Annotated in this window: 46 protein-coding genes (1 of these 46 only partly in view); 25 read left to right on the top strand and 21 right to left on the bottom strand. The window is 35.8% G+C overall.

Annotation, left to right across the window (positions count from 1 at the left end):
• Positions 1-336 precede the first annotated feature (336 nt).
• From F6K23_RS01075 to F6K23_RS01110, 8 genes are all read left to right on the top strand, one after another.
• Positions 337-504 (top strand): hypothetical protein, encoded by a 168-nt coding sequence (locus tag F6K23_RS01075; protein WP_293149678.1) that lies wholly within the window; start codon positions 337-339, stop codon positions 502-504.
• Between the two features lie 357 nt (positions 505-861).
• Entirely contained in the window at positions 862-1275 is a 414-nt protein-coding gene (locus tag F6K23_RS01080) for a hypothetical protein (RefSeq protein ID WP_293149680.1), read from the top strand.
• On the top strand, positions 1268-1561 hold the full coding sequence (locus tag F6K23_RS01085) for a hypothetical protein (RefSeq protein WP_293149682.1): 294 nt from the start codon (positions 1268-1270) through the stop codon (positions 1559-1561). The genes F6K23_RS01080 and F6K23_RS01085 overlap by 8 nt, the downstream gene beginning before the upstream one ends.
• Before the next feature lie 2 nt (positions 1562-1563).
• Complete coding sequence (locus F6K23_RS01090; protein ID WP_293149684.1) at positions 1564-2169, top strand: hypothetical protein; 606 nt, start codon at positions 1564-1566, stop codon at positions 2167-2169.
• Between the two features lie 313 nt (positions 2170-2482).
• Positions 2483-2896 (top strand): hypothetical protein, encoded by a 414-nt coding sequence (locus F6K23_RS01095; protein ID WP_293149686.1) that lies wholly within the window; start codon positions 2483-2485, stop codon positions 2894-2896.
• A gap of 174 nt (positions 2897-3070) precedes the next feature.
• On the top strand, positions 3071-3277 hold the full coding sequence (locus F6K23_RS01100; protein WP_293149688.1) for a hypothetical protein: 207 nt from the start codon (positions 3071-3073) through the stop codon (positions 3275-3277).
• Between the two features lie 264 nt (positions 3278-3541).
• Positions 3542-4003 (top strand): hypothetical protein, encoded by a 462-nt coding sequence (locus F6K23_RS01105; protein WP_293149690.1) that lies wholly within the window; start codon positions 3542-3544, stop codon positions 4001-4003.
• 36 nt (positions 4004-4039) lie between these two features.
• Positions 4040-4765 (top strand): MFS transporter permease, encoded by a 726-nt coding sequence (locus F6K23_RS01110; protein WP_293149692.1) that lies wholly within the window; start codon positions 4040-4042, stop codon positions 4763-4765.
• 126 nt (positions 4766-4891) lie between these two features.
• Here the strand turns inward: F6K23_RS01110 and F6K23_RS01115 are convergent, their stop codons facing one another.
• The 3 genes from F6K23_RS01115 to F6K23_RS01125 form a co-directional block, all read right to left on the bottom strand.
• Positions 4892-5350 (bottom strand): hypothetical protein, encoded by a 459-nt coding sequence (locus F6K23_RS01115; RefSeq protein WP_293149694.1) that lies wholly within the window; start codon positions 5348-5350, stop codon positions 4892-4894.
• A 362-nt stretch (positions 5351-5712) separates the two neighbouring features.
• Positions 5713-7464, bottom strand: a complete 1752-nt coding sequence (locus F6K23_RS01120; protein WP_293149696.1) for an asparagine synthetase B — start codon at positions 7462-7464, stop codon at positions 5713-5715.
• A 102-nt stretch (positions 7465-7566) separates the two neighbouring features.
• Positions 7567-7704, bottom strand: a complete 138-nt coding sequence (locus F6K23_RS01125; protein ID WP_293149698.1) for a hypothetical protein — start codon at positions 7702-7704, stop codon at positions 7567-7569.
• Positions 7705-9162: 1458 nt separating this feature from the next.
• On the opposite strand from F6K23_RS01125, the gene F6K23_RS01130 reads away from it, so the two are divergent.
• Positions 9163-12579: a response regulator gene (locus F6K23_RS01130; RefSeq protein WP_293149700.1), complete on the top strand. Its 3417-nt coding sequence runs from the start codon at positions 9163-9165 to the stop codon at positions 12577-12579.
• A 469-nt stretch (positions 12580-13048) separates the two neighbouring features.
• Here the strand turns inward: F6K23_RS01130 and F6K23_RS01135 are convergent, their stop codons facing one another.
• Complete coding sequence (locus F6K23_RS01135; protein ID WP_293149702.1) at positions 13049-16564, bottom strand: HEAT repeat domain-containing protein; 3516 nt, start codon at positions 16562-16564, stop codon at positions 13049-13051.
• A 53-nt stretch (positions 16565-16617) separates the two neighbouring features.
• Between F6K23_RS01135 and F6K23_RS01140 the strand changes: the two genes are divergently transcribed.
• Positions 16618-16776 (top strand): hypothetical protein, encoded by a 159-nt coding sequence (locus F6K23_RS01140; protein ID WP_293149703.1) that lies wholly within the window; start codon positions 16618-16620, stop codon positions 16774-16776.
• A gap of 436 nt (positions 16777-17212) precedes the next feature.
• Complete coding sequence (locus F6K23_RS01145) at positions 17213-18019, top strand: aspartate/glutamate racemase family protein (protein WP_293149704.1); 807 nt, start codon at positions 17213-17215, stop codon at positions 18017-18019.
• A 253-nt stretch (positions 18020-18272) separates the two neighbouring features.
• Here F6K23_RS01145 and F6K23_RS01150 read toward each other — a convergent pair whose 3' ends face one another.
• From F6K23_RS01150 to F6K23_RS01160, 3 genes are all read right to left on the bottom strand, one after another.
• Positions 18273-19601: a dicarboxylate/amino acid:cation symporter gene (locus tag F6K23_RS01150; RefSeq protein ID WP_293149706.1), complete on the bottom strand. Its 1329-nt coding sequence runs from the start codon at positions 19599-19601 to the stop codon at positions 18273-18275.
• Positions 19602-20037: 436 nt separating this feature from the next.
• Positions 20038-21231 (bottom strand): transporter substrate-binding domain-containing protein, encoded by a 1194-nt coding sequence (locus F6K23_RS01155; RefSeq protein ID WP_293149708.1) that lies wholly within the window; start codon positions 21229-21231, stop codon positions 20038-20040.
• A 641-nt stretch (positions 21232-21872) separates the two neighbouring features.
• Complete coding sequence (locus F6K23_RS01160; RefSeq protein ID WP_293149710.1) at positions 21873-22010, bottom strand: hypothetical protein; 138 nt, start codon at positions 22008-22010, stop codon at positions 21873-21875.
• Between the two features lie 378 nt (positions 22011-22388).
• Between F6K23_RS01160 and F6K23_RS01165 the strand changes: the two genes are divergently transcribed.
• From F6K23_RS01165 to F6K23_RS01185, 5 genes are all read left to right on the top strand, one after another.
• Positions 22389-23186 (top strand): carboxypeptidase-like regulatory domain-containing protein, encoded by a 798-nt coding sequence (locus F6K23_RS01165; RefSeq protein ID WP_293149712.1) that lies wholly within the window; start codon positions 22389-22391, stop codon positions 23184-23186.
• 22 nt (positions 23187-23208) lie between these two features.
• Positions 23209-24816 carry a CapA family protein gene (locus tag F6K23_RS01170; protein WP_293149714.1) on the top strand — a complete coding sequence of 536 codons (1608 nt, stop codon included), beginning with the start codon at positions 23209-23211 and terminating at the stop codon, positions 24814-24816.
• 225 nt (positions 24817-25041) lie between these two features.
• Entirely contained in the window at positions 25042-26364 is a 1323-nt protein-coding gene (pgsB, locus tag F6K23_RS01175) for a poly-gamma-glutamate synthase PgsB (RefSeq protein WP_293149716.1), read from the top strand.
• Entirely contained in the window at positions 26325-27326 is a 1002-nt protein-coding gene (locus F6K23_RS01180; protein ID WP_293149718.1) for a poly-gamma-glutamate biosynthesis protein PgsC/CapC, read from the top strand. The genes pgsB and F6K23_RS01180 overlap by 40 nt, the downstream gene beginning before the upstream one ends.
• A 34-nt stretch (positions 27327-27360) precedes the next feature.
• Positions 27361-28290 carry a pentapeptide repeat-containing protein gene (locus F6K23_RS01185; RefSeq protein WP_293149720.1) on the top strand — a complete coding sequence of 310 codons (930 nt, stop codon included), beginning with the start codon at positions 27361-27363 and terminating at the stop codon, positions 28288-28290.
• A 337-nt stretch (positions 28291-28627) separates the two neighbouring features.
• Here F6K23_RS01185 and F6K23_RS01195 read toward each other — a convergent pair whose 3' ends face one another.
• From F6K23_RS01195 to F6K23_RS01215, 5 genes are all read right to left on the bottom strand, one after another.
• Positions 28628-29023 carry a transposase gene (locus F6K23_RS01195; RefSeq protein WP_367267576.1) on the bottom strand — a complete coding sequence of 132 codons (396 nt, stop codon included), beginning with the start codon at positions 29021-29023 and terminating at the stop codon, positions 28628-28630.
• A 176-nt stretch (positions 29024-29199) separates the two neighbouring features.
• Complete coding sequence (locus F6K23_RS01200) at positions 29200-29427, bottom strand: transposase (protein WP_293149722.1); 228 nt, start codon at positions 29425-29427, stop codon at positions 29200-29202.
• A gap of 179 nt (positions 29428-29606) precedes the next feature.
• Positions 29607-29831: a hypothetical protein gene (locus F6K23_RS01205; protein ID WP_293149724.1), complete on the bottom strand. Its 225-nt coding sequence runs from the start codon at positions 29829-29831 to the stop codon at positions 29607-29609.
• Positions 29832-29995: 164 nt separating this feature from the next.
• Positions 29996-30148: a helix-turn-helix domain-containing protein gene (locus tag F6K23_RS01210; RefSeq protein WP_367267574.1), complete on the bottom strand. Its 153-nt coding sequence runs from the start codon at positions 30146-30148 to the stop codon at positions 29996-29998.
• 217 nt (positions 30149-30365) lie between these two features.
• Positions 30366-33050: a HEAT repeat domain-containing protein gene (locus tag F6K23_RS01215; RefSeq protein WP_293149728.1), complete on the bottom strand. Its 2685-nt coding sequence runs from the start codon at positions 33048-33050 to the stop codon at positions 30366-30368.
• A gap of 272 nt (positions 33051-33322) precedes the next feature.
• Between F6K23_RS01215 and F6K23_RS01220 the strand changes: the two genes are divergently transcribed.
• The 3 genes from F6K23_RS01220 (at position 33323) to pip (ending at position 35917) form a co-directional block, all read left to right on the top strand.
• A complete protein-coding gene (locus F6K23_RS01220; protein ID WP_293149730.1) occupies positions 33323-34081 on the top strand; it encodes a transposase in 759 nt (252 codons plus the stop codon).
• 217 nt (positions 34082-34298) lie between these two features.
• The gene (locus F6K23_RS01225; protein WP_293149795.1) at positions 34299-34544 is read left to right on the top strand and encodes a zinc ribbon domain-containing protein; all 246 of its coding nucleotides are present in this window, start codon (positions 34299-34301) and stop codon (positions 34542-34544) included.
• A gap of 425 nt (positions 34545-34969) precedes the next feature.
• Positions 34970-35917: a prolyl aminopeptidase gene (pip, locus tag F6K23_RS01230; protein WP_293149732.1), complete on the top strand. Its 948-nt coding sequence runs from the start codon at positions 34970-34972 to the stop codon at positions 35915-35917.
• Positions 35918-35982: 65 nt separating this feature from the next.
• Here the strand turns inward: pip and F6K23_RS01235 are convergent, their stop codons facing one another.
• The gene (locus F6K23_RS01235) at positions 35983-36765 is read right to left on the bottom strand and encodes a class I SAM-dependent methyltransferase (RefSeq protein WP_293149734.1); all 783 of its coding nucleotides are present in this window, start codon (positions 36763-36765) and stop codon (positions 35983-35985) included.
• Positions 36766-37308: 543 nt separating this feature from the next.
• Between F6K23_RS01235 and F6K23_RS01240 the strand changes: the two genes are divergently transcribed.
• A complete protein-coding gene (locus tag F6K23_RS01240) occupies positions 37309-38661 on the top strand; it encodes an adenylate/guanylate cyclase domain-containing protein (protein ID WP_367267577.1) in 1353 nt (450 codons plus the stop codon).
• Positions 38662-39261: 600 nt separating this feature from the next.
• Here F6K23_RS01240 and F6K23_RS01245 read toward each other — a convergent pair.
• From F6K23_RS01245 to F6K23_RS01270, 6 genes are all read right to left on the bottom strand, one after another.
• Positions 39262-39768, bottom strand: a complete 507-nt coding sequence (locus F6K23_RS01245) for a pentapeptide repeat-containing protein (RefSeq protein ID WP_367267575.1) — start codon at positions 39766-39768, stop codon at positions 39262-39264.
• Positions 39769-40351: 583 nt separating this feature from the next.
• The gene (lspA, locus tag F6K23_RS01250; RefSeq protein WP_293149738.1) at positions 40352-40837 is read right to left on the bottom strand and encodes a signal peptidase II; all 486 of its coding nucleotides are present in this window, start codon (positions 40835-40837) and stop codon (positions 40352-40354) included.
• A gap of 262 nt (positions 40838-41099) precedes the next feature.
• Positions 41100-41570 carry a hypothetical protein gene (locus tag F6K23_RS01255; protein WP_293149740.1) on the bottom strand — a complete coding sequence of 157 codons (471 nt, stop codon included), beginning with the start codon at positions 41568-41570 and terminating at the stop codon, positions 41100-41102.
• A gap of 114 nt (positions 41571-41684) precedes the next feature.
• Entirely contained in the window at positions 41685-42269 is a 585-nt protein-coding gene (locus F6K23_RS01260; protein ID WP_293149742.1) for a biotin transporter BioY, read from the bottom strand.
• 53 nt (positions 42270-42322) lie between these two features.
• Entirely contained in the window at positions 42323-43417 is a 1095-nt protein-coding gene (gene bioB, locus F6K23_RS01265; protein ID WP_293149744.1) for a biotin synthase BioB, read from the bottom strand.
• A gap of 864 nt (positions 43418-44281) precedes the next feature.
• Positions 44282-44464 (bottom strand): hypothetical protein, encoded by a 183-nt coding sequence (locus F6K23_RS01270; protein WP_293149746.1) that lies wholly within the window; start codon positions 44462-44464, stop codon positions 44282-44284.
• A 775-nt stretch (positions 44465-45239) separates the two neighbouring features.
• Between F6K23_RS01270 and pstS (F6K23_RS01275) the strand changes: the two genes are divergently transcribed.
• From pstS (F6K23_RS01275) to pstB, 5 genes are all read left to right on the top strand, one after another.
• Positions 45240-46325 (top strand): phosphate ABC transporter substrate-binding protein PstS, encoded by a 1086-nt coding sequence (pstS, locus tag F6K23_RS01275; RefSeq protein ID WP_293149748.1) that lies wholly within the window; start codon positions 45240-45242, stop codon positions 46323-46325.
• Positions 46326-47317: 992 nt separating this feature from the next.
• Positions 47318-48415: a phosphate ABC transporter substrate-binding protein PstS gene (pstS, locus tag F6K23_RS01280; protein WP_293149750.1), complete on the top strand. Its 1098-nt coding sequence runs from the start codon at positions 47318-47320 to the stop codon at positions 48413-48415.
• Positions 48416-48815: 400 nt separating this feature from the next.
• Complete coding sequence (gene pstC / locus F6K23_RS01285) at positions 48816-49790, top strand: phosphate ABC transporter permease subunit PstC (protein WP_293149752.1); 975 nt, start codon at positions 48816-48818, stop codon at positions 49788-49790.
• 479 nt (positions 49791-50269) lie between these two features.
• Positions 50270-51151 carry a phosphate ABC transporter permease PstA gene (pstA, locus tag F6K23_RS01290; RefSeq protein WP_293149754.1) on the top strand — a complete coding sequence of 294 codons (882 nt, stop codon included), beginning with the start codon at positions 50270-50272 and terminating at the stop codon, positions 51149-51151.
• Positions 51152-51968: 817 nt separating this feature from the next.
• Positions 51969-52790, top strand: coding sequence for a phosphate ABC transporter ATP-binding protein PstB (pstB, locus tag F6K23_RS01295; protein ID WP_293061691.1), 822 nt, complete (start codon positions 51969-51971; stop codon positions 52788-52790).
• A gap of 441 nt (positions 52791-53231) precedes the next feature.
• Here pstB and F6K23_RS01300 read toward each other — a convergent pair whose 3' ends face one another.
• Together F6K23_RS01300 and F6K23_RS01305 are read right to left on the bottom strand one after the other, a co-directional pair.
• Positions 53232-54746: a response regulator gene (locus tag F6K23_RS01300; protein WP_293149756.1), complete on the bottom strand. Its 1515-nt coding sequence runs from the start codon at positions 54744-54746 to the stop codon at positions 53232-53234.
• Positions 54747-56532: 1786 nt separating this feature from the next.
• A protein-coding gene (locus tag F6K23_RS01305) for a response regulator (protein WP_293149758.1) crosses the window boundary here: on the bottom strand, positions 56533-57671 show its 3' portion. The gene runs 1066 nt beyond the window's last position; 1139 of the gene's 2205 nt are visible here — the last part of the coding sequence; its start codon lies off the right edge, out of view; the stop codon is at positions 56533-56535.

Consider the following 57671-nt stretch of genomic DNA (forward strand, 5'->3'; position numbering starts at 1 on the left):
ACAAGTAGTTTCTCAAGGTATTGCTAAAACTCAAGCAGTAGCTAATGGTGATACTTCAGCTTCAGATAATAGTTTAGATTCTGGTGATAGTGGTGATGATGGGATAATTTTGATTGATGTTGATGATAATAATCCAAATTTAGGTTTTTTGGCATCTGATAGTTTTGGTTGATACAAGTTTCATCTAGTTAAACTACAACTAATATAGAAATATCTTTATCTGTAATATTTTTAGCATTGATATTACTTTTTATTTGGGGTAGTCAATCAAAGCAGTGTTAACCTAATCAAATACCCCAATCATTTTTGTTCAGGCAAGGTGAAATTACCCAATGGTTGAGTCGTTGGGAAGAAATTAATGGTGAGGTGACAAATATTTTACCTTCCTCCAGAGAAACCAGTAGACCTATAGAAATTAATTCTGAAGTTACAGCTTATAGTTTTGACAGAGTTATTGTGTGTAATACAGCCAAAATTGCTCAGTTTTTAGTAGTCAGAGATTAACAGTTTGAAGACAAAGAAGTATGAATATCAATATATAAAATATATAAGATTATTTTGGAAGTGTTTAAAAATATTTTCCTTGATTAAATCAACTTTTAACTGAGGAGTAAATATATGAAATTTCTAATATGGGAGACATAGAATAATTTAAAAACAAGAACAGAAAATGGAGGTAGCTGTAAAAATTGTAATCATCTTTTTGTTTTCAACCCTCAAGTAGGAAGTAAATTTACAGATATATTTTTCAACAATTATATTCAAACTATTTCCTCTGAAAATACTTGATTTTTTACTCCTAAGCAATTCTGGTATTTGCTAGAGAGGCGTTTAGTACCTCAAACAATACCCATAGGATGTTTGGCACCTTTATCTATGATTATTCTTCTTCAATTTAATATATTTTTAGGACTTTCTTTTCAAATTTTAGGCTGGATTAAAGGAAGTATATTATACAATTATGAATCTGAAAATATAACAGTCTTCCATAGGTGTCTACAAATTAGTCGTGGATTGATTGTACTGAGTATTTTGAGTTTTATTTTTTATATAATACCAGTTAAAGTATTGATATTTTTTTGGCTTTTTATTGGATTTGAAATATTGATAATGTATTTGGGGATGGAACAATTCAATAAATTAGATAATTTAAGGATTAAATCACCCCTCTCATTATATTATCAGCAAAGCGACATTAACGAGTGGTTGAAACTTTGGCAAGAAATTAATGGTGAGGTGACAAATGTTCTACCTCCTTCCAAAGATAATGAGTGAACCTATACAAATTAATTCTGAAGTAGAAGTTATAGCTTATAGTTTTGACAGAGTTATTGTGTGTGACACTGCCGAAATTGCTCAATTTTTAATAGCTAATAATTTCCACTTTGAAAATAACTGCGCGGTACTAAGTATTGATGGATATCCCGAGAATATTTTTAGTACAGTAATGCAAATGTTAAAACAAAATCCAGATTTAAAAGTCTATGCTTTTCATAGTGCTACCCCCCGTGGAGTTACGATGATCGATGAGAAGTTACAGCTTATAGTTTTGACAGAGTAATTGTGTGTGACACTGCCGAAATTGCTCAATTTTTAATAGCTAATAATTTCCACTTTGAAAATAACTGCGCGGTACTAAGTATTGATGGATATCCCGAGAATATTTTTAGTACAGTAATGCAAATGTTAAAACAAAATCCAGATTTAAAAGTCTATGCTTTTCATAGTGCTACCCCCCGTGGAGTTACGATGATCGATGAACTGCGAAATAGTCCTAATTGGTTTGGCAGAAATAATCTAATTATTTATGATTTAGGATTATTACCACGTCATGTATTTGCTAGTAAGAATATGTGGATTATCAAGTCGGATGAATCAGCAAGACAAGCGCAACAAATACCTACAGCAGTTAAGTCAACTTTATCAACAAATGAATTACCATGGTTAGAGGCAGGATTTTGTGTAGAATTAGAATCTTTTTCTCCTCGTAAATTACTACAAGTAGTTTCTCAAGGTATTGCTAAAACTCAAGCAGTAGCTAATGGTGATACTTCAGCTTCAGATAATAGTTTAGATTCTGGTGATAGTGGTGATGATGGAATAATTTTGGTTGGTATTGATGATGATAATCGAAATGTAGGTTTTTTCGCATCTGATAGTTTTGGTTGATACAAGTTTCATCTAGTTAAGTTACAATTAATTGGGATTGGAGTAGTCATTTCAGTTATCAGTTATCATATCAGTTATCAGTTATCAGTACTTCTACCTGTTTGCGCAGCATTCCGTAGGAAAGTCAGAGACTTGAAGTATTGAATTTTATTTTTTTTATCCCCTTGAAAGGAGAGACTTGAGACCTTATTTTTTGGTCAATAATCAACAGTTTGAGGACAAATAAGTAGGAATATTGATATATAAGATTATTTTGGAAGTATTTAAGAATATTTTCCTTGATTAAATCAACTTTTAACTAAGGGGTAAATAGATGAAATGCGTGAAATGTAACACAGATAATAATTTACAGGAAAGAACAGAAGCTGGAGGTAGATGTAAAAATTGTAATCATCCTTTTGTTTTTGACCCACAAGCAGGAAGCAAATTTACAGATAAATTTTTCAAGAATTATATTCAGAATATTTCCTCTGAAAATACCTTTTTTTTTACTCCTAAGCAGTTGTGGTATTTGATAGATAAGCGTTTGGGAAGTAAAAATATTACTCCATTTAAATATTTATTTGGTTTGAATTTTTTATTGACAATAGTAGGTGGTATTGGTGGAGCAATGGGCTTCTATTTTTTATTACCTATTATTGCATTTGTAATCTTGATTACATACCTTATTTGGGGAAGTCAAGCCAAGCAGTTTAAAACTGAAAATAGAATAAATTTTGCCAGATAAATACAAGTTATTGGTGGATTAATTCTACTTAGTTTTGTAGTTTGGTTTTTTAAATTTTCTACTCTTACAAATACACCACTCATATTATTTATATTTGGAAGTGGTTTAGGAATATTCTTAATTTATTTCGGTACGCGACAACTAAGCATTCAACATAAAATACCCCAATCATTTTTGTTCAAGCAAAGTCAAATTATACAATGGTTGAGACGTTGGCAAGAAATTAATGGTGAGATGACAAATGTTTTACCAGCTTCCAAAGAAATGAGTGAACCTATACAAATTAATTCAGAAGTTACAGCTTATAGTTTTGACAGAGTTATACCAAATTCAAAAAAGGTCGCTACAGTATTAATCTCAAAACTCCTACCAACAAAATAAAGCACTGTAACAGTATTTTTTGAAAATGGTATTATTGTGTGTGACACTGCCGAAATCTCTCAATTTTTATCTGATAGTTCTGGTTAATAGCAGTTTCATCTAGTTAAGCTATAACTAATTAGGATTAAAGTAGTCAGTAATCAACAGTTTGAAGGCAAAGAAGTAGGAATATTGATATATAAGATTATTTGATATAAGATTATTTGGGAAGTGTTTAAGAATATTTTTTTTGATTAAATCAACTTTTAACTAAGGAGTAAATAGATGAAATGCGTAAAATGTAAAACAGATAATAATTTAAAAGAAAGAACAGAAGCTGGAGGTAGATGTAAAAATTGTAATCATCCTTTTGTTTTTGACCCAAAAGCAGGCAGCAAATTTACAGATATATTTTTCAACAATTCTATTGAGACTATTTCCTCTGAAAATACCTTGTTTTTTACTTCTAAGCAGTTGTGGTATTTCATAGATAAGCGTTTGAGGAAAAAAGGAGATATTGGTCTAGTTGTTTCCTTATTTTTATCATTTTTTTTATTACCATTTATAATGCGTGTTAGTGTAGAAATGGAGTTCAATATTTTACCATTTCTTATAATATTTGTACCCCTGATTTTATACTTTATTTGGGCAACTCAATATAAGAATTATCAACCTAAAAGCAGAAGAAGTTTTGCCATAGCTATACAAATTATTGGAGGATTAATTCTAGTTGCTGTTTTAGTTTAGTTTTTTAAATTCTCCACCGTAACAAGTACAGCATTTTTGTTAGGTATTGGTTTAGGAATATTCTTAATTTATTTTGGTACGCGACAACTAACTATTCAATATAAAATACCTCAACCACTTTGGTTTCATCAAAATGAAATTACCCAATGGTTGAGTCGTTGGGAAGAAATTAATGGTGAGGTGACAAATGTTTTATCTCCCTCCAAAGAAATGAGCGAAACTATGCAAATTAATTCTGAAGTTACAGCTTATAGTTTTGACAGAGTTATTGTGTGTGATACTGCCGAAATTGCTCAGTTTTTAATAGCTAATAATTTCCACTTTGAACATAATTGCGCTGTACTAAGCATTGATGGGTATCCCCAGAATATTTTTAGTACAGTAATGCAAATGTTAAAACAAAATCCAGATTTAAAAGTTTATGCTTTTCATAGTGCTAACTCCCGTGGAGTTACTATGATAAATGAACTGCGAAATAGTACTAATTGGTTTGTGGGAAATAATCTAATTATTGATGATGTAGGATTATTGCCACGTCATGTATTTGCTAGTAAGAATATGTGGATTTTAAAGTCAGATGACTCAGCAGAAAAAGGGCGAAAGATACCAGCAGAAGTCAAGCAAACTTTATCAAAAGATGAACTAGAATGGTTAGAGGCAGGATTTTATGTAGAATTAGAATCTTTTTCTCCTCGTAAATTACTACAAGTAGTTTCTCAAGCAGTTACTAATGGTGATACTTCAACTGATAGTTTTGGTTAAACACTGTAGGTTTGGTTAAGTGAAACGCAACCCAACAAAAACATATATATCTATATCTATATCTATAATTGTGAGGTTTTCCTGTGGATAAGCTACTCTAATACAGTTTGACTAAAGTAGGTTTTTTCACATCTGATAGTTTTGGTTAAATATTGTAGGTTGAGTTAAGTGAAGCGCAACCCAACAAAAACATATATATCTATATCTATAATTGTGAAGTTTATCCGGTGGATAAGCTAATACTATTTGACTAAAGTAGGTTTTTCCTATCTGATAGTTTTGGTTAATGTAGGTTGGGTTAAGTGAAACGCAACCAAACAAAAACATATATCTATATCTATAATTGTGAGTTTTATCTTGTGGATAAGCTAATACTATTTGACTAAAGTAGGTTTTTCCTATCTGATAGTTTTGGTTAATGTAGGTTGGGTTAAGTGAAACACAACCAAACAAAAATATATATCTATATCTATAATTGTGAGTTTTATCTTGTGGATAAGCTAATACTATTTGACTAAAGTAGGTTTTTCCTATCTGATAGTTTTGGTTAATGTAGGTTGGGTTAAGTGAAACACAACCAAACAAAAATATATATCTAATATCAAATTCAAAAAAGGTCGTTACAGTAAAAAAGAGGGTAGGGAGTAGGAAGTAGAATAGCCTTTTGTCCCTACTAATGATAGAAATTATATTAGGACTTGCTGATTAAATATCAAAGCATTAACAGATAAAAGTTTTAGCCTTTTCAGAGTAAAAAAAAGTGCAATTTTTTCAGCTTGAGAGACCAAAAATTTAGGATGAAAGGCTCACTATAGCAGAAAAATAAAGGGATAAAATATCCGACTACCTCCTCTAAATTTCCCGTTACTCCTGACTTCTGACTCCTACCTCTACCATAGATACTTTTTCAGCAAACCCTATTTATAAGAAGAGGTAATTCTAAATTCTTAATTCTTAATTCTTAATTCTTGAAGATTAACTTGCAGCCAAATTTCTAAACTTACTAATAACCATAATTTAATACCATAACGTTTCCAAGTATCTCCACGATAATTTAACCAATCTTTGATTAAATCTTGATTGAAATAAGGAGCGATCGCTGCTTTTTTACTTAACAATAAATTCTTGGTTCGACGTTGCCATTTTTGTCTAAACCAAAAGTTAACAGGTACCATCATTCCACTTTTTGGACGAGTTAATATTTTCTCTGGTAATAAGTCTGCCACTGCTCGTTTTAATACTGCTTTTTCATCAGCACCAGATAATTTATATTCTGATGGAATTTCTAAACTTAGTTCCACAATTCTTTGGTCAAATAATGGGGAAAGTCCGATTAAACTAGCTGCCATAGTCATGTTATTTACCTTAGTTAAAATATGGTCTGCTCCCTTAAATTTAATATTGAGTAACATCAAGCGGTTTAAATAATCAGCATCAGAATTTAAGTCAGACTCAAATATATAAGGTTCTGTTTTTACAGCTTCCCAAATCTCCGGTTTTAATAGCTTAGATAAATCTGCAAAACATTTATGAAAAGAACTTAGATAAGACGAAACAATATCCGGATTTCCTGACTGCAAACCACCATAAATATTATTTAATAACATCGGTTTATTTTTCGGTCCGCCAAAACAAGGGTCGCCACCTTCACCATTCAGAATAACCCCTACATTTTCTGCTGCTAAATTTCCTAAAAGATAGTTAGGAACTGTTAACGGGTCGCCAATAGGGTCATCTAAATTTGCCATAGTAATTGGCAGTTTATTCCACATATCATCCGGTGTAATTTCTAGGATGTGATGTTGAGTTTTACAATGTTCAGCAACTAAACTGGAAAATTCTAATTCGTTGGGTAATTCTGCACCAAAATGTATGGAATAAGTATGTACTGGATAATCATGATTTTTTGCTGCTAATGCCACAATACAACTCGAATCTAAACCACCCGATAAATAAGCTCCCACTGGTTGATTATTTGGTAAATATTCAGGAATAATTTTATCTAGAAGAGAACGTAAATTTTTACTATGATATTCTAAAGGTCGATCAGCATTTTTAACTTGTGCTTGTGGTTGCCAATAAGACATTGGTGATGAAATTTTCAAATCATTAGTAAAACGGATAAAACTTCCCGGTCTTAATTCTTTTACTTCCTGCCAAAGAGTACGTTCCCCAGGCACAAAAGCACAACAAAGATAATCCCGTAAAGCAATTAAATCTAAATCATTAGAATGATAGGGAGAAAGAATTTTTAACCGAGGAGAAATCCAAATAGTTGAGTCAGTAGCAGTGTAATATAAAGTCCTTCCACCCACGCGATCGCGCCCAATCCATAATTCTTTTTCTTCAGTATCCCAAATTGCTAAAGCAAAAATTCCTTCTAACAACAAAAAAGTTTTTACCCCATAACTTTGCCATAATTCAGCAACTATTTGAGTATCAGTAAGAGAGGTAGAAATATCTAAAAGTTTTTGTAATTGTGACAGATTAGTTAAGAAAATATCGCCCACAACAACAAACCTTTCATTAGAGCTAAAAGTCGGTTGAGCTTGATGAATCAAAAAATGGCGATCGCTCCAAGAAATATCTACCTTTATCTGGTCTATTTTTCCCCAAGCAAGATGCCAATTAGGGGTAACTAAATTTTTGGTTTTAGCAACAGGTGATTGTCTATTTAATGATAAAAAATTAAACTTCATATCTACTAATTTAGATGATAATTATTTAACTAGCTCTGAGCTAACAGCTTTCAGTTTGGGTTGAAAAATCCCATTTTAATTGTATTTCTCTGTTGTGTAATACTAAATCTTACGAATTCTTACTACATTTCCTTGAGAGTAGGGAGTAGGGTTAAAAGACATAATATATCTTGGTTTAATACCGATAATTGTTACAAACATTGCTGAACCATTATTATTACTTAATAACTGAAGTCGCATCGGAAGTATCGCATTATTTTTGGGAATTAGTATCAGTATAAATCACTCGCTGTTTGCGGAGCATAACTTTAGGAAATGCTGACTGTTAAATTGCTGTTTGCGGAGCATTGTCAGGAAACCCTCTTTAAGATCCACATCCAGATAAAAGGAATATCCAGGTAATTTCAAATTTAAAGTAGAGCGACCAATAGTTTATTTTTTAGTAATACCAAATCTCACGCATTCTTGCTACATCTCCTTGAAAGTAGGGAGTAGGGAGTAGCGAGTAGGGTTCAAATGCATAATATATCTTGGTTTAATGCCGATAATCGTTACAAACATTGCTGAAACATTATTATTACTTAATAACTGAAGTCGCATCGGAAGTATCGCATTATTTTTGGGAATTGGTATAAGCATTCAGCTATTAGCATTTCCTACGGAATGCTGCGCAAACAGCTATCAGATGCATGAAAGAAAGAATCAAACAATGACCAAGGTTAGCTGAAAGGACTTCCTGCGGAATGCTGCGCAAACATATTTCACTCCTTGAATACTAATTCCTTCTTCCAAGATAATGACTTAATAACTCATAACTCATAACTGATAGCTGACCGCTGAATGCTTACATTTTTTAATTGTGTTACATTGGATGTAGTGAGGAAAAATTTTTGCTCAATCTCAAGATAATGTAATGGACTTTGAGCAGAAAACCTATAGCTTAATTCCATATGAGTTTTTTGAAGATTAAGTGGCATTATTTTTTGACTTTTAATAAACATCTCCAATAATAAAAAATCAAATCAACTATCCCACAGAAATTATCAATTTTTTCCCCCTACTCCCTACTTCCTACTACCTACTCCCTCTGTTCTGGAGATGTCTAATATAGCAATCCTAAATTGGTTGTGGCAATTTTTATAATAGTTAACTTGAACTGAAAAACTTTAAAATTCTGAGGACTGAGGACTGAGGACTTACTCCTAACTGCCACCAAAATATTACAACTTAAATAGGATTGCTATATTAAATTTCATTGTCAAAATTTTTCTATGACCATTGATTACATCTATTTTTTATTAGTAGAGAAAATTTATCAATAACATGAGTTCAACAATGAATAATGAATAATGAATAATGAATAATTACCTCTCTATGAATTGAAGAGGATTGACAAAGAGATGAAAATTTTTCTTCACAGGAGTCGATTGGATATGGCTCCTTTGACCTCGCCATCCCATCCTAGGTCATGCTGCGCAAACGACCGCTTATTATCCCCTATCCAAGGGGAGGCGCATACCCACAATTTTTCGGTAAAGTAGTCTTTTCCTTCACTGTTGCCTATTGTTTATTCCCCAAAACCTAGAATTTTGTAGCTGACGCTTTTTAGGAATTGCTATAATCTAAAATATGTAGATAAGATCGAGTCTAATAACTAGATTTAGTATCAGATCATAAAAATACAAATATTTAAAGACTATGGTATCTAGAAATCAAGATTTATCGATCGAGAATACTAGAAAAAATTCCCTGCGCAACGTTTTTATTGTGCCTTTTATTTTACAAATATTAACAACATTTACATTAATTGGTTATCTTTCTTTTAGAAATGGAGAAAAAGCAGTTAATCGATTAGCAAGTCAATGGGAACATGAAGTTACAAACCGTGTCGAAGACCACCTAAATCATTACCTAGAATACCCTCACATTATTGTTCAAAGTAATCTAAATGCTATTCAACTCCAACAACTAAATACCACCAATATTGATACCTTAGCCTTTCATTTCATTAAACAAATTCAATTGTATAAATTTGTTTCTGCTATTTATTTTGCAGGTGACTATAAAAATGGAGAATATGCTCAAGGTAGACGAAATATAGATGGTACTCTAAATATAAAAGTATTTGAAGATTTTCCCAATCGTGTCGATTATCTCGTAAATAAAGAAGGTCAACGTATTAAAAAGCTGCAAACTAGAGATTTTTATCCCCAAACAAGACCTTGGTATCAAGCTGCAATAAAAGCACAGAAACCAACCTGGAGTAAAATTTATAACTTTGTTGGCCATGGTGAACTAGGCATTACATTTTCAGCACCTGTGTTAGACAAAACTGGAGAATTCAGGGGAATAATTGCCGTAGATTTGATTCTGAGTGATATTAGCGATTTTCTTAGACAACTAGAAGTTCCCCCTAGTAGTCAAGTTTTTCTGTTAGAAACTTCTGGAGATTTGATTGCTAGTTCCACACCGGAAAAGCCCTATTTTTTATCAGAAGAAAGTCAAATGCCACAAAGAATAAAAGCAGTAGCTAGTCAAAATAAATTAACTCAAGCAGCTGCCAAATATTTGAGCCTAAAAGTAGACAACCTTTCCGAAATTAAAACAACTCAAGAACTGAAATTTAAAGTTAATGGCCAAGCTCATTTTCTGCATATTGCTCCACTAGAACTTCAGCAAGGTTTAGACTGGATACTTGTAATAACTGTCCCGACTTCTGGTGTGATGGGAGAGATTCATGCTAATACACGCACCACCATATTACTTTGTATTGGAGCTTTAGCTGTAGCAATTGTAGTAGTAATTATGACAGTACGTTTAGTTACCGCACCTATTCTCAAACTTAATTCTGCTGCCAAAGAAATTACTGAAGGTAAATGGGAAACTCAACTCCACATTGACCGTAACGATGAAGTGGGAGAACTGACTCACTCTTTTAATTGTATGGCAAACCAACTCAAAAATTCCTTTAAATCTCTAGAAGCAAACAACCAACAACTCAAGGAACTCGATCGCCTCAAAGACGAATTTTTAGCCAACACTTCTCACGAACTGCGAACCCCCCTCAATGGTATTATCGGTATCGGTGAATTCCTTCTAGAAAGCAATACAGAAAATTTGAATCAAGTCACCACTGGCAACTTAACGATGATAGTTTCTAGCGCTCGTCGTCTCTCCAATCTTGTCAACGACATTCTTGACTTTTCTAAAATCAAACACCACACACTAGCATTAGACTTTAAACCTGTTGATGTTTATGGAGTGGTAGAAGCAGTAGTCATCTTAAATCTTTTACTTAGCAAAAAGAAAAATCTCAAACTAATAAATGCGACTCCTAAAGATTTACCCCCCGTCTATGCTGATGAAAACCGTCTACAACAAATCCTATATAACCTAATCGGTAATGCTATTAAATTTACTGAGTCTGGTCAAGTCAAAGTCTCAGCAGAATTAGTTGACAACAATATGACAAACTCCGCTCGACAACCCTGCACCCAAAACCGAGATATAGATAAATCTAAGCAACTGATAATAGTCGTCTCCGATACTGGTATCGGTATTCCCACTGATAAACTAGAGCGCATCTTTGAATCCTTTGAGCAAGGAGAAGGTTCCACAGTCAGAAAATATGGAGGTACAGGTTTAGGGTTAGCAGTCACGAAACAATTAGTTGAACTCCATAGTGGTCAGATATGGGTTGAATCTGAGGTCGGTGTCGGTTCTCATTTTCGCTTTACCCTACCCATTTCTCAAAAACCTGTAACCTATCCCCCATCTCTTCCTACTCATAAAATCAACAGTATTCGTCATCCGGTCGAACAAGTAGAAATACCCGTAGAAACTGAACCCAACAAATGTTATTTAGCTGATGGTGATTTCCACATTTTAATTGTTGATGATCAACCAATAAACATTCAAGTTCTCAACAATCACTTAACAGCAAATAACTACAAAGTTACCCAAGCATTAAACGGAAAAAGTGCTTTAGCTGCTTTAGATAGAGAAGGAAATATAGACTTAATTTTGCTAGATGTAATGATGCCTGATATATCTGGTTATGAAGTTTGCGCTAAAATTCGGGAAAAATATCCTGCCCAAAGTTTGCCAATTTTAATGTTAACAGCTAAAAATCAAGTAGCTGATTTAGTAATGGGTTTTCAATTTGGTGCTAATGATTATTTGACTAAACCTTTTGCCAAAGATGAATTATTAACTAGAGTTAAAACTCATCTTCAATTATCAAAAATTACTAATGCTTATGGACGTTTTGTCCCCCACGAATATGTAAAATTACTCTCTAAAGAAAATATTATTGACGTTAATTTAGGCGATCGAGTTTGTAAGAAAATGGCAATTTTCTTTTCTGATATTCGTTCTTTTACTACTCTATCTGAGAAGATGACAGCTCAAGAAACTTTTGCTTTTGTTAATGGTTATTTAGAACAAGTGGCCCCAGAAATTCGCGATCGCCATGGTTTGATTATTAAGTTTATGGGAGATGGCATTATGGCAGTATTTCCTAATGGTGTTGATGATGCTATACAGTCATCTATTTCTCAGCTTCATAAATTACATAAATATAATCAAACTCTACAAACTAAAGGTTTATTTCCCATTAAAATTGGCGTAGGAATTCATTGGGGTCACATGATGGTGGGTATAGTGGGAGAGAAAACTCGGATGTCGGGAGATGCAATTTCTGATAATGTTAATTTGACAGCTCGTCTGGAAGGTTTGACTAAGTATTATGGAGTTTCTTTGTTAATTTCTGAATCAGCTTTTCAGAGTTTAAAAAATCCAGAAAAATATCAAATTAGGTTTTTAGACCGGGCATCTGTTAAGGGTAGAGATGAACCTATTAATGTTTATGAAGTGATGAATGCTGAAATTGATGAAGTGCGAGAATTAAAGTTAAAAACTCAGGCAGATTTTGAAAGTGCTACAAAATATTTTTGCTCTGGAGATTTCGTTTCAGCTAAACATTATTTTGACAAAGTATTAGCAGTTAATTCTTCAGACCAAACAGCTAAACTTTATTTAGATAGAATTGATAAATTAACATCTACTGGTATTCCAAAAAACTGGAATGGAGTTTGGGCATTTACTCAGAAGTAATGAAGAAGGAAGAAGTAAGAAGTAAGAAGGAAGAAGGAAGAAGGAAGAAGTAAGAGGGAAGAAGGAAGAAGGAAGAAGGAAGAGGACTTACGCAAATTAACCTTGAAAACACCATGTGTAGGGGCGAATGGCATTCGCCCTGCCAGGGTTTTGGTTATAGCGATGTGGTTTATCAATCTGAAAAGCGCTTTCAACAATGAATAATGAATAATGAATAATGAATAATGAATAATTAATAATGAATAATTAATAATGAATAATTAATAATTAATAATTAATAATGAATAATTACCTCTCCTTGAAAGAAGAGGATTGACTAATAATGAAAATTTTTCTTTCTTATCCCCTGAAAAGGGGAGGCTTTAAACCACAATTTTTCGGTAAGCGACAGCACAACCTAACAAAAGTAAAAATCTGACCAAAAAATATAGAGAGAGGTACTGATAACTGATAACTGAAATGACGTGGACTAATTATCTAGTCGTCGCAATTTCTTTTTTGCCCACTCCCGCAGTTGTTCGTCTGGGTCATTTTCTACTCTGTCTTGTAATAGTGGGAGGATTTGCGGATGGTCTGGGTAATGTTTGACTATTGCTTCTAGTGCTGTTTGTCGAGGGTTGCCTTGAAACTCATTTTCACGTTGAAAGGGGTCATTGAGGGTAATGTGATAAAACAATTCTAAAACTCCCGACTCATTTTTCCAACCAGTAGCAATTTGTCGCACCGCTTCAAGTCGTACATACCAATTCTCATCAGACACTACCCATTGTTTGAGTAATTCTAAAGTTTCCGGTTGATTTTTCCAACCAGTAGCAATTTGTCGCACCGCTTCAAGTCGTACATACCAATTCTCATCAGACTCTGCCCACTGTTTGAGTAACTCTAAAGTTTCCGGTTGATATTTCCAACCAGTAGCAATTTGTCGCACCGCTTCACGTCGCACAGTCGAACTATCATCAGACTCTACCCATTGTTTGAGCAATTCTAAAATTCCCGGCTGATTTTTCCAATCAGTAGCTATTTGTCGCACTGCTTCTCGTCGCACATCGCAATTCTCATCAGACTCTACCCATTGTTTGAGCAATTCTAAAATTCCCGGCTGATTTTTCCAACCAGTAGCCATTTGTAGCACCGCTTCAACTTGTACACTCGAACTATTACCAGACTCTAAACTTTGTTTGAGTAATTCTAAAATTCCCGGTTTATCTTTCCAACCAGTAGCTATTTGCAGCACCGCTTCAACTCGTACATCCCAATTCTCATTAAACTCTACCCATTGTTTGAGTAATTCTAAAATTCCCGGTTTATTTTTCCAGCCAGTAGTTAGTTGTCGTATCGCTTCAACTCGCACACTCGAACTATTACCAGACTCTACCCATTGTTTGAGTAAATCTAAAGTTCCCGGTTCATGTTTCCAACGAGTAGCAATTTGTCGCACTGCCTCCCGTTGCACATCCCAATTCTCATTAGACTCTACCCATTCCTTGAGTAACTCTAAAATTTCTGGTTTGTCTTTGTATAAAGTAGCAATTTGCCGTACCGCTTCTCGTCGTATATCCCAACTAGAATCAAACACTACCCGTTGCTTGAATAACTCTAAAATTTCTGGTTTGTCTTTGTATAAAGTAGCAATTTGTCGTACTGCTTCCCGCCCGGCAACCCAATTATTACAATATACTAGCTGTTGTTTGAGCCAAGTATAGGTTAAAGGGTCATCCCTCCAGGTTGCAGCCACTACTGCCACAGCTTGAGTACGAATTTTATGAACTAAGGCTGCATTTTTCTGATAAATTTCTTCAGAGCTAATGTTGTAAGATTTGTAAGAATAACCACGGTCATACTCAGCCAAATCTTTTAACCTATTTAATAACCGAGACACCACATCACCAATACCATGACGACTCCTAACTTCAGACAAACACTTGCCAGCCAAAAATAAATTATTAAACTCTTCTGCTTTCCCATCTTGCTCTATCAAATAACTAATAATTTCTCCCACAAACTTCGCATCAATCATCCCCGCAATTAACCGCAACACCTCATGCCATTTTTCATCCTGCCAATGCTTACCAAAAACATCCTCAATTAATTCATCTTTAGAAATTTTCTGTTCCTTTTCAAACTGCAAAACAAAACTCCAAGCACAAAAATATTCCAAAAAAGTTCGATGCACAAAAGCATAATATTCAGCTCCAACAAAACACAAAACAAAATTCCGACTCCGCAACTGTTCCATCAACGCCCTAGCCACACCTCTAGCATCATTAATATCTACACTTTTTAGATACTCCCAAATAATCCTTTCTAAATCATTTCCTAAAATCAAATTACCAGCCAAACCAGCAATATTTCCCTGCATAAAAAAAGCTACTCGACGCAAAATTGCTTGCTTATCTTTATAGTCAATAGTAATCGGGTCAATCTTCGCATCAACTAACGCTCTTTCCATATCCCATTGATGTAACAAAACCCGCGAAGCTTGATTATAAAGTTCAGCTCTATCTCTCGGTAATTCTTGATGACGATTCAAGATAGCCATCATAGTTAATAACAGAGGATTTCCTGCCAATTCTTTAATAGCTCGAGAATCCTTCATTGCCCGTTTCAACCTTTCCCTTTTCCTCTCCCTTTCCGCCTCATCTTGATAAGTCAGATTATGCCAACGTTGAATAAAATCCTCAACTTGTTCCTCTTGCAAATCCTGCAACATAAAATGGTAAAACTCAGCATCCCGGAGTTTTTGTGGCTTATAACCAATCACCCGCGAAGTAACAATAACCCGCACATTTTTATAGACATTAGTAAACCGATGAATATCAGTAATTATTTCCTCTCGTTTTGCTGGCTCAAAAACTTCATCCAATCCATCAAACATCACAATAGCATCGCCATTTTGTAATTTTGCATCGAGTTCCTGTTGAGGTAATTGACAAATTATTCCGCTACCTTTTTCCAGAAAATCCAGAAAATTCTTGCATTTATTAGCATCATAGTTCCGAACATAAGTCCGCAGTTCAATTAATATAGGAATTGGCTGTAAATATAAATCTTTCCGAGGTAATTCTGCCCATTGGAGAGCGATATATTGTAATAAAGTAGACTTACCAGAACCGGGGTCGCCCAGAATCACTAAATATTGATAATTACTATTTTCTATTAACTCTAAAACCGAGCGAGTATGCTGTTCAAAATATCTCCGTCTGAGACCTTCCAATTGTTCTTGAGAAAAATCTTCTCCAAACTGCCCAGTCTCTTTTAATCGCTGCCGATATTCTTTAGGAATTTCATGTACTTGAGGCAGAAATTCCTGAGATTCCCGGACATTTTGAGGAATAAACATTCCCCATAATTTCAATTGATTATAAGCATAACCACTCGTATCTAAACTTTCTAATTTCAGATTTCCATATTGTTCAACAATTCCTTCTCGATATCTTTTGAAGTCAAAATCTGGCTTAATTTCAGTTTGATTTGCCAATTTATCCAGATTTTCTGAATCCAATATTTTCCGTAATTCATCAGACTCTCGAATAATTTTTTTCACCCTTCTCTGATATTGCTTGGCAACTAATTCCCAGTCAAAATCATCTGGTAAAGGTGGATTAATTTCGTTCCAAGTAATAGCTAGTTTATTAGTATCTAAAATTTTTATATCATTATCAAAAGCTTTAATCAAAACTTCTAAAATCAACTGATTTTTAATAAATTGTTTTAAAGGTTGGTCGTATTGCTTTAATTGACCTTCATTCAATTCAGCATTTTCTAATTCTTGCTTTACCAAATATAAAAAATATTTAATGGCTTGTGCCGTAGCTTTTTGTAAAATTTTTCCATTTGTTATGCCACCAATAGCATCAGAAATACCTTGTTTAAAAAAATCTTTAACATAGTCTTCAGCAGTACCCTTAGCTAATTCTCCAATAACTTCCTGAGCAATAAATTTAACCGCTTCACTACCCCCCCAAGCAATTAACCATTCAATCATAATTATTTCATCTGTTATGTGTTAGTTATTTTTCATTATATAGCGCTACGGGAATGGGGAGATGGGGAGATGGGGAGATGGGGAGATGGGGAGGTAGGGAGATGGGGAGATGGGGAGATGGGGAGATGGGGAGTGTGGGAGAAATTAAAAAATATATATCTTCACCATTACCATGTAGGACTACTAATATGTTTATAGCTATAAGTAGGTAGGCGCGAATAAATGTCACTACGTAACGAAATGTTTATGTTATTCAAACCCTTGAGATTGCTTCCTTCCACTCCGTTCCAGTCGCAATGACGTGGTTGTAAATTTTCTCACCTACCTACTTACTTCAATCTCCTCAACTCCCTTACCGAAAAATTGTGGGTATGCGCCTCCCCTTTTAAGGGGATAATAAGCGGTCGAGGGATGGCGAGGTATCCTCGCCATATCCAATCGACTCCTGTGAAGAAAAATTTTCATCTCTTTGTCAATCCTCTTCTTTTCAAGGAAAGGTAATTATTCATTATTCATTGTTGAACTCCTTACCTGATGAAAATCACTCGAATTTCATTTTTAGATCACCACCACCACCAGAAATTAGAAACATGATTAAACTATAGAAGTTAAAAACAAAAATCAAAAAATACGAAAAACCAAATTATTATGAAACAAGCAATTCGACAACAAGCAATGCCAGGAATTATTGGTGGATTAGGGCCACTAGCACATATTGAATTTGAACGTCGTCTAATTGCTTTAAATGCAGAACGAGGTGCAACCTCCGACAGCGATCATCCCATTTCAATTCTAATTAATGCAACTGATATTCCAGACCGTACTCAAAGCTTACTGGGAAATGCCCCAAGTTGTACTCCTTCGCTGGTTAAATATGGGAAAATACTACAAATGGCAGGAGCAAATTTTTTGGTAATTACCTGTAATACAGCTCATGGATTTTATGAAGCTGTACAATCTCAGTTAGATATTCCCTGGATTCATCTGATGAATATCACTGCACAATTTATTCAAAGTCATTATCCTCATAGTCGCCGAGTAGGCGTCTTATCAACAACAGGAACATTACAAGCTAAACTCTATCATAATAGTTTAAGTGCTTTAGGATTAACTGCGATCGCGCCCCCCTTAAACTCTCCATTACAAAGAGATCTTATGCATGCAATTTACAATCCTGTTTGGGGAGTTAAAGCTACAGGAGTCGAAATTTTCCCACCTGCAATTTCAATTTTAGAAAATGCTATAACTTGGTTAAAAGACCAAGGAGCAGAATTAGTCATTGCTGGATGTACTGAAATATCAGTAGTGTTGCCAAAACTCAAACTTCATTCACTGATTAATATTGACCCCCTTGATATTCTTGCCAATCTGACTTTAGATTTAGCATTTGGTCATCAAGAAATTCCAATCAATAGACACAACTCATCTACTCAAAAATTATACCAATTCACTTAAAAAATGTCACAAATAGTTGGTAATTCATAAAGTCAAAGGTAGTCCTGCATAGATAGTAATGGTAAAAGGATAGTACGGGAGCAAGATGCTCCCACTACCGTGTCTCATAACAAAAATAATTACAATGCACTACCATTAATAATGCAGCACCACCAAGTCATTTCAGTTATCAGTTATCAGTTATCAGTTATCAGTACCTCTAGTTAAAGTCATATGATAAGTATTTAACCGGATTTGATATGACTTTAGTGAATTAGACTATCAAACTTTGAGTGTGAGAATTTAATCCAGGCGATCGCTTATAATCAGCAACTGCTGCTGTAGCTGCAATTCCTGTGTGGACAATCCCCAAAGTCCGGAACGGATCGATAATTGGGTCTACCGCAATCAATAGTACCAATATTGCTTCTAGTGGTAATCCCAAAGGTTGTAGCACTAAATCTAATAATGTTAAAGTTAAAATTCCCGTTGCTCCTGCTGTTGCCATCCCTGCTAAAATGGAAGCAACAATAATAATTACAAAACTAGATAAGTTTAATTGATGCTGATAAAGTTGAGCTACAAATACAGAAGTTGTGGCAAAATAAGCCACGGGACCGAATCTACAAACAGTAATTGCCAGAGGAATCACCAAATTAACTGTTTGTTTATCAAATTTCAGTAGCTCAGTTAAAGCAGAAATGGAAGACGGTAAACAAGTAAAACTACTCCTAGTTGCCAAAGCTAAAATAGTTGGTTCTTTTAAACTAATCAACACTTTCCACAAAGAACAATCTGCCTTTTGCCAAACAACCAGGGTGCTAACTACATAAATAATAAAAAATATTAAAATTGTAATGATTACAAAATTTTTCATAGCAGCTAAAATACCAAAACCAGTCGTCGCTATTTGGCTAGCTAAAAGACAACATAAACCCATGGGCAGGAATAAAATTATCCAATCAATTAACTTTTTTGAAGCTTGAAATATAGTTTCTAAAATATTAAATACATCTTCCTTATAAGATTGTTTGAGATATCCCATTGCTATGCCAAAAACAATAGCAAAAAACAGTATTTCCAGAGCATTACCCTCACTTAAAGATGCAAAAATATTCTCAGGAACTAAATTAAATAAAAAAGATATTAAATTTATTTCTGGCTCGACCACTTCTTCAATAATTTCACCAGTAAGAGATACCTCTAAATCTAATTGGGATTTGTTAACAATTATCCCCAAAGTTGTTAAACTTGAATCATCTAAATTACCTCCAGGATTAGTGAGTAATGTAACAATTACTCCAATTATACTTACGCTAATAAGTCCTAATGAAAATACAATTAAAATACGTTTGACATATTTATTAGCTTCCTGACTACCTATTAGTCTGCCTACACTCATTGTTATTGCCGAAAATAACAAAGGTAAAACACACATTTTCAACAGCTCAAGATAAAGATTTCCAAAAGGAGTTAAAATCGCAGCTATATCTTTTTGAAAAATTCCTATATATAATCCTAGTAAAATTCCAGGTATAATATACCATGGATTACGCAAAACTCTAATTAATGAATAAAAATTGAATCCTTTGTTTTTTTTCATAATGAACAATTATAAAAATTTTTTATCTTTTCTGTGACTTGTTTAATACCCCACTTTACTGATAACTGATAACTGAAATGACAGGAGGTAATTAAAATTGTTTGGGCTCATAAGAGACAAAGTGGCCAGTAGTTGACTATCCCCATGCAATTTAGCCTTCTTCCTTCTTCTTCCTCCTTCCTTCTTACTTCTTCCTTCTCTCCTAGATAATTAGGCGTTGCTGAATTGAAGTATGAATGCGCGATTGTTTGGTTCTCGCCTTCGCCCCCGCGCATCCCCCGCGCATTGGGGTACTTTTAGAGTTTTATTCCCCCCAAAATTGGGGGGCTAGGGGGGCAAAATTATACCCAGAATCAGCAACGCCGATAATTAAAGCCTTCTTACTTCTTCTTACTTCTTCTTACTTCTTCCTTATTCCTTCTTCCTTCTTCCTTCTTCAATTAAATTTATCTGCACTAGATGTTTCTAATAACTCAGAATACTCATCCAACAAACTCTTAACACTATAATGATTATTGGTAATTTGTAGATATAAATTAACAAATTCTAACAAGTGATTGCTAGACCATGGCAGAGCAATTGCTATAGGGTCTTGAGTATCTGTTAAGGCAACAGTTTGAAAATTCAAAGCCACATTTGGTTGATTTATAACAATCTTTTTTACTTCTAATTCATCCCGGTATGCTGCTAATATATCTCCTCGAATAGCACCTTTCACTACCTCTTCCCAACTCGGATATGTCACAATTGTAGCCTTGGGAAATTTCTGTTTAGCAAATCCTTCATAGGAAGAACCATTAATTACTCCAATCTTGCCTTCAAAATCCCTCAAAAATTCTACTGTCTCTTTATTTTTAGCTGCCTTAGTTAATTGTATTCGGTTGAGTAATAAACCCTGGCGCATGGTCAAATAAGGATGAGAAAAAGAAATTATTTTAGCTCTATTCAAAGTTTGACTAAGTTTAGAAATCGCTAAATCTGCTTGACCTCGATCGACAAATTCAACCACTTCATTAAAAGTTTTAGCACTACGATTAATCTGAAGTTCAACCCCTAAAGCTTCAGCCAAACCTCTGGCAATTTTAATATCTAATCCTTCCAATTCACCCCTTTTATTCTCAACAAAAAAAGGTGAATTATCATACTCTGTCATCACAACAATTAACTCACCTCGGTCAACAATTTTTTGTATATCCGGAGAGAGCAACTTTACTGAGGAAGATTTTTGGGGGAAGCTGTTAGTATTTCCTTGAAGCAAAGTCCAAGTTTTTTCATCAACTATTGCCGTTGCTTCTAACCCCAGACTAATTTGAAAGTTATAAACAGCATCCTGAGTTTGTTCTCCATAAATTCCATCTATCGCTCCAGGATAATAACCTTTTTGTTTTAATCTAGTTTGTAACTGAATAACATCATATTCTCCGCTATTTTCAGTTACTTGTGAATCTAAAATATTAACAGACTGGATATATTTTGTATTTCTAATCTCAGCAATTTTTTCAGCTGCTTCCAGGGAAACAGAATTTGCATAATGTTCTGTTTTTATAAAAGTTGTAAAAATAACAATTATTCCGAAAGCAACCAGGGTTAATTTGACAATTAAATATATTCTTTTGGAGAATTCATTCATGGAATTATTCCTGACTCCTAACGATATTTAGCAATACCACGTCCGGATGATTAAGTATAATAAAAATGTTCTATTGAAGCGCTCTTGAAGGAATATCCTAAATTTGTGCTCCGTTTCCAGTGTTATCACTTGAATTTACACCTACGACCTAGCACTTAAGAACTTTATTATAACTAATTAAACGGACATGATATAGTACCAGAATTTTTGATATTTTTTAATACTAACCTTAATTAGGTAAGCATAGATTTTCAAACATCATAATCTGGCATTGATTATCATAAACAAGTGAACTTGTCAACTTTCCGGACAAAAGTTTTAGGTTAGGTATTTTATCTATGTAGTTGTAGAGATGGCGAAAATTGAATAATATCAAATCCGTTTAATAAAAATATATAGCAAATTTTTGAGATTTGGTATTACTTGATAGTCCTGCTCGCGTACGATTCTGTAAACTTAAATAATAACCAAGGAGGAATATCTTTAGAAATTACTAAGGTGTAAGATTTAGCTAAAAAGTAATCATTTTTGTGACTGTTAGGTTAAATCAAATCCAGTATGATCGCTATAAATACAGAAACCGACTTTGTGTTTTGTAGATGTCAGTTTTGTGGGATATCTCATATAAACCCAGTTTTTTATCAGTCTTCAGAGTTGAAGAGCGATCGCCTGCCGTTGGTTATTGTGAGTGTCAACCTTTGAGTATAGAAGAGTTTACAGCGCTTTTCATATTGATGAACCACATCGTTATAATCACGCGCCCTGTAGAGACGTTCCATGGAACGTCTCTACGGTGGTCTACCGTGCAGGAAAACCGCTGTAAAGAATGGATTACCGAAAAATTGTGGGTATGCGCCTCCCCTTGGATAGGGGATAATAAGCGGTCGTTTGCGCAGCATGACCTAGGATGGGATGGCGAGGTCTCGGAGCCCTATCCAATCGACTCCTGTGAAAAAAAATTTTCATGAATTTGTCAATCCTCTTCTTTTCAAGGAGAGGTAATTATTCATTATTCATTATTCATTATTCATTGTTGAAAGATGATGATGTTAATGTCTCTGTTGATTCATTTGGTGGGCATGAGAAAAAGTATCAGGAATGGCTAGAAACTCAACCGAAGACTAAGGCCGTTGAACCAGTAAAATAAAGTTTAGTTAATGTCTAAAAAAATTAATATCAATTTATTAGGGCAAATAATTTTTTGCTTAACAATATTCCTTTTCCTAACTCTATATTTTTATCCCGCACCAGCCAAAGCTTGGTCTCTCCAGGAATCGTTGAATCCCTTAGTAGCTGAAGAAATGCGTCTGGAGCGTCAGTATCAAAACACCCCCATTCAGATACAGGGCAGAATTGTGGGAACTGAAGATATCCCTCTAAGTAATATAAAAGTTCGTCTGGGGGATAAACAGACAGTTACTAATATTTCGGGAGAGTATTTCTTTCCCTCCATACCTCGTCAAAACAAACTTTTGGAAATTGATACCCCCGACTATTACCAGGAAATCATTCCTCTAGTTCTAACATTACCCCTGACAACCTCTCAAGTGGAAGTCGCACCTATTCCTTTAGTAAAACGGATAGACTCGAAAACTCGATTTCTGTTTGGAGGAGACGTAGCAATGGGTAGGCGGTTTCTCGACCCAGAAAAGAAAACCCCCCGCAATAAAATTCCTCCAAATAACCGTGATGCTCTAATTCAAGCCTCCCATCCCCAAGATGGAAGTGCCAAAGTGCTAGAAGATTTACAACCTCTATTTCAACCTAATGTCAGCGATTTTCGCAGTGTAAATTTGGAAACCCCAGTCCTAGATAACCCAAAAACACCCCATTGGGCTAAACCCTATAGTTTTTTTACCGAAAAATTCTGGGTATGCGCCTCCCCTTTTAAGGGGATAAAAAAAGAGAATATTTCAGATTTCAAGCCTCCTTATTGCAGAGGTACTGATAACTGATAACTGATAACTGATAACTGAAATGACCCTCCCCGAATCAGTCCAAGAACTCTATAAATTAGGAGTTAATTATGTAACCCTAGGTAACAACCATCTCTGGGATTATTTAGCATCTGGGTTAACTACCACTATAGAAAATTTACAACATATTGGTCTGGCCTACAGTGGCGCTGGACTCACCCCAACTACAGCCCAACGCCCCTATCATCTCAATTTGGGAGATGCAGAATATGCTCTGTTTTCTTTTTCTTCCATTGCTGGCGATCACTATCCAGAACCCCTACAATTTGTGGCCACAGAAAATCAGGGAGGTGCCGCAGACCTCCGTGACATGACAAAAGTAGAAGCCTTAATTGCCCAGGAACGAGACCAAGGACGATTTCCGATTGTCCAACTACACACAGGCACTGAGTATACATACACCCCTACATCCTATGTAGAAAACCTGATGGACAAAGTAGCAAGTGCTGGAGCTGGACTGGTCTTGGGACACCATCCTCATGTGGCTCAAGGTTTAGGGTTTTATCATGGTGTGCCCTTATTTCATAGTCTCGGGAACCTGGTCTTTGATTCCGATCGCCTGGAAACTTTCTTGGAATTAGTAGCTCTGGCGGATATCCAAGAACGAGAAGTCACCAAACTCCAGGTTATACCTGTTTATTTAGAAGACTATCGTCCCCAACTCATAGGAGGAGACCTAGCAAATAGATTTATTCGTAGAATAGGGGAATTTTCTCGCGATGGAGTACTAGTCTATCCCTATCTCAATCGGGGTTGGGTTTCCCTGAAAGGGGCAGATCAATCTAATCTTAGTATCAAAGAATACAGTTTTGATGTTCCTGTTATGGTAAATGAAAATGAATCGGCAGTGGTAGATTTACGGGCGATCGCTCCCAGTGAAGCATCGCTTTATCAGGTGGAAGTCAGCGCTGGTGAAATATCCCAACTTAGTTTAGGGCGGGATATTATGGCATTTGGTGACGCAGAAGATTGGGACATGGACTCAGAACAACAGGATATAAATCGTTGGGCGGTATCTGAGAAAGGGAAAACATCCTTTCCTTGTTATCAAGGGTCACATCAAGGCATTACCGGGATTTGTCTAGAGCGATCGGCTAATAATCGTCAGGTTGCAGTAGTTCCGTTTCGCCAAAGAATGCGAGTATTTGAAGATGCAAGCGATCGGCCGGAGAAAGATTTGACACTGTTGGGATATGTAAGAGGGGAAAATGCAGGTTCAATAGAGCTGAAAGTTCGGTATAGTGCTAGTGAAGGAGAGCAAGCTTTTGGAGATGAGATTGTTTTTACTCACCCCGGTCATACTTTTGAATGGGAACCTATTGTTGTAGACTGGAACATACCCAAGGATAGGCATCCAGAACAAGTGGTCAATCCAAAAAAAGATAACCCCCGTGCTGTGATGCTCTGGCTCCGTCACTATCCTCCTGAAAAAGGGAAAGGAATTGCGATGTTTGATGATTTTGCCTGTGTGAGTTGGGAAAAGCCTCTAGAGTTGAAAAATCTGATTCAACTTAATGTTCCCCACGCCCGCGACTTTTTAAAATTGACAGGTTCTCCTGGTTTAGCCAAACTCCACCTTACCTTTCGGGCTTTTAAACCTCAATTTTAGTAACATAAAAGGCATTCATTGCAGCAAGTATAGCAAGGAACAAGTTGGTGTTTGATATAGATTGATGATGAACTTTAGATAGAGAAATGTTTTTCCCACTGTTGCCTGCTATAAATTTTCCCAAAGTATTCTGACTCCAGGCTCCTGTATCCTGACTCCTCAAGAGTCAAAGTTAATTTTATTGACAGCAAGGTACTTAATATAATTTGGAGGATTCAATTTTAAATGTTAAAGGAGGCTTTACCTTTTCTATTCACCCTCATAAGCTTAGGGATCTATATCTTATACTTGCTAATCTCCTATCAGCAATTTGCTCGAAAACGAGACAAAATTCTCTATCGGGTTCATGTCAATGGCATTCGTGGTAAATCAACTGTGACCCGCTATGTAGCAGCAATTTTGCGAGAAGCAGGGTATAAAACCTTTGGTAAAATTACTGGTAGTACCGCTCATATTATTCACCCCAATGGCAAAGAGTCTGTTTGGCAGCGCAAAGGTTATCCTAACGTTAACGAACAAGTAAAAGTAATGCGGAATTTTTTTCGCCAGCAAGCAGAAGCTGTTGTGATGGAATGCATGGCTATTAACCCAGTCTATGCACAATGGCTAGAACGAAAAATCATCCGCTCTCATATTGGTATTATCACCAATGTTCGCTATGACCATCCAGAATATCTGGGAGAAACTCTAGAGGAAATCGCCAATTCCTTGGCAGTCACCATTCCCCAAAATGGTACTCTGATCACAACTGAATCTAACCCCAAATTACTCAATATTCTCAAAACTAAAGCTAAACAGAAAGGCACCAAGTTTATTGTAGCAAATCCTAATCAAGTCAGAACGGAAGACATCAAAGGTTTTAGTGCCGTTGCCATAGAAGATAATGTAGCGATCGCTATTGAAGTTGCAAAATTATTAAAAGTTCCTCGTAAACGAGCGCTACCAGCGATGTGGCAAACTCTCAATGATCAGAGTGCCATGAAACTGGAATCAATAAACTGGCAAGGTTCTAGAATAATTTGGGCAAATATGTTTGCTGTCAACGACAGAGAAAGCTTTAAGCTACTATGCGATCGTATTTTTGCTCAATATCCTCAGCACGCCAAAGTTATTTTACTCAATAACCGTTCGGATCGAATACCACGAGTAGCTTTATTTGCCAAACTTGCCCAGAGCTTAAATTTCAATCAATTTGTCACCCTGGGAAGCTGCGAAGCAGAAGTAAAAAAGTTGTTCGTAGATCGACCAGAGAATTTATTGTTATTGGGTGACTCCACTTCTTTTAAAGATGCCCCTGCCACCAAATTACTCACCCAAATTACCCAAACAATACAGGAGAAAAATATACTGTTAGTGGGAGCTGTCAACATTCATACTCCCCAAGCACAAGAACTCCTAAGTTTATTCCAAACTTTAGTCCAAATTCCGACATTGGAAACACCTCAAACAACAAAACAGAAAAAAACAAAACAGAAAAAAGCAAAGCATAAAAAAACAAAACAGAAAGTATGTTTGAACCGCTCAACACGTCAGAAATTACGCGTCTAGCATTACTCATTGGTGCTTATTCTGCCCTTCATTACAAAAATACTGAAGGCGTAATTCCAGGAGGAATTATTGTTCCAGGACTTATAGTCGTAACACTAATATTATCACCCATTTGGGGTATTACCTTAGTTGCTCTGACTTTTGTCTTATATGCTCTCTATCAACGCTACTTCCGCTATTTGATCAAGTCGTTCAAACCTAGAACACCTATGTATATCCTGGCAATGATGTCTCTATTTTTGGTCTATCCCATTGCTATTTTGTATGATAACTTAGGCTGGATGAGATTTGCCGAGGATGGTCTGACAGGAAGTTTGGTACCAGCCATCATTGCCTTGAGTTGGACTAAACAAGACCGATTAAAAGTTCTCCAAGGTATTGGTGTCACCACCCTATTTACAGGGGGAATTGTAGCGACAATTTATTGGTTAGGCTGGTCTTGGCTAGATCTAGACTTTAATATTGTTCATCCTGCTTATGCAGACAAACTGAATATTGAGTTCAATTATCCTCTATTGCAATTTGGCGTAATACTGCTTTTGGGTTACTTTCTTTACCAAAAGTCATCAGTACGCTCTGGAGGTTATATTGTTCTTTCTGCTGTTGCCGCTTTATTAATGCATCCCCTAAGTGCTGTTACTTTTTTGGGAGGATGTGTTTTAGTTGGGAGTTTTAGTTCACTGATTTGTCGCTATAGTCTAACAATAGGACTTAATCGTTATGGTCTAGTATTATTTATGAGTGTAGTCTATGTTTGGGGTGTTGAGTTGTTGTTACTGGCGTTTAATCCAACATTAGTTCCCTTTCGGGGCTTGAATTTATTAGTTGTTATTGCCATGATCACACTGGTTAATGATTCCCTGTTGTATAGGAAAAAAGGAGGCTTAAAGTCTATGACAATTCTTGGGTTGGTAGCGATCACCCTCAATTTTCTCAGTCATCAAGTATCAACGCTCGGTTAATATTTATAGCTTTTAAACAAAAAGGATAAATTCAATGAAGCAATTACTATTGCTCTTAGCTTTGGCAGGAATTTTGAGTTTAGGAAGTGCGATCGCTACTTTTATTTCTCCCCAACCATTTGCTCTACAGTATCTGTTACAAAAGGGTGAATGTTTAGGATGTGAATTAGAGGGAGCTAGTATACAAGGACTCAACTTTCATTTTTCTCAACTCAAAGGAGCGAACCTGAAAAATATTCATGGCAAAGGAACTAGCTTTGAGGGAGCCAACTGTTCTCAAACCCAATGGCAAAAATCTAAACTTCAGTATGCTGATTTTAGAGTGGCTAATTTGACTGATGCTAGCCTCCAAAATGCTGATTTAATGTTGGCAAATTTACAAGGTGCCAACCTGACACGAGCTAATCTAAAACACGCTAATCTTCAAGGTGCCAAATTTCAGGCAGCTCAAATGGTCAATGGAAATTTCCAAGGTGCAAACTTGGCTTATGCAAATTTGGAAGGTGCGAATCTAGCAAATGCTGAGTTAACAAACAGTCGGTTAACAGGAGCAATACTCAGAGGAGCTAACTTACAGGGAGCTATTCTAGAAAAAGCTGATTTTGAGAAGGCAAATTTAGCAGGTGCTAACTTACAAGGGGCTAATTTGACCTTGACGAACTTTAAAAAAGCTAACTTATCTGATACCTATCTTGGTGGAGCGATTCTAGAGCAAACAAATCTGGAGAATGCTTTTTTGGAAAGAGCTTGTTTAGCTTCCCAGAAATGTACTCTCAAAACACCTGCAGCATCATCCTATTCCAAAGGAGCTACTCTTAGAGGCGTTAATCTCAAAGGAGCACATTTAGAGGGTGCAAATTTTCAAGGAATGGAGGGGGAATATATTTCCTGGGAAACAATACAACTGTGCAATACAATTCTACCTAATGGAAGTATCAGCGATCGTGACTGCACAAATCGTTGAGATTACAGCAGTTTCGGAGTTAGTGAGGTACAAAATTTTAGGACTTTAGGCAACAGCTCCGGAAGGCAACAGGCAATAGGGGGAAGAAAAAGCTGATAATATAAGATTTTAGCTATTGGACAATTCCTGCAATTTGTAAATATGCCAGCGCACATTGCTATATATCACCACCGTATAGAACCCCTGATCGTATCTCTAAAAATTTAGGCGATCGCTAACCTCTTAAGCATCAGTCGGATCAAACAAAGATTAATCTTGGCTGTTGCATGGTCAAGAGTTCTCTCAAAATTTTTGGTCAAGCTTTTACATCTTTCCATCCAGGAATTGGTTCTTTCAATTACCCACCTGGCTTTGACGGGAACAAATCCTGTTTTTTCTCTGCCTTTGATGGCTTTGGTGATAATTTAAACCGAATCTTGGTCATAATCGCAGGATAAATTTTCTTTAACTCCTGTATGATTTTTTCGGGGTGGTATCCGTTATCAAGTAGAATAGTAATTTTAGGAATGTTTACAGGTTTGGATTTAAAGTAATCAATGTTATGTGACAACATTTCAATTAATCCCATGTCATCAGAAACTGATGCTTTGGTGCAATGGACAAAAAAGGGAAAGCCAAGGTGTTCTACTGCTAAGTGTCTCTTAATTCCGTTAGTAGTCTTGTAAAAACAGAATCCCTTCGATTTGACACTAGCATTACAGGTATTTTTTACTGCCTGTGAATCAATAATAATTAAAGTTGTCCATCTAGTGCCGCTACGCGGAAGTCAGAAGTCAGAAGTCAGAAGTCAGAAGCATTGATTGGTAAGGCTTTTAGGATTTTGTAACTGGTCAGTTATTTCCGCCATTCTGCACTAGGTTTTTTTTTACCTGTTGACGTAGTTTAGAATGTAGTGCATCTCTAATCTTCTCAATTACTCCTGATTCTCGCCACTGAATGTAGCTGCCAAAATACTGTGGAGTAAGGAGGCAAATCCTTGGGTAAATCACACCAATTACAACCATTCTTGAGTTGGTAGAGGACACCATCCAGTATTTGTCTTTTACTCCATTTTGTGGGACAAGTTTTCTTTTTTTTTGGCAATAATGGTTCAATAATAACCCATTCTTTGTCTGTTAAACTGCTTGAATATGGCATGTACCTAACTCTTGTTTATAATAGGCGATCGCTACTGTACTTAACTTAAGCATATATCTTTTCCTCAAAAGATACGGTTAGGGGTTCTATAAGATTTAGCACCTACAAAAACCTCACCAGTAGATAACGTAGCTAATGATTTTACTCCTAAATCTACACCTACTACATCTACTGATTTCTCAGTAATTTGAGGTATAGTTTCTCAGAGTGAAACTGACAAACCATCTATCTGATTTCCTACTAATAGTTACAGATTTAGGAGATACATTGTCTGGCAAAATTTCATAAGTTTTCACCCAACCAATTCGAGGTAACTTTATACGATTAAAACCTACTGTTATGGAACCATCAAGAGTAAAACTATCATCTCTACCTTTTTTCTTGAATTTAGGCACTCCCGACACTTTGGTGAAGCAACGTTTCCAAGAGTAAAGATAAATGCCTCAAAGCATATTGAGGCGCTGTTGAGCGATACTTCATAGTACCAATAGTTATGTTTGTTTAACCATTGCTACTAAAAGTTTATGCGTATTCGTTTGCAGTAGGAAATTTAAGTTTACTTTCAGGATTATTGGAATAGGGAATTAAGAATGTTTCTAGTTAGCCATAGTCCCCAATTCCAGGCATGGCGTGCCACACCTGCGTGTTTCGCTAGTAAGGTTTTTTGCTTATTATTTGGATGTAACTCAGTTTTGAATCCTAGTAGCATAAAATCAAACATAGATAGTCTATGATTATCTAGTACAATCTATGATTATGTCAAGCTGTTAATTACCCCTTACTTAATGGAAATAAACTGCTAAAAACATTGCTGAACTTTACTTATTATTAACGGTGTGTGACGGCTCAACCATGAGTCTATAGAATACAACCCACTCATGCCGTCACACACCTTAGTTATACTGCTTTAAACTTGCTGCAGATATAGCCTAGATTCGCTAAAATCCTTTTAAAGTTTTCAGAGCAAACTTTTGTACTTGCTCATCTAAGTCATTTTCGGCTCGATCGCACAATATCTGGAAAATTTGAGTCTTTTCTTGATATTGTTCAAGAATTACCTCTAACGCAGTTTGGCGCGGGTTATCCTCCCATTCTTCCTGACGTACAAATGGATCTGAATAGGCTCGAACGCCGAAAAATTCAAACATTCCAGGATCGTCATGCCAACCTAAAGCTAACTGCTGTATTGCCGAACGTCGTACATAAAAATTATCATCAGACTCAGCTAGTTTCTTGAGCATAATAACAGCACAAGGATCGTTTTTTCCGAGCAGAGCAAATAATTCTAAAGCAGTTTGTCGCACATAAAAACTACGATCGCTCATCGCTACTTTTTTGATAATTGCTATTGTCTCAGGGTCATGTTGCCAACAAATACCCAACTCAACCACTGCTGTTTGTCGAACGCACACATCCTCATCAGAAATAGCTAATTTTTTAAATAACGCTAATGTCTCAGGGTTATGTTTCCAACCGAGAGCTAATTGCTGCATTGCTGCTTGTCGTACTTCTCGTTCATCTGTAGACTCAACCCTTTGTTTGAGAATAGTCAAAGTATCAGGATCATCTTTCCAACCGAGAGCTAATTGCTGCATTGCTAGCTGTTGTAAATCTGGGCATTGAGCCGATACTGCCAGCTTTTTGAGAGCAGATATGGTCTCAGGATCATCCTTCCAAGTAGTAGCTAATTGTAGGACTGCTGACTGTTGTAGCTCAGAACAATTGCCAGACACAACCAGTTGTTTGATAATATCTAGAGTGTCAGGATCGTCTTTCCAGTCTGTAGCTAACTGTTCCATTGTTGCTTGTTGTACATAAGAACACGGATCGTCAACGGCTTGTTGTTTCAACCAAGCTAAGATATTAGGGTCATTCTTACCATCATTGCCTAATTTAACGACCGCTGCTACTCGTACATCTGAACATTGATCGGATACAGCAATTTCTTGCAGAGTTGCCAAAGTATCATGGTCATTTTTCCAAGTAGTAGCTAATAATTCCATTGCTGCTATGCGTACTTCTGAAAATTTATCGGACAATGCTGCTTGTTTAATAGTAGCGATCGCCTCTGGGTCATCTTTCCAACCTGTGACTAACATCTCCATTGCTGCAATTTGTACATCGTGGCGATCGTCAGACAAAGCAACTTTTTTGATGACTGCAAAAGTCTCAGGATCGTCATGCCAAGCAGTAGCTAGTTGTTCAACTGCTAACTTCCTAGCGTGCCAACAGTCATCTTCGACAACAACTTGTTTGAGAATAGTCAAAGTATCAGGGTCATCTTTCCAACCTATAGATAATTCTCGTATTGCTGCTACTCGTGCATCGGAGTTAGACAGAGCCAATTTTTTCAGCAGAGCTAAAACACAAGGCTCATCTTTCCACCCAACAGTTAATTGTGCTACTGCTATCTCTCCCACTACCCAACATTCTGGAGACTCCGCCTGTTGTTTGAGAAAAGTCAACACATCTGGGTCATGTTGCCAAAATGCACCCAACTGTACCACTGCCAGTTCTCGCATCCGCCAACATTCATCTGACTGCACAACCTGTTTGAGAATAGCTACTGTATCAGAGTTTTTTTGCCAGTTTTCGATCAAATAGCCCATTGCTGCTTTTCGCACTTCTGAAGCTGTGTCTGATATAGCCAATTTTTTCATAATAGTTACTGTATCAGAATTTTCCTTCCAATCTTTTAGTAACTGTTCCACTGCTGCCAGTCGGACATGAGAACATTGATCAAATTCTGCCAGTTGTTTGAGGGTTGAAAGCGTTTCTGGATCGCTTCCCAAATTTTCTGCTAGTTGACTCATCGCAGCTCGTCTTACCTCTGAAGCTTGAGCAGACAAAGCCAACTGTTTCAGAATAGTTCCGGTATCAATGTCATCTTTTGCCAGTTTGGCTAACTTGAATACTGCTTCTGAAGCTACATAGGGGCTTGGATCTGACATTGCCATTCCTTTGAGCCAAGCTAAAGTCTTACTATCGTATTTCCCATCTTGATTTAATTTTTCGATGATGATTAAACGTACTCCCCAATGTTTATCTGATTCAGCCCTTTGTCTGAGCCAAGTGAGAGTATCTAGATCTTGCCAACCTTCAGCTAAAAGTTCTACTGCTGTTTCCCGTAAAGCTTCATCAACATCGGAGACAGCTCGTTGTTTCAAGAATGCTAGGGTATCTGGCTCATTTTGCCAGTTTTGGGCTAACTGTTTGAGTGCTGCATAACGTACATTTGAGGTACGATATTGATCTGCCAAAATCAGTTGTTTCAGGAAAGCGATCGTATTTGGATCGTCATGCCAACCTGTAGTTAATTGAGTAAGTATGGGTTCTTGCACCCACCAATATTCGTTGTTAGATACTACAAATTGTTTGAGAAAAGGTAATATACTAGGATCGTTTTGCCAACCTTGGACAAGATATTCTGTTGCAGCTCTCCGTACATCTGGACATTGATCGGATATAGCTAATTGTTTAAGAATAGCTAAAGTATCCGGGTTATTTTTCCATTCTATGGCTAGCTCTTCCAATGCTGCTATTCGCTGTTCTGGGTCTTCGTCAAACACTACTTGACGTTTCAGGGAAGATAAAGTGTGAGAGTCATTTTTGAGGATTATCATAGTGGCCGATTGTAAGTTAATAGTTTTTTTAGCTTTACGTTTAAATTGAATACTTGTAGGGAAGTTTCACAGACTTAGTATATCAAAAAATCTTGAAAGAGGACTCCCGTTATAATTTCTAATTTAGCGGTGAGACGGGGCGTATAAACTGGGCGGGAAACCCACGCAGACAGCCCCAATGTGAATTTCAACCAGAAAAATAATTGAGTGATAAAGAAACAAATTTTGTGTTAAGATTATATAATATTTAGAAATCAGCAAGAACCACAAACTTGATTACTTTAACTTACCAGTACAAGCTTAAACCAACTCAGCATCAAGAGGCAGAAATTAACCACATTCTTGATGTCTGTAAAAGCGTGTATAATTATGGCTTAAGAGAGCGTAAAGACTGGCTAAATTCAAGAAAGTCACCAATTAATAGTTGTTCAATTGTTTCTGAATATATTATCCCTGCTGATACTCCTTACCCTAATTATAATCATCAAGCTAAAAACTTAACAATAGCTAAGAAGACTAACCCTAGATTAAAGTCAGTTAATGCTCAAGCTTTACAACAAAATTTAAAAACCTTAGATAGAGCTTTTTCTGATATGAAATCCCAGGGCAAAGGCTTCCCTAGATTCAGGAAAAAGTTGAGAAGTTTTATCTTTCCTGCAATGCTCAAGAATTGCTTAGGCAATAATAGAGTTAAACTACCTCAACTAGGTTGGATCAAGATTAGACAAAGTAGACCATATCCAGACGGTTTTCAAGCTAAACAAGCTAGGATAATTAAAAAAGCAACTGGTTATTATTTGATGATTACTTTTACTTCATCAGATTTAGTACCAGATAATCCAGTAGGTAAAAGGTCATTAGGAATAGATGCAGGTATAGAAAGTTTTGTAGCTACTTCAACTGGAAAATTAATCAAATCTCCTAAGTTTTTATTAAGTAAACTGCGCGAGCTTAAATTGCTGCAAAGAAGGCTTAAGAAGAAAAAAATAGGTTCTAATAATTGGTTAAAACTTCGTATGGAAAATAGCTAGATTACATTAAAAAATAGCTAATACTAGACGTGATTGGCATTTCAAGATAGCTCATCAACTTTGTGATTTAGGAGATAATATTTTTGTTGAAGATATTAACTTTAAATCCTGGTCTAAAAGTATTGTTATCAAACAATCTTTAGATTCTGGGATTGGTCAGTTTATCAATGAAATCTTACCTTTTGTTTGCTGGAAACGGGGTAAGTATTATGCCAAAATTGACAAAAATTATACATCTCAAGAATGTCCTAAATGTGGTCATATAAACAAGAAAAAACTTTCTGAGAGAAAACATAATTGCAGCAATTGTAATTATCAAGAAAATCGCGATGTAGCTGCTGCAAAAGTAATAAAAAACAGAGGTTTAGTTGCCGTGGGGCGCACGGTAAAAGAAAAGCGCACCGCCTGCGCTGAGGTTTCCGAGGGCGTAAAGATGGAGCAAGAAAGCTTGTGGAGATGGTAGTAGCGGGGGTACAACTCAAGTTTATTTGATTTGTTACCTAGTTAAGAATCTGTAAAACAAGAATCTCCCGTTATAATCTTTGATTTAACGGTGAGAGCGTCAATATAAGTTAAATTACTTATAAATTAAATGAATAGATTTTATTGATGAAAATCACTACATTTACTCGCGACGCTTGAGGGATCTAACACTTTGTTTTTGTAGTTATAAATTCTTGATTTTCTGGCTTTCCCGATGTTAATCTAGCATTGTGCCGAGCATCTTTAATTGATTGCTGAAACTTTAGTAATTTATATAACTAAACAGAATAATATATTACTTTGTTTCATACTCAAAGTTATTTTAATTAATAATTAACAGTTGAAATAAAGATTATTTATCCTCAATTTTTCCTAAAATATCAATATAAATCTTTAAATATAACCATGCGAGAACTTTATCCACCCATTCAACCCCATCAAACAGGCAATCTCAAAGTTTCCGATATTCACACTATTTATTATGAAGAATGTGGTAACCCCCAAGGTAAACCAGTAGTCTTTTTACATGGTGGACCAGGTGGTGGAATGATACCTCTTTATCGTCAATATTTTGACCCCAAAAAATGGCGAATTATTCTATTTGACCAACGAGGTTGTGGTGGTAGTACTCCCCATGCTGAACTATCTCAAAATACTACCTGGGATTTAGTCAGCGATATAGAAAAATTACGAGTTCATCTCAGTATTGAAAAATGGGTTGTGTTTGGAGGTAGTTGGGGAAGTACTCTAGCATTAGCTTATAGTCAAACTCATCCAAAAAATTGTATAGGCTTAATTTTACGAGGTATTTTTATGGTGCGCCCCAAAGAAATTTCTTGGTTTTATCAAGAGGGTGCAAGTAATATTTTTCCTGATGCTTGGGAGGAATATTTAAAACCTATTCCTATAGAAGAAAGAGGTGATTTAGTTAAAGCTTATTATCAAAGATTAACCAGTGCTGATGAAAAAGTTAGATTAGAAGCAGCACGTGCTTGGTCAATTTGGGAGGGAAGTACCAGTAAATTAATTCCAAGTTCAAACATATCACAAAAGTTTGGGGATAGTTATTTCGCCTTAGCTTTTGCTAGAATAGAATGTCATTATTTCATTAATAAATGCTTTTTTGAACATGAAGAACAGTTATTAAAAAATGTCTATAAAATACGCCATATTCCTGGAGTAATCGTACAAGGAAGATATGATGTTATTTGTCCGATGGTCTCAGCTTGGGAATTACATAAAGCTTGGCCAGAAGCTGAATTTATTGTAGTTCCAGATGCCGGACATTCAGTTTCTGAACCAGGAATTATAAATGCTTTAATTAGCGCAACTGATAAGCTGGCAATTCTATAAAAAAACAGGGGCAGTTTATTTGATAATTGCCCTTATTTATTTGCTATTTTACAAAAAAAATTATTCTATACAAAACCACCAAATATTGCCAGTTTATAATATTTCCAAGGTACAGCTACAGGTATAAAATTAGCTGTTGTTAACATTTCCAAATGGGCAGATAAACTAGCTAATTGCTCTTGATTGGAATAACCATGAGTGCTGCTAGTTCCCATCTTGGCAAGAACTTCTGCTAAAGTAGTTCCTTGACTTATTGCCCACTCCTGCTGTATCTCTTTAAACACCTCTGCTAATTCTGTAGTTGCAGGCAACACAGGATCGGCATTCCAAAAACAGCCTCCATAATTTAAGCTTTTGTTAATCTTTTGAAATAATTTTAACTTTATACTATCATTCAGGTGATGAATAGCAAGAGATGATACACAAGCATTAAAACCATCGCCAATAGGGGATAAATCCGCGTTATTTGCCCACTCACCAAAATCCACTTCTACTTCAGTCCACCTATTTATATACCCAGCAGCATCAATCTTAGTTTTGGCAAATTCTAGCATCCGTGGAGAATAATCCACTCCTACTATGTGTGCGTTAGGATATTTATGCAATAGCTTCAAACTTAGTTCCCCAGTACCACAACCAAGTTCCAAAATGCGATCGCAATTTTTTGGTACACAACGCACTATGACATCCAACATTTCATCATACCGTGGTAATAAATGTCGAATACCAGTATCAAAATTCATAGGATGACTGAATATCTCTCCTGGAAAAATATTTTGCTTTTCTAAAGGTAAATCTTGAGAGTCGAAAAAATTTGTCAAGTTGCTTTCTGGATTAAGATTTTCCATCAGGATTCATTAATATGAGACTATAGGTTTAACTAGCTATCAGCTTGGACGTTCCGGAATGCGACCCTTGCCAGCATTTAGCTGGAGCGCTAAAAATTCGAGGGTAACGGTCAACGGTCCCCCACGCTTATTTGAAAAAATTAGTGGTGCGCCTTTTATGGGGGTTTGTAGACGCGGAGCGGCTTGTCTTGAGTATCCCCCATTATACACCTTGAAAAGTTGACTGCTGATAACGTAGTTCCTCCTACTAGGAGGCTAGCTGAGTGCTGACTGCTACTTCAAATATCTTAACAAATTCTATCTTTCTAGCTATAATTAATTAAAAACATCAAGTGTAGTTAACAGGTTTTTAAATTAGATGAGGTACATTAACACCAATCTAGTGAGGATGTAATCTAATAATGTATAAAACCTTAAGAATTTTGGTTGAGGTGACGCAACAAATTTTTTTCAGTTTGGGGTATTATGCATAAACTCATTCATAGAGTAAAAACTTTATTCATCCAACAACTCTACAAACGTACAGCATTAGTGTTAAGCATAATGTTCTGCATAGGTATTATTGCTGGTCTGTGGAATACATATCGTCTCTCATCTAAGCTCATTAAATCACAGGTACTGCAAAATGCCAGCCACTACGCTGAGACTATCCAAGCAGCTCGTACACTTTATTCAGAAGTAGTAACTCGTGCTAAAACAGTTGAAGGTATTAGTATCACTCACGACTATAAAATCATAGAAGGGGGAATTCCTATACCAGCAACATTTTTGATTGAATTAGGTCAATACATCCAGCTTGAAAATCCAGGAATGTCAGTCCGTCTCTACAGCAACTATCCTTTTCCCTCGCGTCAAGCAGAAGGTGGCCCCAGAGACAATTTTGAAGTCAAAGCTATGCGCTATTTAGAAAAAAAACCTAATTCAGAATTTTATCGATTTGTCAAGTTTCAGGGGCGTCCTTCATTTCGATATGCTCAAGCAGACATTATGAAACCAAGCTGCGTTAGTTGTCATAATAACCACCCAGATAGTCCTAAAAAGGATTGGAAAGTCGGAGATGTTAGAGGTGTTTTAGAAATTACTCAACCACTCGATCGCATCATTAAGACAACTAATGCGGGATTACGAGATACATTTTTGACCTTGGCAGGATTGTCTGTATTAGGAATTATTGGTATGACTTTAATAATTAGCAAACTTCGACATACTTCAAAAGAATTGGAGAAACGTGTAGTTGAACGGACAGCAGAATTAGCAACAGAAAAGGAAAAATCAGAATCTCTACTACTAAATATTTTACCAGAACAAATAGCACAGAGACTAAAGCAAGGACATCATCAAATTGCTGACGGATTTGCAGAAGTGACGATCCTATTTGCCGATATTGTTGGTTTTACTCAACTCTCAGAAAAAATTCTACCGGAAGATTTAGTAATATTGCTCAATAAAATTTTTTCAGAATTTGATAAGTTGAGCGATCGCCACGGGTTAGAAAAAATTAAAACTATCGGAGATGCTTATATGGTTGCTAGTGGTCTACCTATTCCACGAGCAGACCATGCCAAAGCTGCCGCAGAAATGGCTCTTGATATGCAGCAAGAAATCAGCAAATTTAATTTACAGCACAATTTTGAACTCTGTATCCGTATTGGAATTAACACCGGACCTGTTGTTGCTGGGGTCATTGGCACGAAAAAGTATATATACGACCTCTGGGGTGATGCAGTGAATACTGCTAGTCGCATGGAATCTCATGGAATTCCCGGTACGATTCAAGTTTCTACAAAAACTTATGACCTCTTACATAATCAGTATATTTTTCAGGAGCGCGGTGCCATAGTAGTTAAAGGTAAGGGTGAAATGAAAACTTATTTATTGATTGGCAGAAAAGTATAGATAGAAAAAAAGAAATCAGGAAAAGGATTAAAAGAAAAATAAGGCATCTAATTAAATTCCCATTGCACTGAACATCAGAGAAAATATAAATTGCTTCAGTTCACAGCGATGGTCTCTTGAGTATCCGTAATATCATGTCCGTTTAATTAGTTATAATAAAGTTCTTAGGTGGTAGGTGTCATTTCAGTTATCAGTTATCAGTTATCAGTTATCAGTGAACCTCCGACTGAAGTCGGAGGCTTGAAATACTGAACTAAATATTTTTTTCATCCCCTTAAAAGGGGAGGCACATACCCTCATTTTTTGGTAAATTCAAGTCATCACACTGGAAACGGAGCAGAAATTTGGGATATTCCTTCAAGATCGCTTCAACAGAACATTTTTATTATACTTAATCATCCGGACATGGTATAAGTACTTTAGTAATGTGAATTGGTTATTTCTCTTCAACAGTTTCATGCTGGATACATAGCAGTCGCCATTACTATATTTGACTTATGAAATAGCTGCAAATTTTGGAATATAAATAATCAAACTTCTTCTTTCTTCCTTCTGCTATATTTGTTATGTTGATGAAAAAATAACCTCAATTTCTCAAAATTAGAGTTTAGGAGGACAGCCCAAACTATCGCGGGTAGCTACTCCTGTAATAGGATTAATTCCTGAAGCATTTTTACACATTAATTTTACCTGATAGCGGTCTACTATTGCTCCAGAAAAATCTGCTCCTGTCACCACTGCATTACCAAAGGTGCTACCACTCAACATGGCATCTGTGAAAATAGCATTAGTTAAGTCAGTCTGATCGAAAGTGACTCGATCTGCAAAAGTATCAGTAAAATCTGCTTCACTTAAGTTTGCCTGAAAAAAGTCTCCTTTAGTAATAATTGTTCGTTGCATATTTGCTCCTTGAAAATTTGCACTCCGCATTTCTGCACCTGCAAAGGAAGTACCTTGCAAATCTTTATTAGAAAAATCTCGATAGTTTAAATCTGTAAGAGTATAGTTTACGGTATTTTCCTGTGCTTGAGCTGAATCAATATGAATTGGCAAAATACCTACGACAGCCAATATTAAGACCAATACTAAAAATCCTATTCTCACCACTATAATAACTGCTCCCAAAGTTGAGTATAACTAAATAATAAATATACCAAATTAGAGACCATATTAACGAAGTCAGAAGTCAGAAGTTAGAAGTCAGATAGGGTCGCTTTGGATAGGGCGACGTACAGAAATTATTTTTGTCATGGGGATAGATGAGCAACCCTCCAAAAATATTTCGCTAAGGCAGGGTGGCACGACCAAATTATTTTGATAAATATAAAAAATTTGACCTTTTTGCGGAGACTTTACAGATGCGATCGCGCCTTTTAGAATTTAACCGTATAAAAGTCAATTTATCGCAGTCGCTATTACTGTATTTGATATATCAAACGCCAAATTTTTAGTTATCTAGGAGAGAAGGAAAAACTTCTTACCGAATAATTAATAATTAAATAATTCTGGTTTAAAGCCTATCCTTTTAAGGGGAAAAAAGCGGTTGAGATATAGCAAGGTCTCCTCGCTGTCCGACCATCGACCAACAGAAGAAATAATATTTCCTTATATTCAATTCCGTAGCGGTTAAAACCCGAGGTAATTATCAATTATCCATTATCCATTATCCATTAATTAATTCTTCCTTCTACTATTGCGATTTACGTTTTGGTCTTTCACTAAAAAATGTAGCAATGAGTAGACAAACAATACCAATATTAATCGAAACATCTGCCACATTGAACACGGGAAAATCTATGAGGCGAAAGTGTATAAAATCTACAACATAACCCAAAATGAACCTATCAATACCATTACCCAGTGCCCCTCCTAAAATTAAACCGTAGCCCAGTTGTTCCCATTTATTAAATCTAGGCCCCAATAAAGCCCAGGCCATGAGGCCAAGACTAACTATCAAAGACAACCATCGCAGCCAATATACTCCACCATTGCTAAATAAACTAAAAGCTGCTCCGGTATTAGTAACATAGGTAAAGTGAAATACACCAGGCCACAAAGCCAGACTTTCTCCAAGTTGAAAATTTTGTACCACCCAAAACTTAGTCAAGTGGTCTAGCAAAATGCTAATAATAGCAGCTATCCAGAATAAAAGATTTTTTTTGAAGTGTAATTTCAAGGTTAGTGATTTATTATATCTATTTCAATTTATCCTGCAATTTAACAAGAATTTTTTAAGATTGCCATGTTGACATCCTTTCAGTGCTAAACCTTAACTCGTCGGTCGGTTGACATCCGATCAGCTACTGCTACCATCAAATCAAAAATTTAAGAAGAAGACAGATATTTTTGAGGATAATTAGCTAGAACAATTCACTTGATTATAAGTACTCCAAATCATTGTTGAATAAGGTTTAAAATAGTTTAAGCAAAGTCAAAAATCAAAGTTTATAATATTCCGGTAAATGTACCCTGGTCATATTAGTAGTTATTGATTCTCCTATTTTATTTTTAATTTTGTCAAAGTTGAGTTTGTATACATTCATGTGTTCATCAATCTTTTTATGAAATATCCACTCTTCATCTATTAATTGTTTCATCCACCTTTGAACTGTTTTTGTAGCCAACATTGTTTTTTTACCAATATATTTATGAGTAAGAGAAACAAAACGTATTTCATTTTTTTCTTGGATTTGTCTGAGTGAAATATAATCAAAAAAAGTTATTATTGTGGCTCCACTTTTTTTTCTTAAACTAAAATACTCTAAATATGGATTAAAGATTGAACCTAGACTTTCTGAATCTCTAATTATTGAAGGAACAATTGGGTAAACATTCTCTTCTTCATTATCTATTATATGTATAGTTTCCCATTTGTAAGATTCTAATTCAACTCCGATCTCTAGAAACATATTAACTATTCTCTATTTTCTTTACATAATTTTTAATTTTTTCAGAACAAATAGATAATTTTACAGATACCTTTTACTCAATTATTTCTTACATTTTAATGGAATATTTTATCTCTAATAAAATAGTAAACGTCGCAGTAAATAAGCCATAACTGCTACAGCACATATAATTCCTAGTTGTCCTGGTAAAGGAAAAATAGAATATCTATAAATAGCTTCAAATAAAGATAATGAATCTGCCTCTTTCCAGCTGAAAATACTGCTAATAATTAGATAAGTTAACCCAGTTATATGAACACTTAACAAACCACATAAACAACTAAAAGTTAATGACTCTAGTTTGGGATATGCTTGAAAAGCTAAATTTCCACATATCCATGCTCCAGGAATAAAACCCAATAAATAACCAAAACTAGGTTCTTTCAAATAGCCTATACCACCACCTTGACTAAAGACAGGTAATAAAGTTAGACCTAAAAATATATAAGCAATTTGAGAAATAACAGCAGCATTTTTTCCACCCAAACAACCGACAAACAAAACAGCACCAACTTGGTAAGTTACTCCTAAGGAAAAAGTTTTAACTTCTTGTTGTTCCCAAATCCAAGTTGGACTTGCAAAAGAGGCAGGTAAAAATGTCGCAGCAATTGTCAAGAGTAAACCTGTAATTGCCCAAAGTAATTGAACTGTAATTGTCACGGCAATTAACAATTATTTCTTAGAATATAAACAATTATTCTACCATCTCAAAGCTAATTAGTTGGAATAGGAGCTTCCCCACCTTTGAGACCTAGAGATTCAAGCATGGCTTGGTCTTTTTCTGGAGGTTGGCCAAGAGTTGTCAGATAATGGCCAATCAACATAGCATTAATACCAGCTTTAAGGCCCAAGTTTTGCAATTCTCCCATTACAGCCTCTCGGCCGCCAGCATAGCGAATAATTTGCTCTGGTAAAATCAGACGGAAAATAGCGATCGCCTTTAAAGCATCGTAGGGGTCTAACTTCGGCAAGTCTCCTAAAGGTGTACCTTCACGAGGGTTTAATAAATTTAAGGGTACTGATTCAACTTGTAGCTCTCGCAAGGCCAAGGCCAAATCTATCCGGTCTTCCCAAGTTTCTCCCATACCAATAATACCTCCTGTGCAAGCCTGAATACCTGCTGCTTTGAGGTTTTTCACGGTTTCTACTCGGTCATTCCAGCTATGAGTAGTTACTATTTCGGGGTAAAACTGTTCGGAGGCTTCCAAATTATGGTTATAGCGAGTGACTCCTGCCTCTGCTAATGCTTGAGCTTGTTCTGGTGTTACTTCTCCTAAAGCACAACAAGGCTTAATATTAGTCTCTGCAATAATTTGCCGTACTGTATCTAGAATTTGCTCAAATTCTGTAGATTTGGGACTGTTATACTTAATACCTCTGCCTTGAGAAACCAAGCAAAATCTTTTAGCCCCACCAGCTTCTGCTGCTTTTGCTTGAGCTAATATTTCTTCTGTTGATTTGAGGCCATAAATTGGAGAAGCTTCTCCAGGGTGATGAGCTGACTGGGAACAGAAGCTACAGTTTTCTGAACAGCCTCCTGATTTGACATTAATGATGCTACATAGGTCTACAACGTTACCACAGCAGGCTTGACGGACTTGATCGGCAGCTTCACAAAGTAGGAGTATATCTTCTTGTCCTGCAATCTGGGTCAGGGTAATGGCCTCTTCTCGGTTAAGACGATACCCAGAAATAATTTGCTCGGCTAAGTTTTGTAGCCATGTCTCTAGATGTTGTTTCGTATCTGGTAAAGATAGGAAAGTTTTAGTATTAGTTTCTGTGTTAGTTGATAGGGGTGCTTGAACCACAGCTAGCCTTATTAATTACAATATTTTTAATTCTGGGTAATTTTACCATCTTTTCTAGACATTTCTTTAAAATTTACCGAAAAATTGTGGTTTAAAGCCTCCCCTTTTAAGGGGATAATAAATAAAAATTGTCCTTTGAATCAATCCTCTTCTTTTCAAGGAGAGGTAATTCTAAATTCTAAATTCGCGCATTCTAAATTCTTGAATTCTATCCCACATTCCGCACTTCAATTTGTAACATTAAAATTAGTATAAAATCCGTAGTTTGCTTAAGTATTTATACTATATAAATTATCTTCATTTACCTCGATCAGGAGTCAAACTCTCAGTGATATTTTAAGTACAAATACTTACCGAATTGTAGTTCTTGATTAGCCACTATGATTTTTTTCTTACTTTTTATTTTTAATTTTTGTTTTTATGCTACGTTTTGTCCTGCGGAATTTAGGTTATATCTCTAAGGAATGGAGCAATTGACTACTGCTGTACAATACCTATACAATTCTGGCAAAACTAGGTAAAACCTGGTAATGCAAGTCTTAGATGTTTGCTTCTTGCTTCAACCTGAGAGGCCGCCCTCGTCCAGTTCACAAGCGTAAATTCGGGTACAGCCTACCCTATTTTTTTGATTAATTTCTCCATACTGAGATAACACCAGTGCTCCCCGCGACTTTAGTCTGGGGATTCTAAGCAGATACTAGGCAACACCGATAAATCCATGTTGCTCCGTCTGTTCTTAGCTGACCAAAGATATATTCTCTGGGGACAATTTCCGCGGTGCCCCTACTGCTTTGTGGCTTACTTTTGTGATGATATTTGCAGCAACCTTACAGTCTGCAGTCTTCACACCAATTATTGCCTGTTCTATACAAACCACGCTTCTTGATGCAGTCGCTCATGGGGGAAACCCCCTTTGGCGGCGCTGCATCGCTTTATTCTCTTTCCTGTTAGCGAAGCTTGTCTGAAAGACTTAGGTTTCCAATCATTGGGTTTTTCACCATAATTAGGTAGATCGTCACCATCTAAAAATGAAGGGGCGAATGGCATTCGCCCCTACAAGTATAACTTTCTTGGTGTTTCTACAAATTTGACATCCTCCCGACGTTGCGCATGGCGCGACAACGCGGGATTCCTAAACCTCACGGCTCAGGTCTTTCTGCTTCGTAGCACCTGCTGAGGAGGCCTTTCCCTCTTTCTGGTCTTACGGTCGCTCCACAGACTGACACTGCTAGCCCAGCAGCCTAATTGTGTTTAGTATAGCAGAACCTTGTAAAAACCGCAAGATTGATTGGTTTTCCCATGCGACGCTCCCCTTCGGGAGAGCGCGGGTCTTCAACCAACGTTGAGATAATTCCCATAATTGAGCTATTCTCTGTTTAAGTCTAGCTGTAGGAATTGGTACAAATTATGAATTATTTTTATGACCATTATCTATTTCATTTTTATGACTTTTATTCCAACCAAAAACAATTGCACCGAGCTGATTTTTTAAACAATGATTAATTACTATTCTGGCTGCTTTATTAATACCCAAATCGCGTTTTGCGGTTACGCTTTTCTGTAATTGCAGCTAGTTTAAACAAAAACTTATTATTGATCATAGTAAAGGAGTTAAGTTAATTTTAACTTGGCATCTTCACTACTAAAATATTTAACCTATATTTAACCTATATTTAACCTATATTTAACCTATATTTAACCTATATTTTGCCTATATTTAACCTATATTTTGCCTATATTTAACCTATATTTAACCTTGATATGTTCAACTTGCATTAACGTTATGTCTTGTGTTTAAAGTCAATATCACAAATTAATAGTTATGCCACCTAGTATCAATCTTAGTCAAATAATTCGTAATACTTCCAAAGTATCTTTAGTAGCCTTAACAATTGGTCTAGCTACTACAATTACCGGAATCAAATATGGCCTTGCTCAACAAAAAGTCAACCTTGTAGGTGCAGGTGCATCTTTTCCAGCTCCCCTATATCAACGTTGGTTTGCTGATATGAGAGATAGTCGTTCCGATGTTGGGGTAGATTATCAATCAGTTGGTAGTGGTGCTGGTGTCGAAAGATTTACTCAAGAATTGGTAGATTTTGGTGCTAGTGATGTGGCAATGAAAGATGATGAAATTGCCAAAGTTGGTAGAGGGGTAATGATGCTACCTATGACTGCAGGTAGCGTTGTCTTAGCTTACAATTTACCAGGTGTATCCGACCTAAAATTATCCAGGGAAGTTTATGTAGATATCCTTTTGGGTAAAATAACAAAGTGGAATGACCCCAAAATAGCTGCTGCTAATTCTGGTGTGAGTCTACCAGACCAAGCAATTACTGTAGTTCATCGTTCTGATGGTAGTGGAACTACAGGAGTTTTTACGAAGCATCTGAGTGCTATTAGTCCAGAGTGGAAGCAGAAGGTAGGCGAAGGAAAAACAGTTCAGTGGCCTACAGGTGTAGGTGGTGCTAAAAATGATGGTGTAGCTGCTTTAATTCGTCAAACAGAGGGTGGCATAGGTTATGTGGAATTTGGTTTTGCTAAGAGTGCTGGTCTCCCCACTGCAGCTTTGGAAAATAAATCTGGCAGTTATGTGAAAGCTTCTTTGGAGTCTGCTAAGTCTACTCTAGCAGCAGTGAAGTTACCAGGAAATCTGCGTGCTTTTATTAGCGATCCTGAAGGTGGTGGTTCTTACCCTATTGTTACTTACACTTGGATGCTGATTTATGGCCAATATGATGATGCAGCGAAAGCTCAGGGTATAGAGAAAATGATTGAGTATGGCTTAAATGAGGGTCAAAAGGTAAGTGCTGATTTAGGTTATATTCCACTCCCCGACAATGTTCGTCAGACAGTTGCATCTGCTGCTGATAAAATTAGCTCAGGTTACAAAATAAGTCTCAAGTAATTGTATGTATTGACTTTTCTCTCGGTTAAAATACGAGAGATTCTAAGCGGATGTTTCAAATCGTGTTAAAGCCACGATTCTCCACGTTTCACACTTAACTTTCACCGACAGCACTTAATACCTAAAATATATCTTGGTAAGTAATTAATTTTTCAACTATTCAACCCTTCTTGAAGATTTAGAGGGGTTGATTTTCCCTATAAAAAACGGCGTTGCTGAAATGTAATGTTCAACAATGAATAATTAATAATGAATAATTAATAATTAATAATTAATAATTAATAATTACCTCTCCATGAATTGAAGAGGATTGACTAATCATGAAAAATTTTTCTCACAGGAGTCGATTGGATATGGTTCCGAGACCCGCTCTTATCAGAGCCGCTCCGCTGTTAGCGTTTGCGGTAGCATTCCGGAACGGAAAGCTTTGCGGTAGCAAACGCCATCCCACCCTTCGGGAAGCTGCGCTAACGACCGCTTATTATCCCCTTAAAAGGGGAGGCGCATACCCACAATTTTTCGGTAAGTAGTTGAAGGTAAAATTGAAAAACTTATGTTTTGCGTTGAGACTTAATCTAAAAATCATTACCATTCAATAACGCCAATTTTTTCATACCAAATTAAACTGATTTAATATCAGAAATAAGTCTAATTTGTCTGATGAACGAAAAAAACTGATGGCTAATTCAGACTTGATGAACTACTACCATAAAAACTTAATATTATAGGGGTTTTCAAATAAATAGACTACAGTGGTCAAAGCATTCTCCTACTCCCTACTCCCTCTTTTCCAATAATCAAAAATCAAATCAATTTATAGTAGATAAATTATCAATTATTTCCCCTACTGCCTACTCCCTAATCCCTACTCCTTCTTTTCCGGATAGGTATAATTATTATCAACCATCAAGAACTATTAACCTATCCTTAACCTAAATAGGTTAAGCTTTCGTTTATTCTTTTTGGTGTCTAGGTATAGAAAGCTAATAATTATGCAATTTGCTATTAATCTTGCTCGAATAGCTCGTACAACTGCAAGAATTTCTGCAGTAGCTTTGACAATTGGTTTAGCTGCCTGCGGTGGTGGCGGTGACACTGATGGTACAGGTGGAGGTGGAGGTGGTCAAGTCAACCTCGTTGGAGCAGGAGCTTCTTTTCCAGCACCTCTCTATCAACGTTGGTTTCAAGAGCTGAGTCAGAGTGACCCTAACTTACAGGTAGATTATCAGTCAGTAGGTAGTGGAGCTGGTGTTGAGAGATTTACTCAAGAATTAGTAGATTTCGGTGCTAGTGATGTGGCAATGACAGATGAGGAAATTGCTCAAGTTGGTCGGGGAGTCATTTTGCTACCGATGACTGCAGGTAGTATTGTATTAGCTTACAATTTGCCTGATGTTTCTGGTGTAAAACTTTCTAGGGAAGTTTATGTAGACATATTATTGGGTAAAATTACTAATTGGAATGACCCTAAGATAGCTACAATTAATCCTGATGTAACTTTGCCAGATCAAACAATTACGGTTGTATATCGTTCTGATGGTAGTGGTACAACTGGAGTTTTCACGAAGCATTTAAGTGCTATTAGTCCAGAATGGAAAGAGAAAGTTGGAGAAGGTAAAACTGTTCAATGGCCTACAGGTGTAGCAGGTGCTAAAAATGATGGTGTAGCTGCTTTAATTAGTCAAAGCAAGGGAGCAATAGGTTACGTTGAGTATGGTTTTGCTAAGAGTGCTAGTCTGAATATAGCTTCCCTGGAAAATAGTTCTGGTAATTATATAGAACCTACTGCTGAATCAGCAACTGCCACTTTAGAAGCAGTAGTATTACCTGAAAATCTACGAGCTTTTATTACTGACCCAGAAGGGGAAAATTCTTATCCAATTGTGACTTACACTTGGATGCTTGCTTATGGTCAATATGATGATGCAGGTAAAGCTCAGGGATTAGAAAAAATGATTGAATTTGGCTTAAATGAAGGTCAAAAAATTAGTGGTGAAATAGGTTATATTCCTCTACCTAATAATGTACGTCAAAAAGTTTTAGAAACTGCCGATAAAATTAGCCCAGATTACAACATTACTCTCAAGTAGCATCAAATAAATGGCGTTGCATAAATGTGCTTGGGATTTTAATAGTATTGTGTAGTATTGTGTAGTATTGTAGAATGGGCAAGATGCCCATTCCCATTCCCGTTCCCGTTCCCGTTCCTGATATTTTCATTGCAGGCAAGGTGTAGAGAATTATAAATTGAGTATATTGTACTAATTTTGAGATAAAATAACATCAAAATTAACCAGATAAAGCCTCTGATGTTGACTCAATAATTCCTGGAAGATGTATATACCTATATTGAGGTAGATAGAGTTTAATAATTGATAATTTATAATTACCTCTTCCTTTTAAAGAGAGGATTGAATAAAAGGAAAATTAATTCATTATTTTTCCTTTAAAGGAGAGGCTTTAAACCTTAATTATTCGGTAAACAATGTTATGGTTGCACAATCTAAAGTTCAAAAAAATAGTCGGTCTCGGACTAAAGAAGAAAGACAGTTTGATGATGGTTTTATTACTGTAACTAAAATTTTTGCCTGGGGTATTGCAGCTATTTTAATATTGATAGCTTTAACGGTAGCTTCCCAAGCTATACCAGCTATTAATGAATTTGGCTTTACCTTTCTATTTAAAAGTGCTTGGAACCCTGTTGCTAATGATGGAAAAGGGGATTATGGCGCATGGCCAATGATTGTAGGAACTTTAATTAGTTCATTCCTCGCCCTATTTATTGCAGTTCCCCTCGGTCTAGGTACAGCGATATTTTTAAGTGAAGGATTTTTGCCTCCAAAAATTACTACTCCTTTAACTTTTATGGTGGAATTATTAGCAGCTATTCCTAGTGTAGTTTATGGTTTATGGGGTATTTATGTTTTACTTCCTTTGCTCAAACCAGTTGAGGCTTTTCTAGGTAATTATTTTGGCTGGATTTTTATTTTTTCTCTTCCTAAAGGCGTTAGTGCAGGTGGTCCGGGAATGTTCCCTGCAGCGATTGTTTTATCAATAATGATTTTACCTATTATTACAGCCATTTCTCGTGATTCTCTTGCTAGTCTTCCTCCCGATCTACGACAAGCTTCTATGGGTATAGGAGCTACTCGTTGGGGTACTATTATTAGGGTATTAATTCCCGCAGCTTTTTCGGGAATTGTGGGTGGAATAATGTTAGGTTTGGGTCGAGCTATGGGAGAAACTATGGCTGTAACAATGTTAATTGGTAATGCTAACTCGATTAAACCTACTCTTTTTGCTCCAGCTAATACTATTGCTTCTTTGATGGCTAACCAATTTGCTGAAGCTTCTGGTTTACAACTTTCTGCTCTGATGTATACAGGGATAATTTTGTTTGTTTTAACCCTACTTGTAAATATATTAGCTAATTGGATTGTTAATCGAATTAAAGCCAAGTATTAATTCCTGTTAAATGAATAAAAATTGATTTGAATCTGAATTAGTAACTACTTTTATCAATGGATAATTGATAATTGATAATTGATAATTGCTTAATTTGGTCTAAGACCTCTTCATTTATGAATAAAATAAAAAGAAAATATTTTCCTTAAGTTCAATCCTCTTATTTCAAATAGAAGTAATTAGGGGTTGCTGATTAAATATAAAAGCATTGACTTATATTGGTTTTAGGATTTTTTAGTTAAAAAAAGTTCAAGCTTTTAGGTCGTAATGGTTCAAAAAATTAGCATTTTAGGCACATAGTTGCGCAAAATAATCCCTTGATTATTCTTCCTCCTACCTCCTCTATAATTCTCATTTATCCTGTCTCCTGTCTCCTGTCTCCTGTCTCCTACCCTTACCCATAAGACTTTTTCAGCAAACCCTAATTATCCATTATTCATTGTTCATTATCAATTGTTGAATACTATCTTGAATTAATCATGGAAGGCATTACCTATAATCAATCTATTGTGAGTTTGAAAAGAAACCCAAGCAGACCAAGGGAAATATTCAATAAAGTGATGACTATACTATCAAGTGCTTGTATTTGCATCACTCTTATTCCTCTATTTGCTGTATTAATTTACGTTTTTATTAAAGGAGTATCTCGTTTAAATTTAGATTTGTTTACTAAGTTACCACCTGCAGCAGGTCAAACTACTGGTGGTATTGCTAATGCGATTTTAGGCACAATTCTGGTAGTGGCAATTGCTAGTTTAATTGCTGTTCCTTTTGGTGTTTTAGCAGCAGTTTATTTATCAGAATTTAGTGATGAGCAAACTGCACGTCCAATTCGATTTGCTACTAATGTGTTGAGTGGTGTACCATCAATTATTGCTGGGGTATTTGCCTATAGTTTACTTGTACTATCTATGGGGAAATTTTCAGCATTTGCTGGTGGAGTTGCTTTATCGGTTTTGATGTTACCGACTATTATTAGGACTACTGATGAGGCTTTACAAATAGTTCCTAGGGATATTAGATGGGCATCGGTGGGAGTTGGTGCTTCTAATTATCAAACTGTTTTACAAATAGTTTTACCTGCTGCTTTACCTGGTATTATTACAGGTATTACTCTTGCTATTGCTCGTGCTGCTGGAGAAACTGCTCCATTACTTTTTACTGTTGTTTATTCTAATAATTGGCCTCGCGGTCCGTTCGCTCCGACTGTACCATCTTTGGCTTATTTGGTATATGAATTTGCTCGTAGTTTTGATGTTGTTTTACAGGAGTTTGCTTGGGCAGGTTCTTTAGTTCTGGTTTTATTGGTTTTAATTACAAGTATTCTTTCTCGTTGGGCAACTAGTCAAAAAAAGTTTTGATTACATAAGGAAGAAAGAAGAAGGAAGAAGGCAGAAGGCAGAAGGCAGAAGGCAGAAGGTCTAATTTCTTAATTGATAAATGTTTGCTACAAATAGCTTAGGTTATTTCTTAGGAGTCAACCCACACCTAACACCTCCCAGGAGGGGAAGTCAGGAAGACCGAGTCAGAATGAATAGTTTTGATACCATTTATTAGGTCATAATTTATCTTTTTAGTTCAAGGGACATCTCCTGCACTTGTCTTTTAACTTCCCTTATTATTCGTAACATTCTTTTTCCAAATTGGTATTACATATTCTATGTTCCTGATTACCTGAAAAGCGTAAATTTTGTACCTCAATTTAATGAATCAAGGCTGTATAATAGCACTATGAAAAGAGAAGAAAAACAGCGATTAAAACCTATAATCTTTATGGGTAAATGATTTAGGTGAAGTTGATAGTTATAAAGATAGCAATCCTAAATTGGTTGTGACAATTTTTATAATAGTTAATTTGAATTGAAAACCTTTAAAATTCTGTACGTCGCCCTACCAATGGCTCCCCTACCACCAAAATATTACCGAAAAATTTTGGGTATGCGCCTCCCCTTTTAAGGGGATAATAAGCGGTCGGGGGATGGCGAGGTCTCCTCGCCATATCCAATCGACCAAGAGAAGAAAAATTTTCATGAATTTGTCAATCCTCTTCTTTTCAAGGAGAGGTAATAATTAATAATTAATAATTAATAATTAATAATTAATTGTTGAAAACTTAAATAGGATTGCTATAGCAAATACACAAATAATTTTTAGACTAAATTTAGGAGGTAATATCTCATGCCAGAATTTAAACAAAATATTTCTCTGCAAAAATCTGCTCCCGCTCTTTCCGCAGAAAATGTAAGCGTTTTTTACGGAGATTTTAAAGCAGTAAAAGATGTTTCTATGGAAATTCCAAAGAATAAAGTAACTGCTTTTATTGGACCTTCAGGTTGTGGTAAAAGTACATTATTACGATGTTTTAATCGTCTAAATGATTTGATTAGTATTTTTCATTTAGAAGGTCGTATTCTTTATCATAATCAGAATATTTATGACTCAGATATTGACCCTGTAGAAGTACGCCGACGTATTGGCATGGTATTTCAAAAGCCTAATCCTTTTCCTAAGTCAATCTACGATAATATTGCTTATGGGGTGAGAATTAATGGTCTGGCTCAGTCCAAAGAAGAAATGGATGAGATAGTCGAGCGATCGCTACGACAAGCTGTTCTCTGGGATGAGGTTAAGGATAAACTGGGACAAAGTGGTTTTGCTCTTTCTGGGGGTCAGCAACAACGTTTATGTATTGCTCGTGCGGTTGCTGTTAGTCCCGATGTGGTTTTGATGGATGAACCTTGTGCTTCTCTTGACCCTATTTCTACTATTAAGGTTGAGGAGTTAATTAATGAACTTAAGGAAAATTATACTATTATTATTGTGACTCATAATATGCAGCAGGCAACTAGGGTAGCGGATGTAACTGCCTTTTTTAATGCTAAAGCTGCTGAGGGTGGTAAACGTTTCGGTTATTTGGTTGAATTTGACGAAACTCACAATATTTTCCAGAACCCAAAGGAAGAATCTACTCAACAATATGTAAGTGGTCGTTTTGGTTAAATATTTAAGAAGGAAGAAGGAAGAAAGAAGAAGGAAGAAGGAAGAAAAAATGGATGGGGACTCAAACCTCAACCAATTGTCAACACCATGTAGATGATGGGGTATTAAACCCAAAATAAAAAGATAAATTTTTATCATTATTTTTTTCTGGGTTTGATACTCATCAAGTCCAGTTTTTTTTATTTAAAAAACTTTAAATTTACAGCACTTTTGAGGATGGTGAGGTAGACTTGAAGATTAATCTCTATCTTTGCAGTTCAGGCTTCTAGCCTGTAACAAGCAGGATGCTTACCAAAATTACTAAATAAAATTTTCTACCTCACTAACTCCGAAATTACTGTAATTAAATTTAGGTTTTTTCTGGCTCAATAACCTTCCTCTCTCTTCCCTCTTCCTTCTTCCTTCTTCCTTTTTCCTTTTTGGAATTAACTAGATTGATATTTATTCATCAAATTTCATTAAATTTAGGTTTTTTTGGCTCAATAACCTTCTTCCCTCTTCCTTCTTCCCTCTTTCTTCTTCCTTCTTCCCTCTTCCTTCTTCCTTACCAAGTTTTTCTCGGCAACGTTCAACATATAGACTGGCAATAGTATCAGTAGAGTTTTGCCTTTTCACTTGTTTGAAATATTCTAAAGCTGCTCTAAATTTACCTACCTGCCAACCCTTAATTCCTTTCTTAAATATTGATAGGTTGGAAATTTTTTCTGCTTCAATAATTTTATTTTCAGTCCCCAATAATTCATAAATATTTGTAGCCTTCTGCTTTCCACGAAGCGTCACTTTATCAATCCATCTGTAATAAATTTGCTCAGAATATAGATTATTATTATTTTGTAACTGAGTGTCTGAATATTCTTCTTTATTAATTCTGCTAAATTTATCTTCTATATATTCTCCTGTTTGACAGTTATTTTTACATTTTTCTATCTCTGAAATTACTGGTTCACTTGCAATAATTGAGCAACCATAAGTCTTAGTCAAACTTTCTAAACGTGATGCAGTATTAACTACATCTCCAATGACTGTAGAATCCATTCTTTTTTCAGAACCTAAAGTACCAATAACCCCAATACCCGTATGAATACCAATGCCAATTTTTACAGGTTCTTTAAGATTATATTTTTCATAATTAGCATTAAATTCTTTTAAATTTTCCTGCATCATTACAGCAGCTTTTAACGCATTTAAACTATGACATTTGTGTTTGTCAAATACTGCCATAATTGCATCCCCTAAGAATTTGTCTATAAATCCTTGATGGGCAGAAATACAAGCGCTCATTTGTTGAAAAAAAGAATTTAACCACTTAAAAGTATCTCGTGCATTTTGTGATTCAGCTATTGCGGTAAATCCTCTAATATCACAAAATAAAACAGTTAATTCTTCTTCTGCCACATCTCCAAGCTGAATAGAATCTAATCCTTGAGACGCTATTCTTGATAAAAATTGCTCTGGTACAAAAAGTCTAAATTTTTCTGAAAGATGTTGATTAATTTTTAATGCTGCTAATAATTGAAGATGACTTTGTCGATTCGTCTGTTGAGTATTTTGAGATTTATTAGCTTGAGAACGTATTTGATTTAGCTGCAAAATATTAGCTACTTTTGCCAGAAGTAAACGAGTATTGAATGGTTTGGTAATATAGTCATCTCCCATCAATTCTAAACCTTTCAATTTGGAATTTTCATCATCCAAAGCTGTTAAAAAAATGATGGGAATTGTTTTTGATTGGGGGTTTTGACGGAGACGGTGACAAACTTCAAATCCATCAATTTCAGGCATCATTACATCCAGTAAAATTAAATCAGGATGAGAATTGCGGGCAATTTCTAATGCTTCTTTTCCACCATTTGCTGATATAGTGATGTAGCCTTCTGATGTTAATAGTTCTTCTAATAGAATGACATTATCTGGCTCATCATCAACTACTAGAATAGATGACTGTTTGTTTGACATATAATTTAGTTAAATTGATTAGATTTCATGAACTAAAATTTTGGGATTTTGAAAGTAATCTGATAATATGGTGGGAGTCATTTCAGTTATCAGTTATCAGTTATCAGTTATCAGTACCTCTGCAATAAAGAGGCTTCAAATATGGCATAAGTTCTTTTCTCTTAGTCGATTAGATATGGTCAGGATTTATCGCCATCTCTCGACCGCTTTTTATCCCCTTAAAAGGGGAGGCTTTAGACCACATTTTTTCGGTAAAATTTCGCAAGTCTTGTATAATTGAAAATTTGTAAATTGAGTATTTTTATGTAGAAAATTTTCATCTAGTACCGAATAAATTTTTGAGATGTCTCTAACCAAAAATTGATGCTTTCAAGAATTTTAATTTTGTGGAAAATATGTAGCAATTTTCAAGAACCGTGAGGTGGAAAATTCGTAATTTTTAGGGAGTAGGGGAGTAGGGAGTAGGGAAACAGGGAATAAAAAATCAAGAAAAACAACTGTACCTTAGTAACTTGAAAAACCCTATATATTGTGAGTAGATATTTACCGAAAAATTGGGTTTAAAGCCTCCCCTTGATCGGGGACTTTTTATTTTTATGTTAAGTGAATTGAATATATGCTATAGTTTTATTAGTTGCCGGGGGGCACTCGGAAACTCGTGCGCGGACGTGGAGGGAAGCGTTAGACTACCGCCAAGGAAGCAGCACCCTGTGTTAGCGAAAGCTATGCGAAGCAAAGCGTCAACCCGCCGAGGAGCTATGGCTCAGTAGGAATCCCCGTGCCTTTAGGCCGGGGAGGATGTCAATATTCTTAGTTTAGCTTTTTTCACTAAGCAATATAATTACCTCGATAATTATACAATGGGTAGGGGCGAATGGCTATTCGCCCCTACAATCTTAAATGATGCTGAATAACACTGATGCTACCGGATTTGATATTATACCGAACCTGAGCGGAGGAGTCATGTCATGTCCAGTTGAATAGTTAGGGTTTGCTGATTAAATATCACGCGCATTAACTGATATTGGTTGAGCGCATTTTTTTGTCTCAAAAAGTGCCAGTTTTTCAGCTCCAAGAGCTGCATAAAGCTAGTATTTTGGGATGATTATCGCAGAAAAATCTTGGGACAATAATTCCTCCTACCCCTTCTATAGAACCCCTAAGTGTATCTTTAATTTTCTCTTTTTTGTCAGTCAGGCGATCGCCAATCATCCAAAAGTAGTTTCAAACTCAAAATTAGACAAGAAGGGAAAACTATAGATTTAACTTATCACGTCAGTAATTAAAATTATTTATTTTAATCAAACAAGTTCCGATTTTCCCCAAATTATTACAAAATATTTCACGCACTTGCGTTATTTTAGGCATTTGGTATCATAGTTTGTACATAAGGTATTGTGCCAATTTTGTGTTTAAAAGTAAAAGATTCTGTCTTGAATAAAGCTACAAGCAAGTATTTACGTTAATATCATCCAGAATATTTACATTTTTGGCAAAGGTGAATAATCTCAAAACGAGAAATTTTAGACAAGTAGAAATGCTTAAGTAATTATGGCTATTGACAGATAACAAGTTAATAGAGTAATAAGTTGCGACATTGGTCAATAGTCCTAAGTTCATAATTTTTCGGTTTCCAGCAACCCTTATAGTTGTTAGGCTGGGTGAAAACGGCTTTCTGTCAGCCTTTGTATTTCAAGAAAAGATCCGGTTAGGGGTTCTATAATTCCCCGTTCCTCCTGTCTCCTGTCTCCTGTCTCCTGTCTCCTACCCCTACTAAAAGACTTTTTCAGCCAAGCCTACTGAGTAAAGATTTAACAGTAGCAATCATATTTTCAATATTCAAAGGTTTACTAAGATAAGCAGATGCACCAGCATTAATACATATTTCTCGATCGCCACTCATTGCCATAGCAGTTACAGCAATTATCGGTACAGACTTCCATGTGGGATGAGCTTTTATTCTTCTAATTAACTCTAAACCATCAACTTCTGGTAACTGAATATCCATCAAAATTAAATTAGGTAAATTTGGAGTAGTAACTAGAGAAGAATTAATTGTATTCAACATAGTTTTACCATCACTAATCAACTCAACAGTATAGCCCTCCAACTCCAATACTTCAGAAATTAAAAGTTGATTATAAGGTTGATCTTCAACAATCAAAATCCTAGTAAGTCTTTCAGATTCTAATTCTTTTTCCTCAATATTTTCAACCAATACTTGAGAACTTTCTTCAGGTTCAAAATTAACAACTAACTCCTGGCGCATCTCTGTTAATGGCAACCAAACACGAAAAACACTACCTTTACTAACCTGAGAACTTAAAGAAACAGTCCCCCCATGTAATTCAGCCAATTTTTTTGTCAAAACCAAACCCAAACCCGTACCTTCATGTCTCCTAGATAAAGAAGAATCAACCTGCTGGAAAGGACTAAATAAAAATTTCCATCTATCTTCAGCAATACCAATTCCCGAATCTTTTACCTCTAAACATAAATAAGGAGTGCTAGGATTAATCGGAGAACAATCAGGTCGATAATCACCTTGAATTTGACTACCATAAGCTAAACGTCCACTAAGTTTAACTTGCCCTCCCTCTGACGTAAACTTAACAGCATTAGATAATAAATTAATAATTATTTGCCTTACCCGACGTTGGTCTAAAAAAACTTTAGATAAACGATAATCCAATTCTAGAGATAAAGCTAACCTTTTCTTATCAGCTCGTGGCTGAATCATTTTCAAACAGTCACTACAAAGTTCGTGAATATTTACTGACTCTAAATTTAACTCTGCTTTTCCAGCTTCAATTTTGGATAAATCAAGAATATCATTAATTAACTGTAGTAAATGCTGACCACTTTTTTGTATTAGTCGAACTTGGTTAAGTTGGCGATCGCTCAACTGCCCAGATGTTTGTCGCT

The organism is Okeania sp. SIO2C9 (genome assembly GCF_010672455.1).
GTDB lineage: Bacteria > Cyanobacteriota > Cyanobacteriia > Cyanobacteriales > Microcoleaceae > Okeania.

Bases quoted from the DNA above. Each gene is read 5' to 3' on its own strand.
- F6K23_RS01270 (WP_293149746.1), bottom strand. From the start codon at position 44,464: ATGCCATTCGCCCCTTCATTTTTAGATGGTGACGATCTACCTAATTAT.
- F6K23_RS01120 (WP_293149696.1), bottom strand. From the start codon at position 7,464: ATGAAGTTTAATTTTTTATCATTAAATAGACAATCACCTGTTGCTAAA.
- F6K23_RS01215 (WP_293149728.1), bottom strand. From the start codon at position 33,050: ATGATAATCCTCAAAAATGACTCTCACACTTTATCTTCCCTGAAACGT.
- F6K23_RS01200 (WP_293149722.1), bottom strand. From the start codon at position 29,427: ATGCCATATTCAAGCAGTTTAACAGACAAAGAATGGGTTATTATTGAA.
- F6K23_RS01140 (WP_293149703.1), top strand. From the start codon at position 16,618: ATGGGGAGATGGGGAGATGGGGAGATGGGGAGATGGGGAGGTAGGGAG.
- F6K23_RS01240 (WP_367267577.1), top strand. From the start codon at position 37,309: ATGTTCTGCATAGGTATTATTGCTGGTCTGTGGAATACATATCGTCTC.
- pstS (WP_293149748.1), top strand. From the start codon at position 45,240: ATGCCACCTAGTATCAATCTTAGTCAAATAATTCGTAATACTTCCAAA.
- F6K23_RS01185 (WP_293149720.1), top strand. From the start codon at position 27,361: ATGAAGCAATTACTATTGCTCTTAGCTTTGGCAGGAATTTTGAGTTTA.
- pstC (WP_293149752.1), top strand. From the start codon at position 48,816: ATGGTTGCACAATCTAAAGTTCAAAAAAATAGTCGGTCTCGGACTAAA.
- F6K23_RS01145 (WP_293149704.1), top strand. From the start codon at position 17,213: ATGAAACAAGCAATTCGACAACAAGCAATGCCAGGAATTATTGGTGGA.
- F6K23_RS01170 (WP_293149714.1), top strand. From the start codon at position 23,209: ATGACCCTCCCCGAATCAGTCCAAGAACTCTATAAATTAGGAGTTAAT.
- F6K23_RS01255 (WP_293149740.1), bottom strand. From the start codon at position 41,570: ATGTTTCTAGAGATCGGAGTTGAATTAGAATCTTACAAATGGGAAACT.
- F6K23_RS01210 (WP_367267574.1), bottom strand. From the start codon at position 30,148: ATGTTTGATTTTATGCTACTAGGATTCAAAACTGAGTTACATCCAAAT.
- F6K23_RS01180 (WP_293149718.1), top strand. From the start codon at position 26,325: ATGTTTGAACCGCTCAACACGTCAGAAATTACGCGTCTAGCATTACTC.
- F6K23_RS01085 (WP_293149682.1), top strand. From the start codon at position 1,268: ATGAGTGAACCTATACAAATTAATTCTGAAGTAGAAGTTATAGCTTAT.
- pgsB (WP_293149716.1), top strand. From the start codon at position 25,042: ATGTTAAAGGAGGCTTTACCTTTTCTATTCACCCTCATAAGCTTAGGG.
- F6K23_RS01125 (WP_293149698.1), bottom strand. From the start codon at position 7,704: ATGCGACTTCAGTTATTAAGTAATAATAATGGTTCAGCAATGTTTGTA.
- pstS (WP_293149750.1), top strand. From the start codon at position 47,318: ATGCAATTTGCTATTAATCTTGCTCGAATAGCTCGTACAACTGCAAGA.
- F6K23_RS01160 (WP_293149710.1), bottom strand. From the start codon at position 22,010: ATGGAACGTCTCTACAGGGCGCGTGATTATAACGATGTGGTTCATCAA.
- pstB (WP_293061691.1), top strand. From the start codon at position 51,969: ATGCCAGAATTTAAACAAAATATTTCTCTGCAAAAATCTGCTCCCGCT.
- F6K23_RS01135 (WP_293149702.1), bottom strand. From the start codon at position 16,564: ATGATTGAATGGTTAATTGCTTGGGGGGGTAGTGAAGCGGTTAAATTT.
- F6K23_RS01155 (WP_293149708.1), bottom strand. From the start codon at position 21,231: ATGAATGAATTCTCCAAAAGAATATATTTAATTGTCAAATTAACCCTG.
- F6K23_RS01150 (WP_293149706.1), bottom strand. From the start codon at position 19,601: ATGAAAAAAAACAAAGGATTCAATTTTTATTCATTAATTAGAGTTTTG.
- F6K23_RS01235 (WP_293149734.1), bottom strand. From the start codon at position 36,765: ATGGAAAATCTTAATCCAGAAAGCAACTTGACAAATTTTTTCGACTCT.
- F6K23_RS01105 (WP_293149690.1), top strand. From the start codon at position 3,542: ATGAAATGCGTAAAATGTAAAACAGATAATAATTTAAAAGAAAGAACA.
- pip (WP_293149732.1), top strand. From the start codon at position 34,970: ATGCGAGAACTTTATCCACCCATTCAACCCCATCAAACAGGCAATCTC.
- pstA (WP_293149754.1), top strand. From the start codon at position 50,270: ATGGAAGGCATTACCTATAATCAATCTATTGTGAGTTTGAAAAGAAAC.
- F6K23_RS01130 (WP_293149700.1), top strand. From the start codon at position 9,163: ATGGTATCTAGAAATCAAGATTTATCGATCGAGAATACTAGAAAAAAT.
- F6K23_RS01300 (WP_293149756.1), bottom strand. From the start codon at position 54,746: ATGTCAAACAAACAGTCATCTATTCTAGTAGTTGATGATGAGCCAGAT.
- F6K23_RS01095 (WP_293149686.1), top strand. From the start codon at position 2,483: ATGAAATGCGTGAAATGTAACACAGATAATAATTTACAGGAAAGAACA.
- F6K23_RS01165 (WP_293149712.1), top strand. From the start codon at position 22,389: ATGTCTAAAAAAATTAATATCAATTTATTAGGGCAAATAATTTTTTGC.